The organism is Azospirillum sp. (genome assembly GCF_050789165.1).
In genome coordinates, this window is record NZ_JBOZRT010000045.1 from 1 (window position 1) to 56,053 (window position 56,053).

52 protein-coding genes and 1 tRNA gene are annotated in these 56,053 nt (G+C 69.8%); 26 read left to right on the forward strand and 27 right to left on the reverse strand.

The genetic code is table 11. From position 1 onward, the window contains the following. The first annotated feature begins 2 nt into the window (after positions 1 to 2). Positions 3 to 2,324, forward strand: coding sequence for a xanthine dehydrogenase family protein molybdopterin-binding subunit (locus ACRWK7_RS09870; protein ID WP_431856038.1), 2,322 nt, complete (start codon positions 3 to 5; stop codon positions 2,322 to 2,324). A 112-nt stretch (positions 2,325 to 2,436) separates the two neighbouring features. Further along, on the forward strand, positions 2,437 to 3,597 hold the full coding sequence (locus tag ACRWK7_RS09875) for a hypothetical protein (RefSeq protein WP_431856040.1): 1,161 nt from the start codon (positions 2,437 to 2,439) through the stop codon (positions 3,595 to 3,597). Here ACRWK7_RS09875 and ACRWK7_RS09880 read toward each other — a convergent pair. Further along, positions 3,586 to 4,095 carry a GNAT family N-acetyltransferase gene (locus ACRWK7_RS09880; protein WP_431856042.1) on the reverse strand — a complete coding sequence of 170 codons (510 nt, stop codon included), beginning with the start codon at positions 4,093 to 4,095 and terminating at the stop codon, positions 3,586 to 3,588. The genes ACRWK7_RS09875 and ACRWK7_RS09880 overlap by 12 nt on opposite strands. 86 nt (positions 4,096 to 4,181) lie before the next feature. Here ACRWK7_RS09880 and cysQ point away from each other — a divergent pair, with 86 nt between their 5' ends. Both cysQ and ACRWK7_RS09890 read left to right on the forward strand, forming a co-directional pair. Further along, on the forward strand, positions 4,182 to 4,958 hold the full coding sequence (cysQ, locus tag ACRWK7_RS09885) for a 3'(2'),5'-bisphosphate nucleotidase CysQ (RefSeq protein ID WP_431856044.1): 777 nt from the start codon (positions 4,182 to 4,184) through the stop codon (positions 4,956 to 4,958). Then, positions 4,955 to 5,773 (forward strand): ferritin-like domain-containing protein, encoded by an 819-nt coding sequence (locus ACRWK7_RS09890; protein ID WP_431856045.1) that lies wholly within the window; start codon positions 4,955 to 4,957, stop codon positions 5,771 to 5,773. The genes cysQ and ACRWK7_RS09890 overlap by 4 nt, the downstream gene beginning before the upstream one ends. A 4-nt stretch (positions 5,774 to 5,777) precedes the next feature. On the opposite strand, the gene ACRWK7_RS09895 is transcribed toward ACRWK7_RS09890, so the two are convergent. The 4 genes from ACRWK7_RS09895 to prfB all read right to left on the reverse strand — a co-directional run bounded on the left by ACRWK7_RS09895 (position 5,778) and on the right by prfB (position 9,034). After that, positions 5,778 to 6,659, reverse strand: coding sequence for an NAD(P)H-hydrate dehydratase (locus ACRWK7_RS09895; protein WP_431856046.1), 882 nt, complete (start codon positions 6,657 to 6,659; stop codon positions 5,778 to 5,780). After that, positions 6,656 to 7,420, reverse strand: a complete 765-nt coding sequence (locus tag ACRWK7_RS09900) for a histidine phosphatase family protein (protein ID WP_431856047.1) — start codon at positions 7,418 to 7,420, stop codon at positions 6,656 to 6,658. Before ACRWK7_RS09900 ends, ACRWK7_RS09895 begins: the two co-directional genes overlap by 4 nt. Before the next feature lie 58 nt (positions 7,421 to 7,478). Beyond that, entirely contained in the window at positions 7,479 to 7,790 is a 312-nt protein-coding gene (locus ACRWK7_RS09905) for a peptidoglycan-binding domain-containing protein (protein ID WP_431856048.1), read from the reverse strand. A gap of 121 nt (positions 7,791 to 7,911) precedes the next feature. Continuing rightward, positions 7,912 to 9,034, reverse strand: a protein-coding gene (gene prfB, locus ACRWK7_RS09910; RefSeq protein ID WP_431856049.1) for a peptide chain release factor 2 whose coding sequence is annotated in 2 segments (ribosomal slippage) — positions 7,912 to 8,964 and positions 8,966 to 9,034 — 1,122 coding nt in all. Because the reading frame shifts where the segments join, the coding sequence is not laid out codon by codon here. A 346-nt stretch (positions 9,035 to 9,380) separates the two neighbouring features. Between prfB and ACRWK7_RS09915 the strand changes: the two genes are divergently transcribed. After that, positions 9,381 to 10,814, forward strand: a complete 1,434-nt coding sequence (locus tag ACRWK7_RS09915) for an MBOAT family O-acyltransferase (RefSeq protein WP_431856050.1) — start codon at positions 9,381 to 9,383, stop codon at positions 10,812 to 10,814. Between the two features lie 13 nt (positions 10,815 to 10,827). Further along, positions 10,828 to 11,766 (forward strand): hypothetical protein, encoded by a 939-nt coding sequence (locus ACRWK7_RS09920; RefSeq protein ID WP_431856051.1) that lies wholly within the window; start codon positions 10,828 to 10,830, stop codon positions 11,764 to 11,766. Between the two features lie 19 nt (positions 11,767 to 11,785). Here ACRWK7_RS09920 and ACRWK7_RS09925 read toward each other — a convergent pair whose 3' ends face one another. Further along, on the reverse strand, positions 11,786 to 14,275 hold the full coding sequence (locus tag ACRWK7_RS09925; protein WP_431856052.1) for a penicillin-binding protein 1A: 2,490 nt from the start codon (positions 14,273 to 14,275) through the stop codon (positions 11,786 to 11,788). 187 nt (positions 14,276 to 14,462) lie between these two features. Continuing rightward, positions 14,463 to 15,737 carry an N-acetylmuramoyl-L-alanine amidase gene (locus ACRWK7_RS09930; protein WP_431856053.1) on the reverse strand — a complete coding sequence of 425 codons (1,275 nt, stop codon included), beginning with the start codon at positions 15,735 to 15,737 and terminating at the stop codon, positions 14,463 to 14,465. A 542-nt stretch (positions 15,738 to 16,279) separates the two neighbouring features. On the opposite strand from ACRWK7_RS09930, the gene ACRWK7_RS09935 reads away from it, so the two are divergent. Beyond that, positions 16,280 to 19,384 carry an Rne/Rng family ribonuclease gene (locus ACRWK7_RS09935; protein WP_431856054.1) on the forward strand — a complete coding sequence of 1,035 codons (3,105 nt, stop codon included), beginning with the start codon at positions 16,280 to 16,282 and terminating at the stop codon, positions 19,382 to 19,384. Positions 19,385 to 19,499: 115 nt separating this feature from the next. Here ACRWK7_RS09935 and ACRWK7_RS09940 read toward each other — a convergent pair whose 3' ends face one another. The 4 genes from ACRWK7_RS09940 to ACRWK7_RS09955 all read right to left on the reverse strand — a co-directional run bounded on the left by ACRWK7_RS09940 (position 19,500) and on the right by ACRWK7_RS09955 (position 22,491). Then, positions 19,500 to 20,108 (reverse strand): HAD family hydrolase, encoded by a 609-nt coding sequence (locus ACRWK7_RS09940; RefSeq protein ID WP_431856055.1) that lies wholly within the window; start codon positions 20,106 to 20,108, stop codon positions 19,500 to 19,502. Next, on the reverse strand, positions 20,105 to 20,848 hold the full coding sequence (locus ACRWK7_RS09945) for a DsbA family protein (RefSeq protein ID WP_431856056.1): 744 nt from the start codon (positions 20,846 to 20,848) through the stop codon (positions 20,105 to 20,107). Before ACRWK7_RS09945 ends, ACRWK7_RS09940 begins: the two co-directional genes overlap by 4 nt. A 77-nt stretch (positions 20,849 to 20,925) precedes the next feature. After that, complete coding sequence (locus ACRWK7_RS09950) at positions 20,926 to 21,117, reverse strand: hypothetical protein (protein WP_431856057.1); 192 nt, start codon at positions 21,115 to 21,117, stop codon at positions 20,926 to 20,928. A 9-nt stretch (positions 21,118 to 21,126) separates the two neighbouring features. Further along, positions 21,127 to 22,491, reverse strand: coding sequence for a M48 family metalloprotease (locus tag ACRWK7_RS09955; RefSeq protein ID WP_431856058.1), 1,365 nt, complete (start codon positions 22,489 to 22,491; stop codon positions 21,127 to 21,129). Positions 22,492 to 22,552: 61 nt separating this feature from the next. On the opposite strand from ACRWK7_RS09955, the gene ACRWK7_RS09960 reads away from it, so the two are divergent. From ACRWK7_RS09960 to ACRWK7_RS09970, 3 genes are all read left to right on the forward strand, one after another. Next, entirely contained in the window at positions 22,553 to 23,842 is a 1,290-nt protein-coding gene (locus tag ACRWK7_RS09960; RefSeq protein WP_431856059.1) for a gamma-glutamyltransferase, read from the forward strand. Between the two features lie 146 nt (positions 23,843 to 23,988). After that, on the forward strand, positions 23,989 to 25,080 hold the full coding sequence (locus ACRWK7_RS09965; RefSeq protein WP_431856060.1) for a pyridoxal phosphate-dependent aminotransferase: 1,092 nt from the start codon (positions 23,989 to 23,991) through the stop codon (positions 25,078 to 25,080). A 68-nt stretch (positions 25,081 to 25,148) separates the two neighbouring features. Next, entirely contained in the window at positions 25,149 to 25,583 is a 435-nt protein-coding gene (locus ACRWK7_RS09970; protein ID WP_431856061.1) for a DUF29 domain-containing protein, read from the forward strand. A 9-nt stretch (positions 25,584 to 25,592) separates the two neighbouring features. On the opposite strand, the gene ACRWK7_RS09975 is transcribed toward ACRWK7_RS09970, so the two are convergent. Next, positions 25,593 to 26,234: a zinc-ribbon domain-containing protein gene (locus ACRWK7_RS09975; protein ID WP_431856062.1), complete on the reverse strand. Its 642-nt coding sequence runs from the start codon at positions 26,232 to 26,234 to the stop codon at positions 25,593 to 25,595. A 153-nt stretch (positions 26,235 to 26,387) separates the two neighbouring features. On the opposite strand from ACRWK7_RS09975, the gene ftsE reads away from it, so the two are divergent. From ftsE to ACRWK7_RS10010, 7 genes are all read left to right on the forward strand, one after another. Continuing rightward, positions 26,388 to 27,068 carry a cell division ATP-binding protein FtsE gene (gene ftsE, locus ACRWK7_RS09980; RefSeq protein ID WP_431856063.1) on the forward strand — a complete coding sequence of 227 codons (681 nt, stop codon included), beginning with the start codon at positions 26,388 to 26,390 and terminating at the stop codon, positions 27,066 to 27,068. An 8-nt stretch (positions 27,069 to 27,076) separates the two neighbouring features. Next, complete coding sequence (locus ACRWK7_RS09985) at positions 27,077 to 27,979, forward strand: cell division protein FtsX (protein WP_431856064.1); 903 nt, start codon at positions 27,077 to 27,079, stop codon at positions 27,977 to 27,979. Then, positions 27,976 to 28,620, forward strand: a complete 645-nt coding sequence (locus ACRWK7_RS09990) for a YdcF family protein (RefSeq protein WP_431856065.1) — start codon at positions 27,976 to 27,978, stop codon at positions 28,618 to 28,620. The genes ACRWK7_RS09985 and ACRWK7_RS09990 overlap by 4 nt, the downstream gene beginning before the upstream one ends. Before the next feature lie 12 nt (positions 28,621 to 28,632). Continuing rightward, positions 28,633 to 29,409, forward strand: coding sequence for a lysophospholipid acyltransferase family protein (locus ACRWK7_RS09995; RefSeq protein WP_431856066.1), 777 nt, complete (start codon positions 28,633 to 28,635; stop codon positions 29,407 to 29,409). A gap of 218 nt (positions 29,410 to 29,627) precedes the next feature. Further along, complete coding sequence (locus tag ACRWK7_RS10000) at positions 29,628 to 31,928, forward strand: adenosylcobalamin-dependent ribonucleoside-diphosphate reductase (protein WP_431856067.1); 2,301 nt, start codon at positions 29,628 to 29,630, stop codon at positions 31,926 to 31,928. Between the two features lie 120 nt (positions 31,929 to 32,048). Then, entirely contained in the window at positions 32,049 to 32,246 is a 198-nt protein-coding gene (locus tag ACRWK7_RS10005) for a hypothetical protein (protein WP_431856068.1), read from the forward strand. 57 nt (positions 32,247 to 32,303) lie between these two features. Beyond that, complete coding sequence (locus tag ACRWK7_RS10010) at positions 32,304 to 33,971, forward strand: trypsin-like peptidase domain-containing protein (protein WP_431856069.1); 1,668 nt, start codon at positions 32,304 to 32,306, stop codon at positions 33,969 to 33,971. A 117-nt stretch (positions 33,972 to 34,088) separates the two neighbouring features. Here ACRWK7_RS10010 and ACRWK7_RS10015 read toward each other — a convergent pair whose 3' ends face one another. Genes ACRWK7_RS10015 through ACRWK7_RS10060 form a run of 10 tightly spaced genes read right to left on the reverse strand, consistent with a single transcriptional unit; the run spans position 34,089 to position 42,671 of the window. Beyond that, the gene (locus tag ACRWK7_RS10015; RefSeq protein ID WP_431856070.1) at positions 34,089 to 34,436 is read right to left on the reverse strand and encodes a RidA family protein; all 348 of its coding nucleotides are present in this window, start codon (positions 34,434 to 34,436) and stop codon (positions 34,089 to 34,091) included. Positions 34,437 to 34,478: 42 nt separating this feature from the next. Continuing rightward, complete coding sequence (locus ACRWK7_RS10020) at positions 34,479 to 34,826, reverse strand: RidA family protein (protein ID WP_431856071.1); 348 nt, start codon at positions 34,824 to 34,826, stop codon at positions 34,479 to 34,481. Between the two features lie 37 nt (positions 34,827 to 34,863). Continuing rightward, positions 34,864 to 35,988, reverse strand: a complete 1,125-nt coding sequence (locus tag ACRWK7_RS10025) for an NAD(P)/FAD-dependent oxidoreductase (RefSeq protein ID WP_431856072.1) — start codon at positions 35,986 to 35,988, stop codon at positions 34,864 to 34,866. A 2-nt stretch (positions 35,989 to 35,990) separates the two neighbouring features. Continuing rightward, entirely contained in the window at positions 35,991 to 37,412 is a 1,422-nt protein-coding gene (locus tag ACRWK7_RS10030; protein WP_431856073.1) for an NAD(P)/FAD-dependent oxidoreductase, read from the reverse strand. Further along, positions 37,409 to 37,705, reverse strand: coding sequence for a (2Fe-2S)-binding protein (locus ACRWK7_RS10035; RefSeq protein ID WP_431856074.1), 297 nt, complete (start codon positions 37,703 to 37,705; stop codon positions 37,409 to 37,411). Before ACRWK7_RS10035 ends, ACRWK7_RS10030 begins: the two co-directional genes overlap by 4 nt. Then, entirely contained in the window at positions 37,686 to 38,816 is a 1,131-nt protein-coding gene (locus tag ACRWK7_RS10040; RefSeq protein WP_431856075.1) for an NAD(P)/FAD-dependent oxidoreductase, read from the reverse strand. Before ACRWK7_RS10040 ends, ACRWK7_RS10035 begins: the two co-directional genes overlap by 20 nt. A gap of 8 nt (positions 38,817 to 38,824) precedes the next feature. Then, positions 38,825 to 39,625, reverse strand: a complete 801-nt coding sequence (locus ACRWK7_RS10045; RefSeq protein ID WP_431856076.1) for an ABC transporter permease — start codon at positions 39,623 to 39,625, stop codon at positions 38,825 to 38,827. Continuing rightward, entirely contained in the window at positions 39,622 to 40,548 is a 927-nt protein-coding gene (locus ACRWK7_RS10050; protein ID WP_431856077.1) for an ABC transporter permease, read from the reverse strand. The genes ACRWK7_RS10045 and ACRWK7_RS10050 overlap by 4 nt, the downstream gene beginning before the upstream one ends. Then, positions 40,545 to 41,600, reverse strand: coding sequence for an ABC transporter ATP-binding protein (locus ACRWK7_RS10055; RefSeq protein ID WP_431856078.1), 1,056 nt, complete (start codon positions 41,598 to 41,600; stop codon positions 40,545 to 40,547). Before ACRWK7_RS10055 ends, ACRWK7_RS10050 begins: the two co-directional genes overlap by 4 nt. A 36-nt stretch (positions 41,601 to 41,636) precedes the next feature. Then, positions 41,637 to 42,671, reverse strand: coding sequence for an ABC transporter substrate-binding protein (locus tag ACRWK7_RS10060; protein WP_431856079.1), 1,035 nt, complete (start codon positions 42,669 to 42,671; stop codon positions 41,637 to 41,639). 161 nt (positions 42,672 to 42,832) lie between these two features. On the opposite strand from ACRWK7_RS10060, the gene ACRWK7_RS10065 reads away from it, so the two are divergent. From ACRWK7_RS10065 to ACRWK7_RS10095, 7 genes are all read left to right on the forward strand, one after another. After that, positions 42,833 to 43,738 carry a LysR substrate-binding domain-containing protein gene (locus ACRWK7_RS10065; protein WP_431856080.1) on the forward strand — a complete coding sequence of 302 codons (906 nt, stop codon included), beginning with the start codon at positions 42,833 to 42,835 and terminating at the stop codon, positions 43,736 to 43,738. An 83-nt stretch (positions 43,739 to 43,821) separates the two neighbouring features. After that, positions 43,822 to 43,907, forward strand: a tRNA-Tyr gene (locus ACRWK7_RS10070). 307 nt (positions 43,908 to 44,214) lie between these two features. Next, complete coding sequence (locus ACRWK7_RS10075) at positions 44,215 to 44,727, forward strand: sigma-70 family RNA polymerase sigma factor (protein WP_431856081.1); 513 nt, start codon at positions 44,215 to 44,217, stop codon at positions 44,725 to 44,727. A 3-nt stretch (positions 44,728 to 44,730) separates the two neighbouring features. Beyond that, positions 44,731 to 45,531, forward strand: a complete 801-nt coding sequence (locus ACRWK7_RS10080; RefSeq protein ID WP_431856082.1) for an anti-sigma factor family protein — start codon at positions 44,731 to 44,733, stop codon at positions 45,529 to 45,531. An 11-nt stretch (positions 45,532 to 45,542) separates the two neighbouring features. Further along, positions 45,543 to 46,271 (forward strand): Bax inhibitor-1/YccA family protein, encoded by a 729-nt coding sequence (locus ACRWK7_RS10085; RefSeq protein ID WP_431856083.1) that lies wholly within the window; start codon positions 45,543 to 45,545, stop codon positions 46,269 to 46,271. A gap of 634 nt (positions 46,272 to 46,905) precedes the next feature. Then, on the forward strand, positions 46,906 to 48,231 hold the full coding sequence (gene oxlT, locus ACRWK7_RS10090; protein ID WP_431856084.1) for an oxalate/formate MFS antiporter: 1,326 nt from the start codon (positions 46,906 to 46,908) through the stop codon (positions 48,229 to 48,231). Between the two features lie 81 nt (positions 48,232 to 48,312). Beyond that, the gene (locus tag ACRWK7_RS10095) at positions 48,313 to 48,708 is read left to right on the forward strand and encodes a hypothetical protein (protein WP_431856085.1); all 396 of its coding nucleotides are present in this window, start codon (positions 48,313 to 48,315) and stop codon (positions 48,706 to 48,708) included. A 3-nt stretch (positions 48,709 to 48,711) separates the two neighbouring features. On the opposite strand, the gene ACRWK7_RS10100 is transcribed toward ACRWK7_RS10095, so the two are convergent. Next, positions 48,712 to 49,470, reverse strand: coding sequence for a sulfite exporter TauE/SafE family protein (locus ACRWK7_RS10100; protein ID WP_431856086.1), 759 nt, complete (start codon positions 49,468 to 49,470; stop codon positions 48,712 to 48,714). Positions 49,471 to 49,614: 144 nt separating this feature from the next. Here ACRWK7_RS10100 and ACRWK7_RS10105 point away from each other — a divergent pair, with 144 nt between their 5' ends. Continuing rightward, complete coding sequence (locus ACRWK7_RS10105) at positions 49,615 to 50,049, forward strand: PAS domain-containing protein (RefSeq protein ID WP_431856087.1); 435 nt, start codon at positions 49,615 to 49,617, stop codon at positions 50,047 to 50,049. A 198-nt stretch (positions 50,050 to 50,247) separates the two neighbouring features. On the opposite strand, the gene ACRWK7_RS10110 is transcribed toward ACRWK7_RS10105, so the two are convergent. The 3 genes from ACRWK7_RS10110 to ACRWK7_RS10120 all read right to left on the reverse strand — a co-directional run bounded on the left by ACRWK7_RS10110 (position 50,248) and on the right by ACRWK7_RS10120 (position 53,558). After that, positions 50,248 to 50,832: an SH3 domain-containing protein gene (locus ACRWK7_RS10110; protein WP_431856088.1), complete on the reverse strand. Its 585-nt coding sequence runs from the start codon at positions 50,830 to 50,832 to the stop codon at positions 50,248 to 50,250. Positions 50,833 to 51,000: 168 nt separating this feature from the next. Beyond that, on the reverse strand, positions 51,001 to 52,932 hold the full coding sequence (locus ACRWK7_RS10115; protein WP_431856089.1) for a M1 family metallopeptidase: 1,932 nt from the start codon (positions 52,930 to 52,932) through the stop codon (positions 51,001 to 51,003). Between the two features lie 17 nt (positions 52,933 to 52,949). Further along, positions 52,950 to 53,558, reverse strand: a complete 609-nt coding sequence (locus ACRWK7_RS10120; protein WP_431856090.1) for a gamma-glutamylcyclotransferase — start codon at positions 53,556 to 53,558, stop codon at positions 52,950 to 52,952. A 93-nt stretch (positions 53,559 to 53,651) separates the two neighbouring features. Between ACRWK7_RS10120 and ACRWK7_RS10125 the strand changes: the two genes are divergently transcribed. After that, a complete protein-coding gene (locus tag ACRWK7_RS10125) occupies positions 53,652 to 54,686 on the forward strand; it encodes a DUF2125 domain-containing protein (RefSeq protein ID WP_431856091.1) in 1,035 nt (344 codons plus the stop codon). Between the two features lie 110 nt (positions 54,687 to 54,796). On the opposite strand, the gene ACRWK7_RS10130 is transcribed toward ACRWK7_RS10125, so the two are convergent. Then, positions 54,797 to 55,690: a prephenate/arogenate dehydrogenase family protein gene (locus ACRWK7_RS10130; protein WP_431856092.1), complete on the reverse strand. Its 894-nt coding sequence runs from the start codon at positions 55,688 to 55,690 to the stop codon at positions 54,797 to 54,799. Positions 55,691 to 56,053 lie beyond the last annotated feature (363 nt).

Genomic DNA, 56,053 nt, shown 5'->3' on the forward strand with positions numbered 1-56,053 from the left:
CCATGCAGAAGTTCGGCATCGGCCAAGCGGTTCCGCGGACCGAGGACGCGCGCCTCCTCACCGGCGGCGGCCGCTACACCGACGACGTCTCGCTGCCCGGCCAGACCCACGCCGTGTTCGTCCGCTCGCCGCACGCGCACGCCGCGATCCGCGGCATCGACGCCGACGAGGCGCGCGCCCTGCCCGGCGTGCTGGGGGTCTTCACCGTCGACGACCTGGACGCCGACGGCGTCGGGCCGATCCGCTGCCAGTCGCCGCTGAAGAATCGCGACGGCTCGCACTACAAGGCACCGCAGCGCCCGGCGCTGGCCCGCGGCCGGGTGCGCCACGTCGGCGACGCGGTCGCCGTGGTGGTGGCCGAGACCCTGGACGCCGCCCGCGACGCCGCCGAGCTGGTGATGGTCGATTACGACGAGCTGCCCGCCGTCACCGACACCGCCGGCGCGCTGGAGCCCGGCCAACCGCAGGTCTGGGACGAGGCGCCCGGCAACCTCTGCTTCGACTGGGAGACCGGCGACGAGGCGGCGGCCGACGCCGCCTTCGCGAAGGCCGACCGCGTGGTGTCGCTCGACCTCGTCAACAACCGCGTCGTCGCCAGCCCGATGGAGGGCCGCGCCTGCGTCGGCGCGGTGGAGGACGGCACGGGCCGCCTCGTCCTGCACGTCTCCAGCCAGGGCGTACACAGCCTGCGCAGCCAGCTCAAGAGCATCTTCAAGGTGCCGGAGGCGCAGCTGCGCGTGATCACCGGCGACGTCGGCGGCGGCTTCGGCATGAAGCTGTTCATGTACCCGGAGTACGTCGTCACCCTGTTCGCCGCCCGCCGGCTGAACCGCCCGGTCAAGTGGGCGTCGGAACGCATCGAGGCGTTCCTCAGCGACGACCACGGCCGCGACAACGTCACCACCATCAAGCTGGCGCTGGACAGGGACGGCCATTTCCTCGGCCTGAAGGTGGACACCGTCGCCAACCTGGGCGCCTACCTGTCGAACTACGGGCCGTTCATCCCGACCGACGCGGGGTCGGCGATGCTGGTGGGGTCCTACCGCACGCCGGCGCTGCACGTGCACGTGCGCGGCAGCTTCACCAACACCCAGCCGGTGGACGCCTACCGCGGCGCCGGCCGCCCCGAGGCGGCCTACATGCTGGAGCGCGTCATCGACCACGCGGCGCGCAGCCTGAACCTCTCCCCGGCCGAGATCCGCCGGCGCAACTTCATCCCGCCCGAGGCCATGCCCTACGCCACGCCGCTGGGCCAGACCTACGACACCGGCGACTTCCGGCAGAACCTGGAGGACGCGCTGGCCATGGCCGACGTCGCCGGCCTGGACGCCCGCAAGGCGGAGGCGAAACGCCGCGGCAAGCGGCGCGGCCTGGGGCTGAGCACCTACATCGAGGCGTGCTCGGGCGGCGGGCCGGAGCAGGCGACGGTGGAGATCCTCAAGGACGGCCGCGCCGTCCTGATGATCGGCACCCAGACCAACGGCCAGGGCCACGAGACCGCCTACAAGCAGATCCTCTCCGACCGACTGGGCATCCCGCCCGAGGACATCGAAGTGGTGCAGGGCGACACCGACCGCGTCAGCTTCGGCGCCGGCACCGGCGGCTCGCGCTCGGTACCGGTCGGCGGCGCCGCGCTGGCGGAGAGCGCCAGGAAGGTGGTCGAGAAGGCGACGCCGCTCGCCGCCGAGCTGCTGGAGGCGGCGGCGGTGGACGTGGAGTTCACGGACGGCGCCTTCACCATCGTCGGCACCGACCGTTCGGTCTCCCTGAAGCAGGTGGCTTCGATGGCGGCGGGCATGGGCGCGGTGGCCTTCTCGGAAGCGGCGCGCTGGACGCCGCCAGCCAGCACCTTCCCCAACGGCTGCCACGTCTGCGAGGTAGAGGTGGACCCGGAGACCGGCGGGGTCGAAGTGGTGCGCTACACCGTGGTGGACGATTTCGGCACCGTGGTGAACCCGGCGCTGGTCAAGGGCCAGATCCACGGCGGCGTCGCCCAGGGCCTGGGGCAGGCGTTGCACGAGCGGGTGGTGTACGACCCGGACTCGGGCCAGCTGCTCAGCGCCTCCTTCACCGACTACAGCCTGCCGCGCGCCTACGACCTGCCCTTCGTGGAGGTGAAACTGAACAGCGTGCCCAGCACCACCAACGCGCTGGGCATGAAGGGGGCCGGCGAGGCCGGCGCCATCGGCGCCCCGCCCGCGGTGATCAACGCGCTGGTCGACGCGCTGTCGGACTACGGCATCGAGCACGTCGACATGCCGGCGACGCCCGAATACCTGTGGCGGCTGATCCGCGAGCGGCAGGAGGCGCAGGCGGCGGAGTAGCCGCCTGCCCACCCTGCGCCGGCCGTGCTTGTGGGATTAAGCCGGTTGCGGGTGTTTGAGCACGCCCCCGCAACGGGTGATAGTGCTTGGACGCCGATGCAGGGAGCCGTCGATGACCAAGACCGGAATGCGCCCGTCCGCCGTTGCCTGTGTGCTTGCCGGTCTTTCCTGCGCCGTCCCCGCCCTGGCACTGGCCGCCGGGCCGGCTTACCAGGACGTCGCGCCGCAGATCGACACCATCGTGCAGAATCGGCCGAAGGACTTCTCCCGCGAGAACGACGAGCGCAAGGACTACGTCTTCGGCAAGCTCGGCAGCAGCAACAGGGACCGCATCGCGGCGCTCGCGAACACGCTCGGGGCGACCGACCTGCTGGAGATGCGCGAACGGATCGAGAAGGCCAAGCAGGCCATCGCCGACAAGGAAGCGGCGCTGCGCGTCCTGGAGGCCGAACTGGCCCAGGCGCCGCCCGACGCCACCGGGATCACCGGGTGGGTGAGCAACCACCTGTCGCGCACCTACAGCGACGTGAAGGCGGAACTGGATAGGGCGCAACAGGATCTGATGCGGCTTCAGGACGCGGCGAACGCCGAGAGGCAGGCGGTCGTCGACCGCCTGAACGGCATCGGCGTCGTGGTGAGCGTGGAGCAGCTGGACATCCTGCTGCGGTCGATCACGGGTGACGACATCCTGCGCATGGCGGGCTTCTTCGAGAACGTTCTGGCAATCCACAGGGGGCTGGCCGAGGCGCTGACGGCACAGGGCGAAAAGGTCGATCTCGCCTCCAAGTACTACGCGACGCGCGTGGTGCTGATCGACGTTGCCGTGGAGATGCACGACCGCTTCCTGCAGCGGTCGGGCGGCGAGCATGTGCGGACCCTGGACCGCATCATGCAGGAAGCCCAGGCCGTCAAGGCCGAGGCGAAGGCGTTCATCGCCAAGGAAAAGGATCAAGCCCTGCGCGATCAGGCGGAGAACAACGTGCGGCGGTGCGACCTGACGGCCAAGGTCGCCTCCGTCTATAAGACGATCCTGCAGGATCAGGCGCGGCAGGTCTCCGACCGGCGCGAGCGACTGAGCCGCGAACGCGAACTGGCCATCAACACCTACAAGGTGGCGGCAGTCTCGGGCGAGCTTGCGAAGCTCATCAAGCAGAACGATCAGGACTTCTCGACGCTGATGCAGATCACGCTGCCGGACATGCGCCCGTTCGAGAACGCCGAGATGCGCGACGAGTTCGAAAGGCTCACCAAGCGTCTGGCGTCAAAATCCTAGGACGGCGCCACCCACCGCTCGCACCATATACGTCATCCCCCCGCCGTAGGACGCCAGCGCCGCCGGTTGCTCGACCGACGCCGCGAACCCTTGCCGGTCCCAGTACCTCCGCGCCTCCGGCGTCGAGGTGAGCGCCAGCCACGCAAAGCCCTCCGCCGCCGCCAAGTCCCGCGCGTGCTCCAGCACCGCCGCCCCCAGGCCGCTGCCCCGCACCGTCGGCAGCAGCGCCACGTCGTGCAGGTACAGGCAGTCGGCCCCGTCCGGCAGCCGCCCCAGCATCGAGTCGAGCGTCGGCGGCTCCCCCAGGCGCCCCGGATGCAGGACGGCGTACCCCACCACGGCTCCGTCCCGCTCCGCCATCCGGCACCCCGCGGGGTACAGCCGCAACCGCTCGGCGAAGACCGCGCGTTCCTCCGGATAGCCGGGATGCACGGCGGCGGCGACCTCCAGCACCGTGTCGAGGTCGGCCTCGCGCATCGCGCGCCATGTTCCGCCCATTCCTTACTCCTTCCGCGCCCTAGCAAGGGCTTCCTGGCACACCCGTTGCGGGTTATGGTTTTATGACGAGAACCCTGGAGGACACCATGACCGACCCCGCCGTGGCGAAGCTGCTGCCGACGGTCCGCACCATCGCCCACGAAGCCGGTCAGGTCATCCTGCGCTTCTACAACGACCGGTACGATGTCGCCACCAAGGCGGACGGCAGCCCGGTCACCCAGGCCGACCACGCGGCCGAGGCGGTGATCCTGCCGGCGCTCCACCACCTCACCCCCGGCGTGCCGGTGGTGGCGGAGGAGGAGGTGGCGGCCGGCCGCATCCCCGACATCTCCGGCGGCCGCTTCTGGCTGGTCGATCCGCTGGACGGCACCAAGGAATTCCTGAACCGCAACGGCGAGTTCACCGTCAACATCGCGCTGATCGAGCAGGGACTGCCGGTGCTCGGCGTCGTCTACGCCCCGGCGACCGGCGCTCTCTACGCCGGCGCCGGCCCGGGCACCGCCGTGCACTGGATCGAAGGCCGGCACGACTACCCGATCGCGGTCCGCACGCCGCCGGCCGAGGGCCTGACGGTGGTCGCCAGCCGCTCGCACGGCGACCCGGCTGAGACCGACCGGTTCCTCGCCGCCTACACGGTGAAGAACCGCGTCTCCTGCGGCTCGTCGCTGAAGTTCTGCACGGTGGCGGCGGGCAAGGCCGACCTCTACCCGCGCTTCGGCCCGACCAGCGAGTGGGACACCGCCGCCGGCCACGCCGTGCTGCTGGCCGCCGGCGGCCGGGTCTGCGCCGGCACCAGCCAGGACGCGCTCCGCTACGGCAAGCCGGACTTCCGCAACCCGCACTTCGTCGCCTACGGCGGATGAAGGTGGCGGGGGCTGACGTGACGACTCTGTGCGACGCGGCGCGGGCGGTGCTGACCACCGCCGCGCCGGCCGATAAGGTGCGCCTCACCCGCGAGCACGCCGCGGCGTGGCGCGACGGCCGGATAGCGGAGGTCGGCACCGCCACCCCGCCCGACCGTCCGGCCCGCCCCGACCAGCCGGAACTCCGCCTGCCCCGCGACATGCCGAAGCGCGGCCGCGGCGGCAGCGCGCAGAACCGCTTGGCGCTGCTGCACGCGCTGGCGCACATCGAGCTGAACGCCATCGACCTCGCCTGGGACATCGTCGCCCGCTTCAACGCCACGCCGATGCCCAAGGGCTTCTACGACGACTGGGTGCAGGTCGCCGACGACGAGGCGCGGCACTTCGACCTGCTGGAGACGCGGCTGAACGCGCTCGGCTCCGGCTATGGCGCGATGCCCGCGCACGATGGCCTATGGCAGGCGGCGCAGACCACGGCGCACGACCTCGCCACCCGGCTGGCGCTGGTGCCGATGGTGCTGGAGGCCCGCGGCCTCGACGTCACCCCCGACACGGTCCGCCGCCTGCGCGAGGTCGGCGACACCGAGAGCGCCGACATCCTGCAGCTGATCTTCGAGGAGGAGATCACCCACGTCGCCGCCGGCCGCCGTTGGTTCGGGCACCTGTGCGCTCAGGCCGGAAAAGACCCGGTGGAGGCGTGGCAGGACTTGGTGCGCAAGCACTTCAAGGGCTCGCTGAAGCGGCCGTTCAACGTGGACGGCCGCAGGCTGGCGGACTTTGGTCCGGAGTTCTACGAGCCGCTGGCGGAGGGGTGAGGCGCTAACGTCCCAGCTCAGCCATCAGCGCCGGGATCTCCGCCAGCAGTTCCCGCGCCAGGAAGCCCAGCGGCCCGCGCGAGCGGGCCAGCCGGTTTCCGGCCTCGCCGTGCAGGTGCACGCCCCAGATCGCCGCCCGCGCCGGCTCCACGCCGCGCGCCGCAAGGCCGGCCACCACGCCGGCCAGCGTGTCGCCCGAGCCCGAGGTCGCCAAGCCGACGTTGCCGTCCTCGTAGATCCAGGAGCGGCCGTCCGGCGCCACGATGCAGGTGCATGGGCCCTTCAGGGCCACCACCGCCTGAAAGTCGGCAGCCACCCGCCGCGCCGTGCCGGGCTGGTCGACCTCCACCGCCTCCCGGCCAACGCCGCACAGCGAGGCCATCTCGCCGGCGTGCGGCGTCAGGATGGTGCGGCCGGCACGGCGGCGCAGCGCGTCCTTCACGTCGCCCAGGCACGGCAGGGAGCCGGCGTCGATCACCAGCACCGGATCGGAGCCCAGCCCCTTGACCAGCGCCACGGTCAGCGCCGCCGCCGCCTCGCGATCCAGCATGCCGGGCCCGAGCAGCACAGCGTCGCACAGCACCGCCGTTTCGATGAGCTGCTCCGCCGCCGCAGGGTCGATGCCGCCGGCCGGCGTCTCGGGCAGGCCGAACACCCGCGCCTCGGGCACCGCCAGCCCGAGATGCGGCGCGACACTGCGCACCGTGGCGATCTGCAGCTTTCCGGCTCCGGCCCGCAGCGCCGCGGTGCCGGCCAGAAGCGCGCCGCCCGGCACCTCGGTGCTGCCGCCGATGACCAGCACACGGCCGCGGTCCTCCTTGTCGCCGTCCGCGCCGGGCTGGGGCAGCGGCAGGGTGCGCAGCAGGTGGGGAGTGATCCGCGTCATCGTGCCGCCACGTTGGCGTCGGGCTCGGAGGTCACCGGCGCGCCCGCGCGCTCCAGCGGCGCCACGAAGTTGTAGCGCCGCAGGTCCATGCGGCCGGTCGAGGAGGTGGTGGGGTCGAAGCCGTACTCGGTCACCGCGCAGTTCGCCACGTCGCCCCCGCGGTCGATGCCGAGGATCTCCTCCTCGGTCAGGTTCTCCAGCAGGTAGCGCATGCACAGCACCACCACCTGGTGGCTGACGATCAGCACCCGCCGGCCGCCCCAGTGCAGGCTGATGGTGTCCATGGCGCTGCGCAGGCGCAGGATGACGTCGCACCAGCTCTCGCCCGCCGGCGGCCGGTGGTAGAACTTGCCGAGGATACGGCGGAACTCCGCCTGATCGGGATGGTGGCGCTCGATCCCCAAGCGGGTCAGGCGGTCGAGGATGCCGAACTCCTTCTCGCGCAGCCGCTCGTCGATGACGAAGTCGGCGACCTCCACGTGCAGGCCGCCGCCGGCCTGGACGATCTCCGCCGTGCGCCGGGCGCGCCGGTAGGGGGAGGTCAGCACCACGTCCGGCCGCTCGTCGGGCGGCAACGCGGCGAACCAGCGGCCGAGTGCCTGCGACTGCTCCTCGCCGGCCGAGCTCAGCGGCACATCGACGTCGCGCTCGGCGATGGCGATGTGGGTCAGGCCGGCGGCGTGCGCGGCGTCGCGCGCCACGTTGCCGGCGCTCTCGCCGTGCCGGACGATCCAAAGCCGCTGGGGCCAGCGCTGCTGCATGACGACCACCGCCCTGCCGTTGTCGGTATCCGGTCAACGGCGGAGGGGTGGGAAAGGTTCACCGTTTTGAACCGCCGTAGACTTTCGGCTGCGCGAAGTGCAGGTGGTCGACCAGTTCCTTGCTGACGCAGCCGTCCACCGGCAGCCCGGCCTTCTTCTGGTAGGCGCGGATGGCCGCCTGCGTCCGTGAGCCCGGCTTGCCGTCGGCGGTGCCGGCGTTGAAGCCGCGCTCGTTGAGCTGCTCCTGCGCATCGGTGACGTAGCCGGTGTAGGCATCCGGCGGCATGCCGCGCGGGTCGCATTTGGATGCGGCAAACGCCGGCATTGCGGCGGTGAGAAGGAGGGTGGAGGCGAACAGGATGCGGGTCATGCTGGGGGCCCCTTGAATGCAGCGATTTTGCCCCCTCCCCATCCCTCCCCCGCTCCGCGGTGGAGGGGGTTGGTTTCCCTCTCCCGCGCAGCGGGGAAGGGGCAGGGAGGGGGCAAAGTGCTTAAGCCGCCTCTTCGTCGCTCTGGCCCTTGATGCGGGCGGCCAGCGCGGCTTCGAGGAAGCGGTCGAGGTCGCCGTCGAGCACCGCCTGGGATTGCGAGGTCTCGACGTTGGTGCGCAGGTCCTTGACCATCTGGTAGGGGTGCAGGACGTAGGAGCGGATCTGGTGGCCCCAGCCGATGTCGGACTTGGTGGCCTCCAGCGCCGCGGCGGCGTCCTCGCGGATCTTCAGCTCGCGCTCGTACAGGCGGGCGCGCAGCATGTCCCACGCCTTGGAGCGGTTCTTGTGCTGCGAGCGCTCCTGCTGGCAGGCCACCACGATGCCGGTGGGCAGGTGCGTGATGCGCACCGCCGAGTCCGTCTTGTTGACGTGCTGGCCGCCGGCGCCCGAGGCCCGGAAGGTGTCGATGCGGCAGTCCTTCTCGTTGATCTCGATCTGGATCTTGTCGTCGATCACCGGGCTGATGGACACGGCGGCGAAGCTGGTCTGGCGGCGCGCCTGGCTGTCGAACGGGCTGATGCGCACCAGACGGTGCACGCCGGCCTCGGTCTTCAGCCAGCCATAGGCGTTGTGGCCCGTGACCTGGACGGTGGCGGACTTGATGCCAGCCTCTTCGCCCGGGCTCTCTTCCAGCCATTCGGCCTTGTAGCCGTGCTGCTCGGCCCAGCGCGTGTACATGCGCATGAGCATCAGCGCCCAGTCCTGCGCCTCGGTGCCGCCGGCGCCGGCGTTCACCTCGATGAAGCAGTCGTTGGCGTCGGCCTCGCCCGACAGCAGGCTTTCCAGCTGCAGCTTGGCGGCGCGGTCGCGCAGGCCGTACAAGGACTTCTCGGCGTCGGCGACGACGGTCTCGTCACCCTCCGCCTCGCCCATCTCGATGAGGTCCAGGCTGTCGCTGAGGTCGCGCTCCAGCGCCCGATAGCCGTTGACCGCGGTCTCCAGCTGGGTGCGCTCGCGCATGATCGTCTGCGCCTTCTCCGGGTTGTCCCACAGCTTGGGATCCTCGGAGAGGGCGTTCACTTCGTCGAGACGCCGCAGTGCGTTGTCCCAGTCAAAGATGCCTCCTCAGCAGCGCCAGCGATTCGCGAATCTCGCCGGCGGCCGCTTCGATCTCGGCCCGCATCGCAGTACCTCCTCGTCAGCCAGGGGTTGGAAGGGTGTCGGTCGGCGGTTTATGTAGCGCCTCGCGTCCGGCTTTGCACCCCCAAATTCTCCCCCGCCCGAGGGACCCCACTCTCTCGAAGTCTTAAACGCACCGCTCCCCGTCCGGCGCCGAAACGACTCCTCGGGGTACCAGTACATCCGAGGTATCGGCCTCGCCTGCCGCTTTTCGACTGCCACGTTCCGCTGCAGCCGGCCAACTGATTACGCCCTATTCGGGGCCGGGGGCTCCGGATGCCGCCGGGAACACCGCCGATTCACGCGCTAATTTCGAACCGTCTTTCAATCTCCGATCCCATGGTGCTGCGATGAATTTCGCCAGCCTGCAATTCGTGCTCTTCATAACCGCGTTCACCGCGCTGTTCCTGGCGCTGGGCCGCACCCGGCTGTTCACGCCGTTCCTGCTGGTCGCCAGCTACGTGTTTTACGGCTATTGGGACTATCGCTTCTGCAGCCTTCTGGCGCTGACCACCGCCATCGACTTCTGGTGCGGCCTGAAGGTGGCCGACGCGCCGAACCGCACACAGGCCAAGACCTACCTGCTGATCAGCATCGGCAGCAACCTGGCCATCCTGTTCTTCTTCAAGTACTTCAACTTCTTCGTCGACAGCGCGCAGGTCGCGCTGTCCGATCTGGGGTTCGAGGTCGGGCGCACGGCGCTGGAGGTGATCCTGCCGGTCGGCATCTCCTTCTACACCTTCCAGAACCTCAGCTACACCATCGACGTCTACGCCGGCGATTTGAAAGCCGAGCGCTCCTTCGTCAAGTACGCGACCTTCGTGGCCTTCTTCCCGCAGCTGGTCGCCGGCCCCATCGTGCGGGCGCGCGACCTGCTGCCGCAGATCAGCGAGGGCCGGCCGGAGCCCAGCTTCGCCATGCAGTTCGCCGGGCTGGAGAAGGTGGTCTGGGGCTATTTCCTCAAACTCGGGCTGGCCGACAACGCGGCGGCCGTGGTCGACGCCCGCTTCGCCCATCCGGAGCTCTACAACTCCCTGCACCACGTCATCGGGCTGGTCTGCTTCAGCCTGCAGATCTACGGCGACTTCGCCGGCTATTCGCTGATCGCCATCGGGCTGGCGGAGATCTTCGGCTACTCGCTGTGCCCGAACTTCGCCCGGCCGTACTTCGCCCGCGGCATGCGCGACTTCTGGCGGCGCTGGCACATCTCGCTGTCCACGTGGTTCCGCGACTACGTCTACGTGCCGATGGGCGGCAACCGGACGCAGTGGCTGCGCCTGCGCAACGTCACCATCACCATGGTGGTCTCCGGACTATGGCACGGCGCCGCCTGGACCTTCGTCCTGTGGGGCGCGCTGCACGCCGGCCTGATGCTGGCGGAGGACGCGCTGCGCTGGCTCGGCCGCCGCTCCGGCATCCGCCTGCCGGCGCCGGTGCAGACGATCGGGCGGCTGGCGCTGATCCCGCTCGTTTTCCTGCTGGTGACGCTGACCTGGCTGCCGTTCCGCGCCGACGGCCTGCACACGGTCGGCACCATCCTGTCGATCATCGCGCAGGGCGACTTCAGCCTGCCGCACGGCATGCAGCAGGTCAGCACGCTGCTGCGCGTCGCGGTGATCGGGCTGGTGGTGTTCACCGTGGACGCCGCCATCGAGGCCGGGGCGGCGCGCGGCTGGGTACGCACCAGCGTGGTGGCGCGCACCGTCGCCTGCTCGTCGCTGATCGTGCTTCTGCTGCTGCTCGGCAACTTCGACAACCGCGCCTTCATCTACTTCCAGTTCTGAGGGAGCCCAACCGATGCTGCGCCTTATCGCGTCCCTCGGTCTGATGGCGGCGACGGTGTTCGCCATGGACCGCGTGCTGGCTCCCCAGATCGGGGCCACCCTGCTTGCCTCCAACGACCGCTTCATGGCGATCTACCGGCCGGAGACGGCGGCCGACGTCGTGGTGGTCGGCAACAGCCGCGCCGACAACCACTTCCCGCCGTCGATCCTGCGCCCGATGACCTGCGGCGAGCCGCTGAACATCGGCATGGGCGGCGCGCCGACCACGGTGAACGCCCTGCTCTGGCAGGACTACCTGGAGCGGCACGCGCCGCCCCGTCTGCTGATCGTCGAACCGACCAGCCTCGTCGACCCGCCGACCGACCTCGCCGACGTACCGCTGCTGGCCCACTACTCGCCGCGGGTGGACGACTTCCTGCGCCACACGCACAGCGACCTGTGGACCTCCCAGCGCCTGTTCAACCTGCTGGCGTTCAACAACAACCAGACGCTGCGCATGCTGGTCGGCCGCGTTCGGCCGGCGCCGGAGGACCGCACGCTGGACGGCGCCATCGGCCCGAAGCAGCGCGCCCACGTCGCCCGCCTGCCGGAGGAGACCATGCCCGACCTGCCGGCCAATTGGAAGGCGCTGGACACCATCATCCGGACGGCGCGCGACCGCGGCACGCGGGTGGCGGTGGTGGCAACGCCCTATATGCCCGCCTACGCCGCCAAGGTCGGCAACTTCGACGCGTTCTTCGCCGAGGTGAAGCGGCGCCTGCCGGCGGATGTCGCTTTCATCGACGCGCGCCGCGCGCTGACCAGCGACGAGCACTTCGCCGACCCCCTGCATATGAACGACGCCGGGGTGCGCGCGCTGTTCGCCGCGTTGGAGCCGGAGCTGCGCCAGCTCGGCACCTGCCCGGTCGACGCCATCGCGCACCTGGAATCGCCCAACGCCACCGCCCGGTGAACGAGCCTGATGAGCGGGCCTAGTACAACCCGCCCGTCCCCAGCGTCGCCGCCGGCGGCGGTGCGGCGGGGGCGCCGGCGGGCAGGCTGCCGCCGTAGCCACCCGGCGCCCCGCCCATGCCGATCGACTGCGCCGAGCCGTCGAGCACCGGCGGCGGGACGTCGGGGTTGGGTTCGGTCCCGGGCAGGAAGGCCTCCCAGATCGCCTTGCGCTCGCCGGGCTGGGCGAGCTGGCCGGTCTCCGGGTTGACGCGCACGAGGCGCACACCGGGCGGCACGCGGAACGGCGTGGCCGGGCGGTCCTTCAGCGCCACCTCCATGAAGTCCTTGAACACCGGCACCGCGGCCGAACCGCCGGTCTCCTTGCCGCCCAGCGAGCGCGGCTGGTCGAAGCCGATGTAGGTGCCGACCGCGAGGTCGGAGGAGAAGCCCATGAACCACGCGTCGTTGCTGTCGTTGGTGGTGCCGGTCTTGCCGGCCACCGGCTTGCCGAGCGACAGCAGCTTGGCCGCCGTGCCGCGCTGCACCACGCCCTCAAGCATCGACACCATCTGATAGACGGTGCGCGGGTCGGCGATGCGCTCGCGGGTATCGGGCACCGCGGGCACCGGCAGGTTGGGCGCCCAAGCGACGTCCTGGCAACCCTGGCAGGACCGGTTGTCGTGCCGGAAGATGGTCTTGCCGGTGCGGTCCTGGATGCGGTCGATGAAGGTCGGCACGATCTTGCGCCCGCCGTTGACCAGCATCCCGTACGCCGTCGCCATGCGCAGCACGGTCGTCTCGCCGGCGCCCAGCGACATCGGCAGGAAGGGCTGCAGGTTGTCGACGATGCCGAATTTCTCGGCGGTGGCCTTCACCTTGTCCATTCCGATGTGCTTGGCGAGGCGCACGGTCATGACGTTGCGCGACTTCTCGATGCCGGCGCGCAACGGGGTCGGGCCGTAGAACTGGTGGCTGTAGTTCTCCGGCCGCCAGATCGGCTGGCCGCCGCCGGGGTCGTACTCGAACGGCGCGTCCATCACCAGAGAGGCCGGGGTGAGGCCGTTGTCGAGCGCCGTCAGGTAGACGAATGGCTTGAACGACGAGCCCGGCTGCCGCATCGCCTGGGTGGCGCGGTTGAACGCGCTCATGTGCGGCGAGAAGCCGCCGACCATGGCGAGCACGCGCCCGGTGTGCGGGTCGAGCGCCGCGAAGCCGCCCTGCACCGCCGGAATCTGGCGCAGGGCGAAGCTGGCCGGCGGCAGGTCCTTGCCGCGCTCGTCCTTGGCCACCGGCTCGACCAGCACCACGTCGCCAAGCTTCAGCACATCGACCGGCTTGCGGACCTCGGGGCCGAGGGTCTCGCCCTCCTTCCAAGCGCGCGCCCACTTCAGCTCGGTCAGCGGGATGCGCCCGCGCGAGCCGTCGCCCAGCCCGACCTCGGTGCCGGTGGCGTCGTCGTCCTTCAGCACCACGGCCAGGCGCCACGCCTCTCCGCCCGGCGGCATCGGGATGGACGCCAGCTTCTTGGCCCAGCCGTCGAAATTCTCCATGCGGGTGATCGGCCCGCGCCAACCATGCCGGCGGTCGTAGTCGATCAGCCCTTGGCGCAGCGCGCGGGACGCCGTGTCCTGCAGCTTGGGATCCATGGAGGCGCGCACGGTCAGCCCACCCTCGTAGAGCGCGCGCTCGCCGTACAGCTTGATCAGCTCGCGGCGGACCTCCTCGGCGAAGTACTCGGCGGTGACGTACTCGGTCTCGTCGCGCTTGCGGATGGCCAACGGCTCGGCCTGGGCGGCGCGCGCCTCCTCGGGCGTGATGTGGCCGTCCTCGGCCATGCGGCCGATCACCCAGTTGCGCCGGGCGACGGCGGCGTCCTTCTGCCGCTCGGGGTGGTAGTTGCTGGGCGCCTTGGGCAGGGCGGCCAGATAGGCGGCCTCGGCGACGGACAGCTCGTCCAGCCCCTTGTTGAAGTAGTTGAGCGCGGCGGCGGCGACACCGTAGGAGCGGAAGCCCAGGAAGATCTCGTTCAGGTACAGTTCGAGGATGCGGTCCTTGGTGAACGCGCGCTCGATGCGGATGGCGAGGATGGCTTCCTTGATCTTGCGGTTGAACGACACCTCGCCGGAGAGCAGCATGTTCTTGGCGACCTGCTGCGTGATGGTCGAGGCGCCGACCGGCCGGCGGTCGGAGCCGAAGTTCTCCACGTTGGTCAGCACCGCGCGCACGATGCCCAGCGGGTCGATGCCCTTGTGCTGGTAGAAGCTCTTGTCCTCCGCGGACAGGAAGGCGCTGCTGACGCGCTTCGGAATCGCGTCGATGGGCACGAAGACCCGCTTCTCCGCGGCGAACTCCGCCAGCAGCCGGCCGTCGGCGGCGTAGACGCGGGTGGTCACCGGCGGCTGGTAGTTGGCCAGCTTTGTGTAGTCCGGCAGGTCGTGGTTGTAGTGGTCGATGAGCCACACCAGGGCGCCCGCCCCGGCGATCGCCAGCATCAACAGACCCATCAGAAGCCGCAGCAGCAGACGCATGTCCCGAACCCGATCCAACGCACCAGAAGCCCGGTCGCGCGGGGCGCCGGGATGAGCCGCGCATCCTACACCCGGAGGAGGGTCGCGCCGACTCCTACGTTCGATTGGCAGGAAAATGTGACACCCGCAAGGCGCCTACCACGAAGAGGTAGCGGCTATGCGTTCGGGGAGGGGGAAGACGGCGGCGCTAGAGTTTCTGCGGCCCGCCCAGCCACTTGAAATAGGAGTCCACCGCGCGCGTCACACCGCGGGCGAGGCGTTCGCGGTGCCGCGGCGACTTGAGCTGGCTGGCGTCCTGGGGACTGGACAGGTAACCCATCTCCACCAGCACCGACGGCACGTCCGGCGCGGTCAGCACGGCGAAGCCGGCCTGCCGGTGTGGCTTGCTGGGCAGCAGGGTGACCTCGCGCTTCACGTTCTCCAGCACCGCCTTGGCGAAGCGCTTGGAGTGATTCATGGTGTCGCGTTGCGCCAGGTCGATGAGGATGCTCGCCACCAGGTGGTTCTCGCCGGAGAGGTCGAGGCCGGCGATGGCGTCGGCGCGGTTCTCCTTGGCGGCCAGCATTTCCGCCTCGCGGTCGGAGGCCTTGTCGGACAGCGTATAGATCGACAGGCCGCGGATCGTGCCGGTGGCGATGCTGTCGGCGTGCAGCGACAGGAACAGGTCGGCGCCGACGTCACGGGCCATGCCGACGCGCTCGCGCAGGCGGATGAACACGTCCTTGTCGCGGGTCAGCATGACCCGGTAGCGGCCGGTCCCCTCCAGCTGCCGCCGCAGCTCGCGCGCCACCGCCAGCGTGATGTCCTTCTCGAAGACGCCGCCGACTCCGACGGCGCCCGGATCCTCCCCGCCGTGACCGGGGTCGAGGACGATCAGCGGCTTCTCCGGCCCGCGCGGCAACGGCGCGGGCGGAGCAGCCGGCAGCGCGGCGGGCACGACGCGCGCCGGGGCCGGTGGGGCGGAGGGCGGCGCGGACGCCGGCTCCAGCCGAGTGGCGGGCTTTGCAGCCGGCAGGACGGACTTGGCGAAGGCGTCCGGCGTGGTGGGCGCCAGATCGAGCACGAAGCGCGGCTTGTGGCCGTCCCTCGGCGGCAGGATGTACGCCTCGCGCACCTGGACCGGCCCGTTGGTTTCGAACACCACGCGCAGCCCGCCGGAGTCGCCGGCCATGCGCTGGTAACGCTGGACGAGGCCGCGGCCGGCGGCAGGCGCGTCGCCGCCGGGCCATACCAGATCCGGCAGATCGACGATGACGCGGTAGGGGGCGGCGGCTGTGCTGACCTTGAAGGCGACGGCGTCGCTCAGTTCCAGCACGAAACGGGTCTTGTCGGGGTGTACGCCCAGGCGCGCATCGACCACCGCCGGCCGTGGCGGCGGAGCGGGCAGCGCGGCCGTGGTCTGCGCGTGGGCGGCGCCCAGCAGAAACCCCATCGCGACCACCGGCGCGAGCATTCGCCGCATGAAATCCACGGGAACCCTACTCCGATCATCCCAAACCTACCTATAGCTTAGGCGAATCAACGCACTCAACGGACAAGGTGAGACGACGCCTCAATTGTCGGCAACTGTGGCTTTCGCGCCAGCACGCCGTTCGCCAGAGCATAGGTCGGAGGATCGGCGGACCGTACGCTCCGCCGAATTCCCCGGTTGTGCACGGATGATCGCTTGTCTATGGTGTCTGTGCGACATACCGAGGTCCGCCCGTTTCCCTCTGGGAAGCGGCGGCGTCGCGCCCGGAGGGAGTTCGACCGTGCTTAGCTTTCGGTCGCGTTCCGGTGCGGGACGCTTACGGATCGGCCGGTAAAAGATGGAGAAACCTTGAAGCAGGCTTTGGCCGCAAGGCCGGAGCCCGGATGCTGGGCTCGACCCGTCCTGGCTGCTCTCACGAGCGCCGTTCGACGATCCGTCGGGTAAGGCTCCGAACGCTTCTCACACAGCGATGACGCTGACTCGAGCGCCTGTCTGGTCGCGCGGGTGCACGGGTTGCGTCATGAGGATCATGAATGGCCAAGCGTATGCTTGTGGACGCCACGCACCCGGAAGAGACCCGGGTCGTCGTGGTCAACGGGAACCGGCTCGAAGAACTCGATTTCGAGATCGCCACCCGCAAACAGCTCAAGGGCAACATCTATCTGGCCAAGGTGACGCGCGTCGAGCCGTCCCTGCAAGCGGCCTTCGTCGAGTACGGCGGCAACCGCCACGGCTTCCTCGCCTTCTCGGAAATCCACCCGGACTATTACCGCATCCCGGTCGCCGACCGCGAGGCGCTGCTGGCCGAGGAGGAGCGCCGCTACCGCGAGGACGAGCGCGAGGCCGAATCCCGCGAGCGCGGCGGGCGCCGCAACCGGCGCGCCATGGCCGAAGCGGCGGAGGCCACCGCCGAGATCCAGAGCGAGATCCAGGAGGACCTGCAGGAGGACCTCCGCCGCGGCGACGTCATCGAGCACGACTCGCCGATGCCCACCCCGATCGCCGAGGCCGAGGCTGCCACGGAGTTCGACGAGCCGGCGGCCGGCAACGGCGAGGACAACGGCGGCGCGTACGCGTACGCCGAAGGTGAGACGTACACCCAGGAGGCCCAGCCCGAGTCGAACGGCGAGCCCGCCTCCGACGAGAATGGCGGCAGCCACGAGCCCGGCCCGGCACCGGAGAGCGTCGACGTGGTCGGCGGCGACGAGGTGGAGGATTCCCACCGCCGCCGCGCCCGCCCGCTGCGCAGCTACAAGATCCAGGAGGTCATCAAGCGCCGGCAGATCATGCTGGTGCAGGTGACCAAGGAAGAGCGCGGCAACAAGGGTGCGGCGCTGACCACCTACCTGTCGCTGCCCGGCCGCTACTGCGTGCTGATGCCCAACACCGGACGTGGCGGCGGCATCAGCCGCAAGATCACCAACCCGGCCGACCGCAAGCGCCTGAAGGAGATGCTCTCCGACCTGGACATCCCGGAGGGCATGGCGGTCATCCTGCGCACCGCGGGTCTCGAGCGCTCGAAGCAGGAGATCAAGCGCGACCTCGAATACCTGCTGCGCCTGTGGGACGACATCCGCGAGCAGACGCTGAGCTCGACCGCGCCGACGCTGATCTATGAGGAAGCCAACCTCATCAAGCGCTCGATCCGCGACATCTATTCCAGTGACATCGACGAACTCTGGGTCGAGGGCGACGCCGGCTACCGCACCGCCAAGGACTTCATGCGGATGCTGATGCCGAGCCACGCCAAGCGCGTGCAGCCCTACAAGGAGGAGGAGATCCCGCTGTTCCACCGCTATCAGGTGGAGCCGCAGATCGACGCCATCCACAATCCCGTCGTGCATCTGAAGTCGGGCGGCTACATCGTCATCAACCCGACCGAGGCGCTGGTCGCCATCGACGTCAACTCGGGCAAGTCGACGCGCGAGCGCAACATCGAGGAGACGGCGTACAAGACCAACCTGGAGGCCGCCGAGGAGGTGGCCCGCCAGCTGCGCCTGCGCGACCTCGCGGGCCTCATCGTGATCGACTTCATCGACATGGAGGATGCGAAGAACAACGCGTCGGTCGAGCGCCGTCTGAAGGAGGCGATGAAGAACGACCGGGCACGCATCCAGCTCGGCCGCATTTCGCCCTTCGGCCTGCTGGAGCTGTCGCGCCAGCGCCTGCGCCCGTCGCTGCTGGAGACCAACTTCGAGCGTTGCGTGCACTGTGCCGGCACCGGCGTGGTCCGCTCGGTGGAGTCGGCGTCGCTGCACGTGCTTCGCCACATCGAGGAGGAGGGCATCCGCAAGCGCTCCGCCGAGATCACGGTGACCGTGCCGACGGCCATCGGCCTCTACATCCTGAACCAGAAGCGTGCGGATCTCGCCCGGATCGAGATTAAGTACGGCTTCCGCGTGCTGGTACAGGCGGACGACACGCTGATCGCCCCCGATCTGCGCCTGGAGCGCGTCAAGGCCAAGCAGCCGGGCGACGAGACCGCGCCGCTGGTCAGCGCCGACCGCGTCATGGCCGAGACGGACCGCGTGCTCGCCGCCGAGGCGGAGGAAGAGGAGACGGACGAGGAGGTCGTCGAGAGCGAGGCCGAGACCGCCGAGCATCCGGCCGAAGCGGCCGAAGCGGCCGACGCCGGTGAGAACGGTGACCGCCGCCGCCGCCGCCGCCGCCGCCGCCGCGGTCGTGGCGAGCGCGAAGGTGGTGAGCGCGAGGCCGCCGAGCAGCGTACCGACGCCGACGCCCTTTCCGCCGAGGCCGAGGGCGCCGAGGACGAGGACGAGGACGAGGTGGAAGGCGACGAGGCCGATGAGGGCGTCGAAGCCGACGAGCGCGGCGAGGGCGATAGCGACAGCCGCAAGAAGCGCCGTCGCGGCAAGCGCGGCGGCCGCCGCCGGTCGCGCCAGCGCGAGCTGGCGCCGGGCGAAACCGCCGAGGGCACGGAGAACGCCGAGGGTGGTGTCGAGGCTCCGGCCGCGGACGCCGCCGAGACGCCGGCCCCGGCGCCGAAGCAGCGCGTGCGTGCCCTGGTGCCGCCGAAGCCGGTGCCGCCGGCCCCGGCGCTGGAGCCGATCGACTTCGATTGGATCCTGACCGGCGAACCGCCGCCCGCCGAGGCTCCGGCCGAAGCCCCCGCCGAAGAGGCCCCGGCTGCCGCGGCGCCCGAGGCTGCGGCTCCGGAAGCGGCAGCCGACACGGCGGTCGAGGCTCCGAAGAAGAAGCGTCCCTCGCGCAGCAAGAAGGCCGCGACCGAACCGGCAGCCGAGGCCCCGGCCGAAGTCGCGCCGGAAGCCGAGGCCCCGAAGCCGAAGAAGCGTCCGTCGCGCAGCAAGAAGGCCACGACCGAACCGGCGGCCGAAGCTGTGGCCAAGGCCGCTCCGGAAGCCGAAGCCCCGAAGCCGAAGAAGCGCCCGTCGCGCAGCAAGAAGGCCGCCGAGCCCGCCGAGGCACCCGCGGTCACGCTGAGCGAGCCGGTTGCGGAAGAGGTCGCCGCCGTCGCTGCCCCCGAGGCTGTGCCGGAAGCCCTGCCGGCCGACGCGGCTCCGGCCGCGCCGACGGTGGAGGAGAACACCACCGCGCACGCCGCGGAGACGGTCAACTCCACCCCGGAAAAGCCGAAGCGTGGCTGGTGGAACCGGTAACGGTTGACACAGGAAAAGAAAAAGGCGCCGTGAGGCGCCTTTTTCTTTTCCGAGCGCTTTGCCCCTCCCCATCCCTCTCCCGCAGCGTCGGAGGGATGGGGAAGGGGAAGCAGCCTTACAGCACCCCCAGGGCCTCCAGTTCCGCCCGCAGCTTCGCCGCGCCGCTGAACTGGTGCGTCCTCATCCCCAGCCCCTCCGCCACCGCGCAGTTCTCTGCGAGGTCATCGATGTACAGCGCGGCCGCGGGGTCGAGGCCGTAGCGCTCCAGCAGCAGGCGCCAGAGCGCCGGATCCGGCTTGACGAGCCCGACCTCGCCGGAAATGACGAGGCCGTTGAACAGATCGAAGGACGGGTAGCGCTCCCGCGTCTCCAGATACTTCTCGCGCGAGAAGTTGCTGAGCGCGTAGAGCGGCACGCCGCGCGCCTTCAACTCCTCCAGGAGCTCCGGCGTGCCGGGGATCTCGCCGGGCACCATGTCGTGCCAGCGCTCGTGATAGGCGCGGATCAGCTCGGCGCAGTCCGGGTGCTCAGCGACCAGCGCCGCCACGCCCTCGTCCCAGGGGCGGCCGCGGTCCATCTCCAGGTTCCAGGCGGGCGTGCAGACGGTGGACAGGAAGTCCTCCATCAGCGCGTCCTGGTCGTCGAAGAACTGGCGGTAGAGGTGGCGCGGGTCCCACTCGATCAGGACGTTGCCGATGTCGAAGACGACGGCCCGGAGCGTCATCCCTTGCGGGCCTCGGCGACCAGCTTCTTCATGTCGTCGAGCTTGATGGCGCCCGGCACGATGCGGTCGCCGACGACGAACCCCGGCGTGCCGCGGATACCCAGCTGCTCGGCCAGCGCCAGGTTGGCGCCCAGCGCCTGCTGCACTTCGGCCGACTCCATGTCCTTCTTGAGCCGGTCGGTGTCGAGCCCGACCGACGACGCCAGCTTGAGGATCGTCGCCTCGTCGAGCTGGCCGCGGTGGGCCATCAGCGCGTTGTGATAGGCCTCGTACTTGCCCTGGGCGCGGGCGGCCAGCGCCGCCTTGGACGCCGTCACCGACGCGGGGCCGAGGATGGGGAATTCCTTGAAGACGAACTTCAGCTTGCCATCGTCCTTGATCAGCTTCTGCACGTCGGCCTGCACCGACTTGCAATAGCCGCACTGGTAGTCGAAGAACTCCACCAGCGTCACGTCGCCCTTCGGGTTGCCGGCGATCGGCGAGGCCGGATCGTTGAACAGCTTGTCCTTGTTCTGGACGAGGCCCTGCTTGCCCTTGCGCTCCTCCTCGGCGCGCTCGCGCTTCTGCAGCTCCTCGATGGCCTCGACGATGACCTCCGGGTGCTTCAGAAGGTACTCCCGCACCACCTGTTCGATGGCTTGGCGCTGTTCGGCCGGGACACTTTGGGCCTGCGCGGCCGGGGAGAGGACGGCCAGCGCCACCGCGGCGGCGGCGAGCAGGGCGGGACGGATGCGGAGCATGGAGAAGGAACCTCTGATAAGCGTTGCGAGCGTAAGATGACCCGGCACCGGCCGCGGGGCAAGCGGCCCGCGCGCCGTCAGGGGCCGCGGCGGCCGGGATCGGGCACCTCGAAGCCGCGGCAGTTGCGGCGGTGCGCCATCATGCAGTCCTCCAGCTTGGCCTGCCGCGCCAGCCCGTCGACGATCCAGAAGCCCACGCCGAGGATCGCCAGCACCACGGCGCCGGCAGCCAGGTTGACCATCATCCGGCGCTTCTCGTCATCCTTCACGGCTTGGCGTCATTTCTTGCCGGCGGTGCGCGGGCCGACTTGGCTGCGGATGTCCTGGGCGCGTAGCCAGCCGGGCGAGCCGGCGGGCAGCAGCTTCTCGGCGCGCTCGGCCATGGCGATGGCGCGCGGCCGGTCGCCCTGGGCGAACGCCTCCTCGGCCGAGGCATAGGCGACCATGCCGGGGTTGTCCTTCATGCTCCAGGCCTGTGCCATCAGCCGCCACAGGAACGACGACTGGCCTTGCTGCGACTTGGCGGCGACCTGCAAATTCTTGATCGCCTCGTCCGCCTGCTTCGGGTCGTGCTGCTCCAGCAGGGCGTGCGCCAGCGAGACGCGGATCGGGTTGGCGTCGGGTGCGAGCGACACCGCCTTGCGGTACGGCCCCACCGCCTCCACCGCCCGGCCGTTCTGCAGCAGCAGATCGCCTTTCATCTCGTGGAAATAGGCGTTCTGCGGCTCCTGCTGGATCAGTCCGTCGGCCAGCGGCAGCGCCTGTTTGACCTCTCCACGCCGGAAATAGGCGTAGGCGCGGCCGTAGCGCGCGACCACGCTGCCGTCCTCGGCGCGGTAGCGGCGCAGAGCACCCAGCGGGTCCAGGTAGGCGTACAGCTTGGCCTGGATGCGGGCGTAATGCTCCTGCTGGGCGGCCGGCACGGTCCCGTCGTTCCAGCGCGAGCGCTGCACCATCTGGCGCACGCTGTCCATGCGCTCGCGGGTCATCGGGTGGGTGCGGGCGTAGCTGGCGTCGCGGTCGTTCAGCACCGGGTCTTCGGCGTTCAGCTTCTCCAGGAAGGTCAGCAGCCCCTTGGAGGACAGGTGCGCCTGTTCCATGTAGCTCAGCCCGGCTTGGTCGGCCGAGGATTCCTGGGCGCGCGAGAACGACATGTACTGGTTCTGCGCCATGGTCTGGCCCAGCATGATGCCGGCCATGCCGGCCCCGGCGTTCTTCGCCGCCAGCCCGCCGATGACGCCGATGCCCATGCCGATCAGCGAGGACAGGAAGGCGCTCTCCATCGCCTCCGCCCCGCGGATCAGGTGGCCGCCGGCGATGTGGCCGGTCTCGTGCGCGATGACGCCGACCAACTGGTTCGCGTCGGTCTGCAGCAGCAGCCCGGTGTGCAGGAAGATGTTCTGTCCGCCGGCCACGAAGGCGTTCAGCGTGCGGTCGTTGACCAGCACGATGTTGACCGCCTGCGGGTCGATTCCGGCCGCGTTGAAGATTGGCCGCGCCATCTCGCGGATGGTATGTTCCGTCTCGGCGTCGCTGAGCAGTTGAAGCTCCGGCTGGCGCTGGGCGCCCGCGGGCACCGTCCACGACACGGCCAGCATGGACACGATGGCGACGACCGACACCAGCCTTCTGGGCTCACGCACCTTTCCGACCTCCGGTGGACCGACCTGCAACATTGCCTCTACGCGCCGAATTTGGCGAGGTTTGGGCGCGTTTGCGATAGTAGCTGCGCTTCTGCCCGGCTGCGTCAACACCAAGTTCAAGTCGAACGCCCCCGGACAGGCCTTCGCGGTGGCCGACGAGCCGCTCGCCGCCGCCGTCGGGCGCGACCTGCTGCTCCAGGGTGGTTCGGCCGCCGACGCCGCCACCGGCATGGCGCTGGCCATGACCGCCACCCTGCCCTCGCGCGTCGGCGTGGCGGGCGGCGGCGTGTGCGTGGTGTTCGACGCTGCGGCCAAGCGCGTGCGCACGCTGGACTTCCTGCCGCGCGCCGCCCCCGGCGGCACCGCCGCGCCCAGCCTGCTACGCGCGCTGTACGCGTTGCAGGCCACCGGCGGCGGAACGCTGCGCTGGGAGCAGGCGGTCGTGCCGGCGGAGACGCTGGCGCTGGAGAGCCCCGGCGTCACCCGCGCGCTCGCCCAGGATATCCAGGCGGCGTCCGCGCGCCTGACCGACGTTGAGGCGCGCCGCCTCTTCCTGCGCGACGGCCGCCCGCTCGCCGAAGGCGCGCGGCTGCGCCAGCCGGAGCTGGCCGCCGTGCTGTCACAGGTCCGCCGCAACGGCCCCAACGCCATTTCCACCGGCAGCACCGGGCAGGCGCTGGCCGGCGCCTTCCACCTCGACCCGGCGGCGTTGCGCGCGACGCCGCCGCAGTGGCGGGACACGGTTGCGGTGCGAATCGACAGCACGCGCAACCTGCACCTCGCCGACCTGCCGGAGCCGGACTCGGGCGCCGCCATCGCCAAGGCCTGGGCCGCCGCCGAAGACGCGCCCCCCGCCGAACGCGCCGCCCGCGCCGCGCAGGCGCTGGGCGCGCTGACGGGTGCCGTGGCACCGGGCGCCGGGCTGGTCGCCATGGACGTGCGCGAGAACGCCGTCGCCTGTGCCTTCACCATGGGCGGGTTGTTCGGCACCGGCAAGGTGGCACCGGGCACCGGCGTGCTGGGGGCGACCGGGGTCGACCGCGCCGGATTCGGCGCGCCGGGCGTGGTCGCCAACACCATCGTCGGCCGCGCGCTGTTCGGCGGCGTCGGCACGGCGGCCGGCAACGACGGCCCGGCCGCCGGACCGGCGGCGCTGCTGGCCGGCGCTCTGCCCGCGGTGCTCGACGACCGGCCGGCGGGCGAGATCCTCGCGGCGCGCGGCGATGCACCGGGCCGCGTGGACCTCGTCACCTGCCAGGTGTCGCTGGAGAACGGGCTGAAGGACTGCCAGACCGCGGCCGACCCGCGCGCCCGCGGCATCGCCTACGACATGCTGCTGCCCCGCGAGTAGCCGTTCTGCCGCCGCGGCATGGCCGGCCGGATTGCCCGCTGGCCAGCCGCCGCCTATTGTTTGTGCGTTCCCACAGCCGACGGACCAGCATCGTGATCGGAATCTCCCAGCGAGGCCAGATCCCTCCCTTCTTCGTGATGGAAGTCATGCGCGCCGCCTTCGAGCGCGAGCGCGCCGGGCTGGAGGTGCTGCACCTCGAGGTCGGCCAGCCCTCCACCGGCGCGCCCCAGGGGGTGATCGAGGCGGCGCAGCGGGCGCTGACCTCCGACAAGCTCGGCTACACCGACGCGCTGGGCATTCCGCCCCTGCGCGCCGCCATTGCGCGCTGGTACCGCGACCGCTACGGCGTGGACATCCCGGAGGGCCGGATCGCCGTCACCGTCGGTTCCTCCGGCGCGTTCCAGCTGGGCTTCCTGGCGGCGTTCGATCCGGGCGACCGCGTCGCCATGGCCTCGCCCAGCTATCCCGCCTACCGCCACACGCTGACCGCCATCGGCGTCGAGCCGGTGGAGATCGAGGCGGGGCCGGAGACCGGCTTCCAGCCGACCGTCGCCATGCTGGAGGCGCTGGACAAGCCCATCAAGGGCCTGATCGTCGCCAGCCCGGCCAACCCGACCGGCACCATGCTGTCGCGCGCCCAGCTGACCGAACTGGCGGACTGGTGCACGCGCAACGGCGTGCGGCTGGTGTCGGACGAGATCTACCACGGCCTGACCTACGGCACCGAGGCGGTGACCGCCGCCGCCATCAGCCCGGACGCGCTGGTGGTCAACAGCTTCTCCAAGTACTTCTCGATGACCGGCTGGCGGCTGGGCTGGATGGTGCTGCCGGAGGCGCTGGTGCGCTCGGTCGAATGCCTGGCGCAGAACCTGTTCATCTCCGCCCCGACGCTGTCGCAGATGGCGGCGGTCGCCGCCTTCGATTGCACCGAGGAGTTGGACCGCCACGTCGCCCGCTATGCCCGCAACCGCGAACTGCTGCTGCGCGAGCTGCCGAAGGCCGGCTTCGACAGGATCGCCCCGGCGGACGGCGCCTTCTACGTCTACGCCGACGTGTCGGCGATGACCGACGATTCGGAGGCGTTCTGCAAGCGCCTGCTGGCCGAGACCGGCATCGCCGCCACCCCCGGCATCGACTTCGACCCGGCGCGCGGACGGCGCTTCATGCGCTTCAGTTTTGCGGGGGCGGAGGAGACCATGGCCGAGGCGGCGCGGCGGCTGATCGCGTGGAAGCGATAGGGTCCCGGACTGACGCCCGACGGCTCCCCATGTTGTAGTCTACGCTGCGGCATCCACCGGAGGACAGCATGAGCGACGGCCTCTACGATCGCGACTTCTACGCCTGGGCCAACCAGCAGGCGGCGTTGCTGCGTGCCGGCAAGCTGGAGGCCGCCGACATCGAGCACATCGCCGAGGAGATCGAGAGCATGGGCCGCAGCGAGAAGCGGGAACTGGTCAACCGCTTGGCCGTGCTGATGCTGCACCTGCTGAAGTGGCAATTCCAGCCGGGCCGTCGGGGGAATTCCTGGCGCTTGAGCATTCGCGAACAGCGCCTGCGCCTGTCCAGCCATATGGCCGACAATCCGAGCCTGAAGTCGAAGCTGCCCGAGGCGCTGGACGAAAGCTACCGGCTGGCCCTCATCGAAGCCGAACGTGAGACCGGCTTGGCCGAGGGCACGTTCCCGTCGGACTGCCCGTGGACCTTCCAACAGATGACGGACGCAGGCTTCTGGCCGGAGTGAGCGCCTCCGTCACCCGCCCTCGAACGTCACCATCACTTCGGCGACCGCGCCGGGGTCGCGCTGGGTGGAGCGGAAGGTGGCGATCTCGCCGGGCAGCAACTGGTCGGACGTGGTCTCGATCGTCCAGGTCTGCACAGGCTTGCGGTCGAAGCCCAGCGACACCGCGCGAACCTTCGGCACCGGGCGAGCCACGTCTGACGCGTTGAGGATCTGCCCCTCGACGACAAGCAGCGTGGCGCCGTTCTCCGCACGCTGTTCGGAGCGGACGTTCTGCAGCTGCAGCCCGGTCCCCGGCGAGTCCACGGCCAAGCCGACGGTCTCGTACAGCAGCGCCGCCGGCGGCCACAGGCGCACCACGTGGGCGCGCCCGAAATAGCCCACGGCCAGGATCGCCGCCAGCAGCGCCGCGAACACCGCCCAGCCGACGATCACCCCGCGCCGCAGCGGCTTCTTCAGCTTTTCCGGCTTCGCCGCCGGACGGCGGGGCGGGGCGACGTCCTCGGCGGGGAGAGTGCGCTCCGGCTCCTCGACCACCGGGCGTTGGTACCAGACGTGCCCGCAGCTCTTGCAGCGCACCTTGCGCCCCTGCGACGGCACCGCCGAGTCGGCGACGGTGTACCGCGTGGAGCAGTTGGGGCAGGTGATCAGCATGTCGGGGGAACGCCGCGGTCACGGAAATTGCTGGAGTCTTATATGGACTCATGCGGTATGAAGCAAGGAAGCCCCCTCGGCGCGGCGCTGGACGCCGTTTTGCGGCCGTTGCATCGTGCGCCGGGGTGCTGCTCAACCGCACGGTGCGCACACGTGATTCGTTTCGAGAACGTCGGCCTGCGCTACGGCACCGGACCGGAGGTGCTGCGCGACATCTCCTTCACGCTGATGCCCGGCTCCTTCCACTTCCTGACGGGGGCGAGCGGGGCCGGCAAGTCGTCGCTGCTGAAGCTGATGTACTTGGCGCACCGCCCGTCGCGCGGGCTGATCTCGGTGTTCGGGCAGGACATCGCCCGCCTGAAGCGCGAGGACCTGCCGGAGCTGCGCCGGCAGATCGGCGTGGTGTTCCAGGACTTTGCGCTGCTCGGCCACCTTTCGGCGCTCGACAACGTGGCGCTGCCGCTGCGCATGGCGGGAGCCGGCGAGACCGAGGTGGTGGAGCACTGCACCGAACTGCTGAAATGGGTGGGGCTCGGCAACCACCTGGACGCCAAGCCGTCGATCCTTTCGGGCGGCCAGCAGCAGCGCGTCGCCATCGCCCGCGCCGTCATCAACCGCCCGCGCCTGCTGCTGGCCGACGAGCCCACCGGCAACGTCGATGACGGAATCGGCATGCGCCTGCTCTACCTGTTCGAGGAGATGCACAAGCTGGGCGCCACCGTGGTGATCGCCACCCACAACGAGACGCTGATCCGCCGCTTCGAGCACCCCCGCCTGCACCTGGAGAACGGGCGGCTGCACGTACTGCACCAGCCGGCGTCGAGCTGGGTGTGAGGACCGCCATGGCCGCCTTGCCCACCCTGCCCTTCCGAAAGCGCTTCGACCTGCCGCTCGCCAAGGACCCGACGGCGCGCTTCCTGCTGCTGATCACCGCGGTGATGGTGTATCTGGCGGCATTGGCGCTGGCCGGCGCGCTGGTGGTGTCGGACATGGCGCGGCGCTGGGACAGCGGGCTGGCCGGCGGCATGACGGTGCAGGTGGTGCCGCTGTCCGGTCCTGGCGCGACGCCGCTGGCCGAGCGGCTGGAGAAGACGTTGGCCATCCTGCGCGGCACGCCCGGCGTCCGCAGCGCTGCCGCGCTGTCGCAGGAACAGGTGGCGCACCTGCTGGAACCCTGGCTGGGCCGCGAGGGCGCCAAGGACCCGATGCTGCCGGTGCCGACGCTGGTCGACGTGGTGGCCTCCGGCCCGGTCGATGTGGCGGCGCTGCAAAGCCGCCTGTCCGCGGTGCCGGGGGTGACGCTGGACGACCACGCGGCATGGTTGGCCGACCTGCGCGCCTTCGCCGGCTCGGTCGAGCTGGCCGCCGCCGTCATCGTGCTGCTGGTCGGCGCCGCCGCGGTGGCGTCGGTGGTGTTTGCGGTGAGGGCCGGCCTCGCCATCCACCGCAACGTGGTGGAACTGCTGCACCTGATGGGCGCGCCCGACCGCTACGTCTCGCGGCAGTTCGAAGCGCACGTGCTGGGCCTGTGCCTGCGCGGCGGCGCCTGCGGGTTGGGGTTGGCGGCGCTGACGCTGTTCGTCGTCGCCCGCGCCGCCGGGTCCCTGCGCGCCAGCCTGCTGCCCGACGCGTCGCTCAGCATCGGACAGTGGGCGGCGCTGGCGCTGGTGCCGCTGATCGCCTGCGCGCTGGCGGTGCTGACCGCGCGCTGGACGGTGATGCGCACGCTGGAGACCATGCCGTGAGCCCGGCGCTGCGCCGCCGGCGCGACCGCGTCGCGCGCACGCTCGGCCGGGTGGTGGTCCTGGCGCTGCTGCTGGCCACGGCATGGGCCGGAGGCCTGGTGTGGTTCGCCGGCACCATCGCGCGCGAGCCGCCGGGCACCGCCGCCCTCGAGTCGCTGGAGCACACCGACGCCATCGTCGTGCTGACCGGCGGCAGCGGCCGGCTGTCCACCGGGTTGGACCTGCTGAAAGCCGGGCTGGCCAAGAAGCTGTTCGTCTCCGGCGTCTACTCCAGCGTCGACGTGAAGGAGCTGCTGAGCCTGTCGCAGCTGTCGCCGGACAAGGTGGAGTGCTGCATCGTCCTCGGCTACGCCGCCGCCGACACCGTGGGCAACGCCTTCGAGACGGCCGATTGGATGGAGGAGCAGGGGTATACGTCGCTGCGCCTCGTCACCGCCAACTACCACATGCGGCGCAGCCTGCTGGAGTTCGCCATGGCGGCGCCCCACATCGCGGTGGTGCCGCACGCGGTGGCGCCGGCCAACGTGCACCTCGCGGAGTGGTGGCGCTGGCCCGGCACCGCCAACCTGCTGGCCACCGAGTACAACAAATATCTGGTGGCGCTGCTGCGCTACCAGCTTGAGAAAGCCCTCGATTCCTGACAGTTTCCGCCGATGATCTTTCTCCGCTCGCTCCTCTTCAACACCGCCTTCGTCCTCTGGACCGCGCTGATGTGCGTCGGCCTGATGTGGATGCTGCTGCTGCCGCGCGACCAGATGATGGCCGTGGTGCGCTGGTACCTGAGCTCTATCGCCTGGATGGAGCGCGCCTTCCTCGGCCTGCGCTACGAGGTGCGCGGGCGTGAGAACCTGCCGGCCGAAGGGTCCTTCATCATCGCCGCCAAGCACCAGTCGGCGTGGGAGACGATGAAGCTGCACCTGATCTTCGGCGATCCGGCGGTGATCCTGAAGCGTGAGCTGACCTGGATCCCGACCTGGGGCTGGTACGCCAAGAAGTCGCGGATGATCGCCGTCGACCGCGGCGCGCGCGGCCGGGCGCTCACGTCGATGATCGAGAACTCCAGGCCGGTCGTGGCCGACGGCCGGCCCATCGTCATCTTCCCCCAGGGCACGCGGGTGGCGCCGGGCCGCTACGTAGGCTACCGCATCGGCGTCGGCGTGCTGTACGACGAGCTGAAGCTGCCGGTCGTGCCGGTGGCGCTCAACTCCGGCCTGTATTGGCCGCGCCGCAGCTTCCTCAAGAAGCCGGGCACCATCGTGGTCGAGATCCTCCCCTCCATCGCACCGGGCCTGTCCCGTGCCCAGCTGATGCGGGAACTGGAGACCAGGCTGGAGGACGCCAGCGACCGACTCGTGGTCGCCGCCGGGGGTCCGCCGACCACGCGGCCGCGGCAGGAACCCGCAAACGCCATGGCGTCCACCACTTCCTGAGTAACTCTGTGGATAAAAGTGTGGGCAATCGGCCCGTCAAGGGAACAGATGCGCCCGCGACGATCGCGCCGGACAGCGTGGCCGCCACGCCACGGCTTGCCCCCACCACGGTCCGTCCCTACACTTGCTGGGACTGCGTACAAATATTTGGAATTCCTCGAAATTCCCCTTGACCATCCGCCCGGTGGAGCAAGGATCCGGCCGCATCGGGAGGGCCCATGTCCGGTATCGCCGCCATTTCCCAGCAGATCTGGGACATGAAGTACCGCCTCAAGACACCGGCCGGCGAGCCTGTGGACAAAACCATCGAAGACACCTGGGTGCGCGTCGCCAAGGCGCTGGCGGCCTGTGAATCGGACCCGGCACGGTGGGAACCGGTATTCCATGAGGCGCTGTCCGGCTTCCAGTTCCTGCCGGCCGGCCGCATCGTCGCCGGGGCGGGCACCGGGCGCTCGGTGACGCTGTTCAACTGCTTCGTCATGGGCACCGTGCCTGACGACCTGGGCGCCATCTTCGCGCACCTGCGCGAGGCGGCGCTGACGATGCAGCAGGGCGGCGGCATCGGCTACGACTTCTCGACGCTGCGTCCCAAGGGGGCACCGGTGCGCGGGGTCGGCGCCGACGCGTCGGGGCCGCTGTCCTTCATGGATGTCTGGGATTCCATGTGCCGCACCATCATGTCGGCCGGCACCCGGCGCGGCGCGATGATGGCGACTCTGCGCTGCGACCACCCGGACATCGAAGCCTTCATCGAGGCCAAGCGCGAGCCCGGCCGCCTGCGCATGTTCAACCTGTCGGTGCTGGTGACCGACGCCTTCATGGAGGCGGTGGACGCCGACCGGCCATGGCCGCTGGTGTTCAACGGCACGGTCTACCGCGAGGTGCGCGCCCGCGAGCTGTGGGACCGCATCATGCGCGCCACCTACGCCTACGCCGAGCCGGGCGTCATCTTCATCGATCGCATCAACGCGCTGAACAACCTGAGCTACGTCGAGGAGATTTCCGCGACCAACCCGTGCGGCGAGCAGCCGCTGCCCCCCTACGGCGCCTGCCTGCTCGGCTCGATCAATCTGGCGAGTCTGGTGCGGGATCCGTTCGGCGAGTCGGCGCACCTCGACATGCCGCGCCTGAAGACGCTGGTCGCCACCGCCGTGCGCATGATGGACGACGTGGTGGACGCCTCGCGCTTTCCGCTTCCGGAACAACAGAACGAGGCGCAGGCCAAGCGGCGCATCGGATTGGGCGTCACCGGACTGGCCGACGCGCTGATCCTCTGCCGGGTGCGCTACGGCAGCCAGCAGGCGGTGGCGCTGACCGAGCATTGGCTGTCGGTGGTGCAGAACGAGGCCTACCGCGCCTCGGCCGAACTGGCGGGGGAGAAGGGCGCCTTTCCACTCTTCGACAGGGACAAGTACCTCGCCGCCCCGATGGTGCAGGCGCTCGACGCCGACGTGCGGGCGCTCATCGAAGCGAACGGCATCCGCAACGCGCTGCTCACCTCCATTGCGCCGACCGGCACCATCTCGCTGTTCGCCGACAACATCTCCTCGGGTATCGAGCCGGTGTTCTCCTACACCTACGAGCGCTCGGTGCTGATGCCCGACGGCACGCGAAAGGCGGAAGAAGTCAGCGACCACGCCTACCGCCTGTTCCGCGAGCGCTTCGGCGCGGAGGCGCCGCTGCCCGACTGGTTCGTGGACTCGCAGTCGCTGACGCCGAGCGAGCACGTCGTCATGCAGGCGGCGGCGCAGAAATACGTCGACAGCTCGATCTCCAAGACCATCAATTGCCCGGAGGACCTGCCCTTCGAGGCGTTCAAGGACGTCTACCGGCAGGCCTACGCATTGGGTTGCAAGGGCTGCACCACCTACCGCCCGAACCCGGTGACCGGAGCGGTGCTGAGCGTGAAGAAGGAGGAGGCGAAGCCCGCAGCCCCTGCGTCAGCGCCGCTCCCGGCCGATCCCGGCGGCGTCGTGCACTACATGACCAAGCCGCTCGACCGGCCGGAATCGCTGCCCGGCGAGACCTACAAGGTGCGCTGGCCGGACAGCGACCACGCCATGTACATCACCATCAACGACATCGTCGAAGCCGGCCGGCGGCGGCCGTTCGAGGTGTTCATCAACTCCAAGAACATGGAGCACTACGCCTGGACGGTGGCGCTGACGCGCATGATCTCGGCGGTGTTCCGGCGCGGCGGCGACATCAGCTTCGTGGTCGAGGAGCTGAAGGCGGTGTTCGACCCCCGAGGCGGCGCCTGGATGCAGGGGCGCTACGTGCCCTCGCTGCTCGCCGCCATCGGCGATGTCATCGAGAAGCACATGAAGGCCACCGGCTTCCTGCCCGCCGAGGACGAGGGGCTGACCGCCGGCGCCCTGCGCAAGGTGGCCGGCGGCCCGGTGCCTGGCGGCGACACGCCGCGCGCCATGCAGTGTCCGAAGTGCGGCCAGCCCGGCCTGATCCGCCAGGAGGGCTGCGACCTCTGCCCGGAGTGCGGCTACTCGAAGTGCGGTCCTTGAAGCGGAAGTTGTGTTAGGACCCACTGTCTGTGCGGGATCGCCGGTCGTGCGCCGAGGGCGCAGCTCTGCTGGTTGTCGTGCCACAACGAGAGCGCCCCAGCGCTTTACGCATGCCCCGCCGTGCTCCAGATCCCCATTTTCGACACGCCCGCCGCCTTGGCATGCACCCTGATGTTCGCACTGCCCGGGAAGGGCACGCCCAAGGCGACCCTTGCCCCCTTCCTGCGCCGCTGCATCCACGATCCAACACAATCCATCGCCAAACGAGATCACCTGATCGCTACGACATCTTTGGCGCGCAGTCATCCGTCCGTGTGAGTGCGCGCCTCCCTTCTTTCGAGGTATAACAGTCCGCACTCGACGGGAGGGCTTTCAATGATCTACCCGAGCCTAAACTCCACTCCATACAACCGGATCGCGTACATCAACGTGAAATGGAGCGATGGAACGTGGACGCAAGGCTCTGGCGCGCTCGTCGGCCGAAACGACATATTAACAGCATCGCACGTCGTCTATAAACCAGGAAAACGAGCAGAGAACATCAACATCTATTTTGGTTACAACCAAGGAAATTATACGACAGCGTTTGACGCTGGTGCGTGGACAACTAATTATTATACCATTGCTTATTCATTTGATGGCGGCCTCTATCAAAGTGGTTCGCAGTGGGATATGGCCGTCATTGGAACGTCCAAGCCACTCGGAGACACGCTGGGCTGGCTCGGCATGAAAAGCAATAGTGCTGCTGGGTACTATGAGGTTGCAGGATACCCTGGCGAGCAGAACGGTAGAATGGTTTCCGATTCAGGGTACGCGTCCGTACTCGGAACCAATCCTGTCTACGATATCTCGTCCATCTATCACGCACCAGGCAGCAGCGGCGGCCCATTGCTTGACTCCAGCGATTACGTTGTGGGCGTGGTTTCCACAACGTCTTGGGCGGATCGCATTGACGGGGAATGGAATGATCTCGTTTCCTGGATGAAGGACAACGACAGCATTATCGTCGAGAATACCCCGATCACACCGACAACGCCAGCGCCCATCGCCGGAACGAGCGCCAGTGAAAGACTCCTTGGGACATCAGGCAACGATACTATTTACGGATTTTCTGGCGACGACACCATCATCGGCGGCTCCGGCAACGATCTCATCGATGGAGGCGCCGGTTGCGACACGGTGTACTTCTCTGGAAGGCGCTCTGACTATGGCATCACCCGGTCTGGCAGCGCCATCGTGGTCACCGGCCCTGAGGGCATTGACTCGCTGACGAACGTCGAACGCTTGCAGTTCGATGACCGGATGGTCGTGGGCAATCTTGTCTCTCCGCAAAACACGCCGACGGGACTTACCGCCGTCGTGGGCAGCGTGAGCTTGAGCATCCAACAAGTCATAATAACGGACATCAATGATCCGAACCGTGGCACGTTGTCGTCAAAGGTGCAGGTTAACGGCAGGGATATTTCGGGTGTGCCAGCGACCTTGAAGAAGGGCTGGAAGGTGGGAACGGTCGTCGATGTGTCCGGAGACGGGACCCCAGAAATATTTTTCTTCGGCCTGGATACCGTAAACGGCGTCGGGTCCGGCTACGGGGCGACTTGGTCCATCAACTCATCAGGTGCCGTGACCGACGCGCGCGTCCAAATCCAGATGAAGAAGCAGGGATGGGAAGTGGCCGGAGCAGCGGACGTCAACGGGATCTTGGGCGACGAGATCCTGTGGCAGAACACGTTGACGGGTGAAAAGGCAATCTGGACTGACACCAACCGAGACGGGACCTTTGACAACGGTTTTGTGATCTCGGGCCTTGGCAGCAATATCATGGAACGAATTATTGGCGTAAGCGACATCGACAAGGATGGACTGAAAGAGTTCATGGTGTTTAGCGACGCAAGCAATGCCCTGAACATATACGAGGCAACTCCAGTCTACACCGGAGATGTCAATGTAGGGCTGATCAGAACGTTCACTGCCTTTAGCGATTTTCAAAGCGTGACGGCCGCGGCGGCCGTCACGTACACCGTCTTTCCAATCATCACCTGAACAGGTTTCAGAAGACGCTCGCGCTGGTGTAGCCGAAGCCGCATTGCATCCCGAGAAGAGAACGGGGAACCGCCTTGGGACGAGCCCCGCGAGGCGCGGGGCTCGTCCGGGCCGGCGTCAGGCCGCGGCGGTCACCACGACCTCGATGAGGATCGACGGGCTGCCGAGGTCGGCCACCCCGATGGTGGCGCGCGCCGGCAGGTCGTTGCCGTCCAGCCACTCCAGCCACGCGGCGTTCATGTCTTCCTTCTGCGCCATGTCGGTGATGTAGAGCTGTGCCGACAGCAGCTTCGTCTTGTCGGTGCCGGCCATGGCCAGCACCGCGTCGAGCTTCTTGCAGATCTGCTGCGTCTGGCCGCCCATGCCGACGCTCACGTCGTCGGCGATGATGCCGCCGAGGAAGACGATGCCGTTGTGCTCGACGGCGCGGTGCATGATCTTGGTCTTTTCAATGCGCTTGACCACGGAAGACTCCCAAAGTTTGCAGGGTGGAGAAACGGACGGCGCTCAGCGCGCCGCCACGACCTGGATTTCAACGAGGTACTCGGGCGCGGCGAGGCGCGCCTCGACCGTTGCGCGGGCCGGCGGGTTGGCTCGGTCCACCCACTCGTCCCACGCCCGGTTCATGGCCGCGAAGGTGCCGATGTCGGCCAGATAGACGGTGGCGGTGAGCAGCCGGCTCTTGTCGCTGCCGGCCTCGGCCAGCAGGGCGTCGATCTGGCGCAGCACATCGCGGGTCTGCGACTCCACGTCGGTCGAGCCGTCGTCGGCGATCTGGCCGGCGAGATAGACGGTGTCGTTGTGCACGACCATCTCGCTCATGCGCGGGCCGGGGTGGAAGCGCTGGATGGGCACGGACGCTCTCCTGAAGGACGAAGTGGAACGAGGATGGTCAGGCCTCCGCCATCTGGCGGAAGCGCTGGATGCGGAAGGGCTCGATGGGCAGGTCGGTGCGGCCGTCGACGATCAGGTCGGCAAGGATCCGCCCGACGATCGGGCCAAGCTGGAACCCGTGCGCCGAGAAGCCGAAGGCGTGGAAGGCGCCGGGCTCGGTGGCGCTCGGGCCGATCACCGGGATGTCGTCGGGCATCCGCCCCTCGATGCCGGCCCAGGCCCGCACGACCGTGGCGCTGCGCATGATCGGGAACAGGTCCCAGACCGTCCGCGCGTTGATCGACAGGTTGGCGAAATCGAGGTCGGTGCGGTTCTCGTCGCGCCAGACGCGCCCGCGCATGCCGCCGCCGATCAGCACCGTGCCGTTGGAGAACTGCTTGAACGACAGCGTCCGTCCGGTCGCCCCGACCACCGGCTTGACGAAAGCCGGCATGCGGGCGGTGATCATCAGCATCAGCGCCATCGGTTCCAGCGGCGCCGGCTCGCCGAGCTGCGCCGCAACGCGGTCGGCCCAGGCGCCGGCGCAGTTGACCAGCACCGGCGCCTCGTGCGCCTCGCCCGCCGCGGTCTCGACGCGCCAGCCGCTCCCGGCGCGCGCGACGCGGGCCACCGCCGCACCATCGGCGAAGCGGGCACCCAGGCTCTCGGCCTTACGCTTGAAGGCGAGCGTGGTGCGGTACGGCAGCGCCGCGCCGTCGCCGCGCGAGGCCACGGCGCCCACGCAATGGTCGGCGATGGCCGGCACCAGGCGGCGCAGTTCCGCCTGATCGATCACCTCCTCGTGCGTGAAGCCGAGGGCGTTGAGCTGCGCGACACGGTCATACCCGGCCGCCAGCTCGGCCTCGTTCTCGGCAACCTTGATCTGGCCGTGGCTCTCGAATCCGCAGTCGTCGTCCACCAGCTCGGCGATGCGGTGCCAGAGCGCCATGGCGGCGACCGACAGCGGGATCTCCGCCACGTGGCGGCCGAGCTGACGGACCCCTCCGGCGTTCACGCCCGAGGCGTGCCGGCCGACGTGGTCCTTCTCCAGCACCAGCGCCCGCACGCCGCGCCGCGCGAGGTGAAGCGCGGCGGAGCAGCCGTGCAGGCCGCCGCCGATGACGATGGCGTCGGGGTGCGCCATGGTCAGTGCCGGCCCAGCACGGCGGCGACGTCGGCCTCGCTCTTCGGCAGCGAGGCCAGCTCGGCCAGGGTGATCGGCTTCACTGGCGGGCGCAGGCGGTAGTAGCCGACCTCGGCCGGCGACACGCCGCGCGCATCCGCGATCACCTCCGTCACCGTCGGGCCGCACAGCCGGCCCTGGCACGGCCCCATGCCGCAGCGCAGGAACGACTTGGCTTGGTTCGGGCCACTGCAGCCGAGCGCGACCGCCTCACGCACCTGCCCCGCCGTCACCTCCTCGCAGCGGCAGACGATGGTGTCGTCCTCCGGCACGCGGAACGGCTTGGCCGGGCTGTACAGCGTGTCGAGGAAGGTGCGGCCCTGCTGCGCCCGCTCCAGCGCCTCGCGGTGCGGGGCGGCGCTGCGGTCGCGCTCGTCCCGGCCGATGCGGCCGAGGCGCAGCAGCGCGTCGAGCGCGGCCAGCCGACCGCGGTGCTCGGCCGCCAGCGCGCCAGCGATGCCCGCGCCGTCGCCGGCGATGGCCACGCCCGGCACCGTGGTGGCGCCCCACGCGTCGACCTGCGGCGTCCAGCATCGCTGCGTCTCGTCCCAGGCCTGGGCGCAGCCGATGGCGTTGGCGAGGTTGATGTTCGGGATCACCCCCTGGTGCAGCAGCAGCGTGTCGGCCGGCAGCCGCCGCTCCGCGCCGTCGCCCTGGCGGAAGCTGACCATCTGCACGCGCCCGTCGCCGAGCGCCTTCAGTTCGCTCACACCGCCGTAGACCTTGACCTTGCGGCGGACCTCGAACAGCAGCCGCACACCCTTGCCGACGTAGCCGGAGCGCAGGAAGGCGCCGAGCTGCGGCAGGGCCGCGCGCCAGTTCTCCCGCGGCGTGGTGTCGAGGATGGCGTCGATGCGGGCGCCGGCGCGCAGGTACTGCCACGCCAGCAGCCAGAGCAGCGGCCCGCTGCCGGCCAGCACCACGTTGCCCTGCGCCACCAGCCCGGAGGTCTTCAGCAGGATCTGCGCCGCCCCGGCGCCCATCACGCCCGGCAGCGTCCAGCCGGGGATGGGGAACGGCCGCTCCAGCGCACCGGTGGCGAGGATGACGTGCTTCACCGGCAGGATCCGCGCCGCGCCCTGGCGCGACAGGCCGATCTCCAGGTCGCGCGACACGCTCCACACGGTGGTGCCGGGCAGGTGGTCGGCGCCGCTGTCGCGGAACGGGCCGGTCAGCTCGGCGCCATGCCAGTAGTCGGGGCCGAGGACCGCGGGGTTGCGCAGCGGCGTGCGGGTGATCGCCCGGTAGATCTGGCCGCCGGGCGCCTCCTGCTCGTCGAGCAGCACGGTGGCGAGGCCGCGCTCGGCCGCCAGGGTCGCGGCGGCGAGGCCGGCCGGGCCGGCGCCGATGACCGCGAGGTCGTACTGGTCCTTCGTCGCGCTCACAGCCCGATCTCCCGCTTGCCGTTCTGGGTCTCGACGCGCATCCCCGGCTCCAGCCGCACTTGGCAGCCCTGCCGGTTGCCGATGCCGTCGATGGTCACCAGGCAGTCGAAGCACACGCCCATCATGCAGTAGGGCGCGCGCGGCGCGCCGGACACCGGCGTGGCCCGGCAGGTCTGCACGCCGTTCGCCAGCAGCGCCGCGGCGATGCTGTCGCCGGCCTGCGCCTCGGCCGGGCGGCCGTCGATGGTGAAGGGCACGCGCGCCGCCGCGGCGTTAGGCAGCCTCTGGAACATGGAACCTCCGGGCGCTGAAGACGTCGAAGTCCTGGGGCAGGCGGCCGGCCGCGATGTGCGGCGCCAGCGCCAGGGCGTGGTTGGCGGCGAGGGTGACGCCGCTGTGGCAGGTGGCGAGGAAGGCGCCGGGCGCCGTCGCCGATTGTTCGTAGATCGGGAAGCCGTCGCGGCTCATCACCCGCTGCGCCGCCCAGGTCCGCACGACGTTGAGCTGGCCGAGCAGCGGGAAGATGCGCACCGCCCGCTCGGCGATGGTGGAGACGACGCCGACCCGCACCCCGACGTCGAGGCCGGCGTCCTCGAAGGAATCGCCGATCATCACCCCGCCCTCGTCGGTCTGGCGGATGAAGCCGACCGGGTGGCGCAGGAAGGGCATGGTCTTCTCGGTGACGATGATGTGGCCGCGCTCCGGCCGCACCGGCGCCTCCAGGCCGACCATCGGGGCGAGGCGGACGTTGTCGTGGCCGGCGGCGAGCACGACCTTGCCCACGCCAACCTCGCCGGCCCCGGTCACCAGACGGAAGCCGCCGTCGCGTGCCTCGATCCGCTCAACCCGCCGGTTCGGCAGATAGGCGACGCCGGAACGCTGAAGCCCGGCGTGCAGCGCCCGCAGCAGCCGCAGCGAGTTGCAGTGCCCGTCGAGCGGACAGTAACTGGCCCCCGCGACGTCCGGCCCGATGAAGGGTAGCTCCTTCTTCAGCGCCGCGCGGTCGAGGATCTCGTAGTCGTAGCGGACCACGCCCGGCTGGTTGTGCAGCCGCTGCAACTGCTGGGCGCGCGCCTCCAGCTCCGCCTCGGACAGCGCGGGGTAGAAGCCGCCCGGCCGGTCGTAGGCGACGTCGATGCCGGTCTGGTCGCGCAGCAGCGTGGCGAATTCGGTCCAGCCGTCGGCGGAGCGCTTGGTCCAGCCGGCGTATTCCGGCATGCCCAGGCCCTTGCCCTGCACCCAGACCAGCGCGAAGTTGCCGCGCGACGGGCGGACGGCGACGTCCCCCTCGTCCAGCAGCGCGACCTTCTGGCCGAGGCGCGCGAGGCCCCAGGCGGTCGCCGACCCGACCAGCCCGCCGCCGACCACGGCGACGTCGTACTCGGATCCCCGTTGTTGCGACATGGTGATCGTCACTCCTGTCCGCGGCCGACCAGCAGCCGCTCAAGCCCGTACAGGCGGTCGAGGACCAGCATCGCGCCGACCGTCAGGAAGATCAGCGCGGCCGACACCGCCGCCACCAGCGGGTCGATGTTGTCCTGGATGTAGAGGAAGAGCCGCACCGGCAGCGTCGTCGTCTCCGGCGAGGCGATGAAGACGGTCATCGTCACCTCGTCGAAGCTGTTGATGAAGGCCAGCACCCAGCCGCTCGCCACGCCCGGCAGGATCAGCGGCAGCGTGACCCGGCGGAACGTGGTCCAGGACGACGCGCCCAGCGACATGGCGGCGTTCTCGACCGCGCGGTCCATGCCGGTGGAGGCGGCCAGGATGAGGCGCAACGCGAAGGGCAGGATGATGATGACGTGGCTCAGCACCAGTCCGGCGAAGGTGCCGCCCAGCCCGATCTGCGTGAAGAAGCGCAGGAAGGCGATGCCCAGCACGATGTGCGGCACCATCAGCGGCGACAGGAACAGCGCGGTGATCGCCTCGCGGCCGGGGAAGCGGTGGCGGGCGATGGCCAGCGCCGCCGGGATCGAGACGGCGATCGCCAGCGTCGAGGAGACGGAGCCGAGCAGCAGGCTGTCGCGGAAGGCGCGCACGAACTCCGGGTTGTTGCCGATCGCCGCGAACCAGCGCAGCGACGGCCCGCGCGTCGGCAGCGACAGATAACCTTCGGGTGTGAAGGCGACGACGCAGACGACCAGGATGGGCGCCAGCAGAAAGCCCAGGAACAGCACGTGGAAGGTCAGGGCGAGGGGGCCGTTGCGGGTCATTCGAACACCTGCTTGTAGCGACGTTCGACCAGCCGGTTGCAGCCGACGATGATCAGGATGTTGGCGAGCAGCAGCAGCACCGCGACCGCGGCGCCGAGGGGCCAGTTCAGCGTGTTGAGGAACTCGTCGTAGGCGAGCGTCGCCGCCACCTTGAGCCGCCGGCCGCCGATGATCGCCGGGGTGGCGAAGGCGCTGGCCGCCAGCGCGAAGACGATGATCGAGCCGGACAGGATGCCGGGAACCACCTGGGGCAGCACGACCCGGCGCAGCACGGTGAACGGGCCGGCGCCCAGCGACACCGCGGCGTTCTCCACCTGCGGATCGATGCGCTGCAGCGAGGCCCACACGGACAGCACCATGAACGGCACCAGCACGTGGGTCAGCGCGATGACCACGCCGGTCTCGGTGTACATGAACTCGATGGGCGTGGCGATCACGCCGACCGCCATCAGTCCCTGGTTGATCAGCCCGGTGGAGCCGAACAGCAGCGCCCAGCCCAGCGTGCGCGAGACCACCGAGATCAGCAGCGGCCCCAGCACGATCAGCAGGCAGATGCCGCGCCAGGGCGTGTTCATGCGGCGCAGGACATAGGCCTCCGGCGCACCCAGCACGGCCGACAGCAGCGTCACCGACACGGCGATGCGGAAGGTGCGGAGGAAGACCTCGTGGAAATACCCGTCGGTCAGGATGTCGAGGTAGTTGCCGAACTGCCAGACGTCCTGGATGCCGGTGTAGAAGCCGAAGCTGTTCAGCGACAGCAGCACCGTCATCGCCAGCGGCACCACCAGCAGCCCGCCGAACAGCATCAGCGCCGGCAGGCTCAGCAGGTAGGGCGCCCACAGCCGGGGCGCGGCCGCGGCCGGCGGCGCGGCGGTGCCCGCGGGATCAGCCGGCGCCACGCCGGCGTTCGGTACCGCCGTCACGGCGCACCCGCCCCGGCGGTCCCCGCCATCACGCGCATGTCCTCGGTCCGCCAGCCGAGGCTGACGCGCTCGCTCTCGGACGGCAGCGGCTGGCCGTCGTGCTGGCGGATGACGGTCAGCGGGCCGGCCTCCGTCGTCACCTCGAACAGCCACTGCGTGCCCTGGAACACGCGGGCCTGCACCACGCCAGGGACACCCTCCGGCACGAAGACGATCTTCTCCGGGCGGACGGTGACGACGCCGGGACCGGCCGGCACCTCGGCGCCGACCGGCCAGCGGGCGCCGGCGACGACGACCTCGGGCGCGCCGCCCTCATGCCGGACGACGCCCTGCAGCAGGTTGGTGCGGCCGAGGAAGTTGGCGACGAAGGCGCTGGCCGGGCGGTCGTAGGCCTCCTGCGGGGCGGCGACCTGCTCGACCCGGCCCTTGTTCATGACGACCACGCGGTCGGACAGCGCCATCGCCTCGGCCTGGTCGTGGGTGACCAGGATCATGGTGGTGCCGACGCGGCGCTGGATACGCCGCAGCTCGACCTGCATCTCCTCGCGCATCTTGGCGTCGAGGTTGGACAGCGGCTCGTCGAGCAGCAGCAGGCTCGGCTCGATGACCAGCGCGCGGGCGAGCGCCACGCGCTGCTGCTGTCCGCCGGACATCCGCCGGGGATAGCGGTCGCCGAAGGCGCCGAGCCCGACCAGAGCAAGCGCCTCCGCCACCCGGCGGTCGCGCTCGGCGCGGGAGATGCCGCGCATCTCCAGCCCGAAGGCGACGTTCTCCGCCGCGGTCATGTGCGGAAACAGGGCGTAGCTCTGGAAGACGATGCCGAGGCCGCGCTGGCTCGGCTTCTTCGCCAGCAGGTCGGCGCCGTCCAGCGTCACCCGGCCCGAGGTCGGGTCGAGGAAGCCGGCGATCATCTGCAGCGTGGTCGTCTTGCCGCAGCCGGACGGGCCGAGCAGGGAGATCAGCTCCCCCTTCTCCACCGTCAGCGACAGCTCATCGACCGCCGTCCAGTGCCCGAACCGCTTGGTCAGTTTGTCGAGAACCAGGTATGGCATCGTTCCGTCTCCCACTCCGCGCCCCGGGCGCCCGCGTCAGCGCTCGATCTCGCGGGTCCAGCGCTTGTTCCAGGCCTCGCGGTTGGCGTTGATGGTGTCCCAATCGACCACCAGCAGCTTGCCCATCTGCTCCGGCCCGTAGGGCAGGCCGACCTGCTGCTCCGGCGCCAGCTTCACCGTCTTGTTGACCGGGCCGAAGCCGGCGCCGGTGGCGAGCGCGGTCTGCACCTCGGGGGCCAGCATGTGCTGGACGAACGCCTGTGCCTCCGCCGCCTTGGCGGTGCCGGCGATCGGGCAGGCCGCCGAGGCCAGCACGACTCCGCCCTCCTTCGGATAGGTGAAGGCGGCCGGGAAGCCGGTGTCGGCCAGCGCCTTGGCGCGGCCCGAGCCCCACACCGCGACCAGCGCCTGCCCGCTCTGGAACAGCTCGGTCATCTTGCCGGGCGACGGCTCGTAGACGAGGACGTTCGGGTTGACCTTGTCGCGGAATTCCTTGAAGCCGGGCTCGATGTTCTTCTCGCCGCCGCCGTTCAGGCGCGCCATCATCACCAGCGCATGCAGGCCGTAGGAGTTGTTGATCGGCGGGACGACCAGCTTCTTCTTGAACTTGGGATCCTCGATGTCCTTCCACGAGGTGGGTGCCGGCCAGCCGTTCTCGTCGAAGACCTTCTTGTTGTAGACGATGCCGGTGCCGACGGCGCCGAAGTTGACCGCCTTGTTGGAGGGGATCTTCGCCAGATCGTAGAGGTCGTCGTACACCGGCGCCTTGGCGAGGTCGCCGCAGAAGCCGAGCGCCACCGCCTGATACATCGGGCCGTCGTCGAGGATGACCACGTCGATCTGCTGGTTGCCCTTCTGCGCCTGCAGCTTGGCAAGGTTGTCGGTCGAGTTGCCCGCGACGTACTCCACCTTCACGCCGTGCTTCTGCTCGAAGGCGGGAATGACGTCCTTGCGCATGGTCTGCTCGAAGGAGCCGCCGTAGGCGGCGACGTACAGGGTCTTCTGCTGCGCCTGGGCCGCTCCGCACCACATGGCGGCGGTCATCATCAGGCCGTAAACCGCATACCGCATTCCTCTGCCTCCCTTCCGTTGTCCCGGCGCCCCGCGAGGCGCGATGTGTTGTGTGCGAATGCTGTGGTCACGTACCTATAACCGTCAAATCGAATTACTGGGGGCCGTCATGCGAAAATGTTATGTTCTTCCAGCCCCAGCCAGCGGACGGACCTACGCCGATGCTCAACCCACGCCAGATCGAGGCCTTCCGCGCGGTCATGCTGACCGGCGGCATCACCTCGGCCGCCGAGTTGCTCAACGTCTCGCAGCCGGCGGTGAGCCGCCTGATCACCGACCTGCAGCACGCGCTCAAGCTGACGCTGTTCGAGCGCCGCGGCTCGCGGATCATGCCGACCAGCGAGGCGCAGTCGCTGTACCAGGAGGTGGAGCGCTCCTTCGTGGGGCTGGACCGGATCGAGCAGCGGGCGCGCGACCTGCACGCGCGCCGCGCCGGCACGCTGCGCGTCGCCGCCATGCCGGCGCTGGCCATCGGCTTCCTGCCGCGCTTCGTCGCGCGATTCCTGGAGCCGCGCCCGCGCGTCGACGTCACGCTGTGGGGCAGCAGTTCTACAGTGGTTCTCGACTGGGTCGCGGCGGGGCAGTGCGAACTCGGGTTCGGGCAGACGCCGGTGGAGCATGCCACCGTGCTGAGCGAGAAGCTGCCGGCAGTCGCCGCGGTCGCCGTGGTGCCGAGCGGCCACCGGCTGGCGGAAAAGGCCCGCCTCGTGCCGCAGGACTTCGTCGATGAGCCGTTCATTTCGCTGGGTCAGTCGACGTTGCTGCGCTACCGCATCGACGCGACGTTCGCCAATCACGATGTCAGCCGAAAACAGCGGGTCGAGACGCAGTTGACCATGATCGCCTGTGCCATGGTCGCGGAAGGAAGCGGCGTCGCCATCGTCGACCCGTTCACCGCCCAGGAGTACCAGGGCCGCGGCGTCGTGATCCGCCCCTTCGACCCGGCCATCTACATCGACATGGCGGTGCTGACGTCGGCGCAGCGGTCCTTGTCGACGCTCGCTCAGGACTTCCTGACGGAGTTCCGCGACGCGGTCGCCGCATTCAGTCTCGACGCGAACACGTGAGGGCCATGCATTTTCCCGCCATCATGCTGCAGCGCCGGCTTGACGGCGGCACCGCTGAGCGGCTATGTCTCGCGCCCCTGGCCGGAAGGGTGGCCGAGTGGTTAAAGGCAGCAGACTGTAAATCTGCCCGCGTCAGCGTACGTAGGTTCGAATCCTACCCCTTCCACCAACAGGCACGCGCCGCGGCGTGGGCCGAGCCGCCGGCCGCCAATCGGGCGATATCGCCGAATCCCATCGCTCCGTTGGAGAAGACGATGGATTGGCGCACCAAATACCAGAAGCGTGCCGTTTGCATTCGACTTGGCGACGTGATTACAACCGCCAAAACTGTTTGATTGCCATCAATCCAACGCATCCATTGTTCACTGGCTTCGCTTCACGCCGGCCCCGCGGGGCCGATGCATTTTTTCGCCGGAAGCGGGATTAAGCCGCGGCCGTCGTCGTATACTGGTCAGGGGTGGGGAAGAACGGGGCGAATGGATTTTTCGAAGCATCTGGGTGTGTTGCGCCGTTACGCGCTGGTGCTGACTCGCGACGGCGAGCGCGCCGAGGATCTCGTGCAGGAGTCGCTCCTGCGCGCGCTGGAGGGTGCGCACACTTGGCGTGCCGGCGGCGACCTGCGCAAATGGCTGCTGTCCATCGTCCACAACACCCACGTGTCGCGGATCCGCCGCCAGAGGACGGAGCGCGAGGCCGAGGGAGTCGTGGCCGCACAGTCGGCCGGCTCGCACGCGCCGCCGCAGACCGACGGCGTCGATCTCGGCCAGACCATGCGGGCGTTGATGGACCTGCCGGAGGAGCAGCGCGAGGTGTTGGTGCTGGTGGCGATCGAAGGAGTGAGCTATCGGGATGCGGCGGATTGCCTCGGGATTCCCATGGGGACCCTGATGTCCCGCCTGGGGCGCGCCCGCGCGGCGTTGCGCGCGGCCACCGGCCGCTCGGCCGCCGAGAAGGCTGCGGCCGGCGCCGGTTTGCGAGTGGTGAGGTAAGCGATGTCGACCGAAATCTCCGAGGAGGATCTGCTCGCCTACGTCGATGGCCAGTTGGACGTCGCGCGCCGGGTCGCCGTGGAGGCGTATCTGCAGGAGAACCCGGAGCTTGCCGCGCGGGTCATGCAGGACATGCGGCAGCGCGACGAGATCCGGCTGTTCCTCATGGAGGATGCGCCGCCCGACGCCGAAACGGAACCCGCGGCGGCGGTGATTCCCCTGCCGGCGCCGAAGCCTCGCCCGCCGCGCGCCCACCCCACCCTGCGCGCCGCCGCCGCCGCGGTGCTGTTCATCGGCATCGGCTGGTCGGCGCACGAGCTGTTCGGCGACATCCTGGCCGACCCGGCGGCGGCGGCGCACGCCGTGCCCGCCTTCGCCAGCGAGGCGGCCGAAGCGTACCGCAAGGCCGAAGCTCCGGGCACCGCGCTGGCCAGCCGGCCGCCGGAGGAGGTCCCGCACCTCGCCCGCCTCGCCTCGCAGCCGTCCGGCACCACGCTGGCCATCCCGACCTTTCCCCGGGAGCTGCGGCCGCTGGCGACGCGGATCATCCCCTGGGACGGCCGGGCCGCGGTGCAGGTCGACTACACGACGCGGGAATCGCGGCGCGTCACCCTGTTCGCCGCCGAGGATCCGCGGTTCGCCGTCTCCGCCCTGGAGGTCGCCAGCATCGAGGGTGTCTCCGTCGCCTACTGGCGGCAGGGGCACCACGTCTACGCGCTGTCCGGCGACATCCCCTTCGCCGACCTGCTGTCCTACGCGGAGTCGGCGCACTTCTCCTGGTTCGATTCCTTCCTGACACAGTGAACGAGACGTCCATGTGGAATCAGTATCCTGACCAGCCGCAGCAGTACGGCTACGCCCGCACCATCGACCAGGCGGCGTTCGACGCCGGCCTGCGGCAGCACATGCTGCGGGTCTACAACTTCATGATGCTGGGCCTGGCCGTCACCGGCGGGGTGGCCTTCCTGGTCGCCAGCATGCCGGCCCTGTACGTGCCGATCTTCACGACGCCGCTGAAGTGGGTGGTGATGCTGGCACCGCTGGCCTTCATCATGGTCCTGTCCTGGCGCTTCCAGAGCATGTCGCTGGGCGCGCTGCAAGCCACCTTCTGGGCCTTCTGTGCGGTCATGGGCCTGTCCATGGCCTCGGTCTTCCTGGTGTTCACCGGGGCCAGCGTGGCGCGGGTGTTCTTCATCACCGCCGCGATGTTCGCCGGCATGAGCCTGTACGGCTACACCACCAAGGCCGACCTGTCGAAGATGGGCGCCTTCCTGATGATGGGCCTGCTGGGCATCGTCATCGCCGGCTTCGTCAACATCTTCGTCGGCTCGACCGCGCTGCAGTTCGCCATCTCGGTCATCGGCGTGCTGGTCTTCACCGGCCTGACCGCCTACGACACCCAGCGCATCAAGGAAGAATACGCCGAGAGCTACGGCCACGAGGCCAACGGCAAGCTGGCCGTGATGGGCGCGCTGTCGCTCTACCTGAACTTCATCAACCTGTTCCAGATGCTGCTGCAGCTGCTCGGCCAGCGCGAGGAATAGCCCCCGACGAAGGCCCCGCTCCCTTCCCCTTCGTCGCATCATGGCCGGGCTCGTCCCGGCCATGATTCTGTCAGGGCCCCGCCGGGTTCCCGCCAATCCAAAAATTTTTCGCACCCCCGGGATTACGGACGCATGCGGTTCGTATACCGGACAGTTGGATGCGCTGACGGAGTCGGATTGGCACTCAGCTGTTCAGGGGAGTCACCGGGGCGATCGGCCTCCCTTGAATTTACCGCGTGTATTCGAGTCTACCTTTGAAGCGAGAAGACCACTCGTGGCCGCGCTCACGCATGAGCGCGGCCATTTTTCGTGTAAATACGGCGGTTATATACGTCAGCGAGACTCACGTTTATTCCGACTTCAACAAGCCATCGCCGCACTGTCCCTGCCCGCCGCGCACACCACTTGAGTCATAACCCCAATTTTTTCCCCAACTACGGGCTTGTACTTTACACTTGGCTCTGGTATACCATGCACCAAATTCGGCATGCCAAAGCCGGCCACCAGAGCAGACTTGCTTCTGCCCCGGAGAGAACAAGGGCCCAACGCCCAGGCAAAAAAGCGAGCGACAACGACCCCCGGCCGGTGAAACGGCCGCGCCAGATGCTTCGAACATTGCATTGGGAGGGAGCAAATGAGCGAAACGACTGCGGGCGCACCCCTGGGAGGCGCGGCCCGGCCATCGGATAAGGTCCGCTGGATGCAGATCGTCGCTGGTATTGTTTGTATGGTGGCCGCCGCCAACATCCAATACGCATGGACGCTGTTCGTTCCGGAGATCCAGCAGACGCACGGCTGGACCCGCGCCTCGATCCAGACCGCCTTCACGATCTTCGTCGTCGTGCAGACGTGGCTGACGCCCATCGAAGGCTATTTCATCGACCGCTACGGTCCGCGCGTCATCGTCGCGTTCGGCGGTCTGTTCACCGGCCTCTCGTGGATCGTCGACAGCTACGCCTCCACGCTGACGATGCTGTATGTCGGCTCGGCCATCGGCGGCGTCGGCGTCGGCTGCGTCTACGCCACCTGCGTCAACAACGCGCTGAAGTGGTTCCCGGACAAGCGCGGCCTCGCGGTCGGCCTGACCGCCGGCGGCTACGGTGCCGGCTCCGCCCTGACGATCCTGCCGATCTCCAGCATGATCCACTCCAGCGGCTACCAGTCCACCTTCTTCTTCTTCGGCCTGCTGCAGGGCGCCATCATCTTCCTGGCCGCCTGGTTCCTGCGCACCCCGGCCAAGGAGGAGGTCAAGCTGTCCGACAAGGTCGCGCAGAGCCGCCGCGACTACACCCTGGCCGAGGCGCTGCGCACCCCGGTGTTCTGGGTGATGCAGCTGATGTTCATCTGCACGGTGACCGGCGGCCTGATGGCCGTGGCGCAGCTGGGCGTGATCGCGCATGACCTCGGCGTCAAGGAGACTCCGGTCAGCATCCTCGGCATCACCATGGCCGCCCTGCCCTTCGCGCTGATGCTCGACCGCATCATGAACGGCATCTCGCGCCCGCTGTTCGGCTTCATCTCCGACCACATCGGCCGCGAGGCGACCATGTTCGTCGCCTTCACGCTGGAAGGCCTGGGCATCATCATGCTGAGCCGCTTCGGCCACGATCCGATGATGTTCCTGATCCTCAGCGGCATGGTCTTCCTGGCCTGGGGCGAGGTGTACAGCCTGTTCAGCGCGACCTCGGCGGACACCTTCGGCACCAAGCACGCCGGCAAGATCTACGGCGTCCTGTACTGCGCCAAGGGCGTCGCCGCCCTGCTGGTCCCGCTGGGCAACCTGCTGATGGAGGCCACCGGCACCTGGGCGACCGTGCTGTACGTCACGGCGGCCATGGACCTGACCGCCGCGGCTTGCGCGCTCTTCGTGCTCAAGCCGATGCTGGTCAAGCACCACGCCCGCAACCGGGCGCTGTTCGAGGAGCAGCAGCAGGCGACCGGCCTTCGCGCCACCGCCTGAGCGGACCGACCGGAACCGGGGGAGCCGCCGCGCGGCTCCCCCTTTGCCTTTTGGGAGTCCTCCCGACATGACGGTCCGAAAATGACGGATCGAGCCGACCTGGCGTTCGTCATCCGCTGGGCCGCCGCGGGCCTTGTGGTCAGCGTCGCCGCGACGGCGCTGGTGCTGATCCCGCAGGCCCTGCGGTCGGAGCCGGTGATCGTCGAGCGCGCGCTGCACAACATGGACGGCCGGACCTGCGAGCGGGTGCTGCAGGCGATATCCGACCAGCCCCGCGCCGGCGAGCGTATCCTCTGGCTGTGGGCCGAGGAATCGACACCGGGCCTCTACGCCACCGCCTCCAGGGTCGGCCCGGCCGGCGAGGCGCCGGCGCTGCCCCGCCCCTACGCCTTCCAGCCGCCGGCGCAGGCCGCGCCACCGCAAGCCTGCTCGTACCCCAACAACTCGCTGCACGTCCTGGCCGTCGAGGGCCGTTGAGCGTCAGAGTCCGCCGATCCCATCGGCGAACAGCTTCACCCCGGCGACGAACAGCAGGACGTAGCTGACGGCATAGAACAGCCGCTCGGACACCCGCCTGGTCAGCCACACCCCCATCCAGATGCCGATCGGCGCCAACGGCGCCAGCAGCAGCGAGGTGGCGAGGTTTCCGGTGTCGATCTGCCCCAGCCAGACGTAGGGCACCAGCTTGACGTAGTTGATCACCGCGAACAGCAGGACGGTCGTCCCGGCCAGCGTCATCTTCTCCAGCCGCTGCGGCAGCAGGTAGATCATGATCGGCGGGCCGCCGGCGTGCGCCAGGAAGCTGGTGAAGCCCGACAGCGTCGACCAGAACATCCCGGCCAGCCGCGAGGCCGGCGGCGACTCGGCGATCCGCCGCTGCAGCAGCGGCTTGAGCCATTGGTTGATCGAGAAGGCGACGGCGATCACGCCGATGATCAGGCGCACCGCGTTGTCATCCAGGTGCCCGAACGCCAGCACGCCCACCCCGATGCCAAGCATGGCGCCAGGCAGCAGCACGCGCAGCTGGTCACGGTTCCACCGGCCGCGGTAGGCCCAGATGCCGAACAGGTCCATCAGGCACAGGATCGGCAGCATCAGTCCCGCCGCCTGCCCCGGCGGCATGACCAGCGCCAGCATCGGCACGGCCAGCGCGCCGAGCCCCGAGAGCCCACCCTTGCTGATCCCGGTCAGCAGGACGGCGGGGATCACCAGCGCGTAGAAGGTGGCGTCGGCGATCATCCCGCCCGGCACTCCCCATGGTGAAGGGTTGCGAGCATGCCCGTCGCGACGCGCGGATCCCAGAAGAATCCCGGCGGGGCTCGAACCGCCGCGCTTTCCGTATTATCTTCGGACCGGACAACAAACCGACGGGGAGGAACAACGTTGGACATCGACCTGAAGCAGCGCCTGGCGCTCGCGGTGCTGGAGAGCCCCGCCGAGGCCGTCATCTACTCCGACCGCGAGGGCGTCATCCGCCTGTGGAATGCCGGGGCGGAGCGCGTGTTCGGCTTCACCGCGGCCGAGGCGCTGGGGCAGTCGCTCGACCTGATCATCCCGGAGCGGCAGCGCAAGGTGCATTGGGACGGCTACGACGCCGTCATGGCGAGCGGCCAGAGCCGCTACGGCAGCGGCGACCTCCTGTCGGTGCCGGCACTGACCAAGGGCGGCGGCCGCATCTCGGTTGAGTTCACCATCGTGCCGTTGAAGGACGAGGAGGGCCGCATGCTCGGCATGGGCGCCATCCTGCGCGACGTCACCAAGCGCTTCGAGGAACTGAAGACGCTGCGCCGGCAGGCGGCGCAGGCGGCAAAACAGTAAACCCCCTCTCCCGCCTCTCGCGCTGGCCGCAGGCCAGCGCTGACGGCGTCAGGCGGATCGAAGATCCGCCGAGAGCCCCGGGAGAGGGAGTGGACCCACGCGAAGCGTGGGAGGGTGAGGGTCCGTTCAAGGATCCTTGCCTGTACCCTCACCCGGCGCCTGCGGCGCCACCCACTCCCGGGGCGGGAGAGCGTTGAACTACCGCGACCCGCCCACCAGGGCCGGCAGGTCCATCGTCGGACCGTTGGCGCCGTCCTCGATGGAGATCGGGTTCATGCCGCGGGCCCCCAGCGCCACGCTGACCGGGCGGCCGTTGTTGTGGTTCTTCCACATCTCGTACAGCGCCATCGCCGCGTAGATCTTGGCCTCGCGGCTGGTGTTGAACAGCCACTCCTGACTCGGCGTGACGCGCAGCAGGCCGTCCTCGCCGGCCTCGACGCGGTCGGCGAACTTGTAGCCCAGCTCGTCGTTGACGCGGCCGATCAGGCGGTCGAAGCCCGAGGAGTAGCGGGCGAAGCTGCCCCGCCCGTTGCCGCCGCTGCCCAGCGTGCTGGCCGAGCGCTGGCGCAGCAGGTCGGAGAACACCCAGCCCTCCTCGCCGGTGCGCAGCACACGCACGCCGGTCCAGCCACCCTCCTGCCGCAGCTCCAGCAGCTCGTCGCCGCGCCGCACCGTGGTGCGGATCGCGCCGCGGTCGGACGGGGCGGCGCGGACGTTCACGCGGTCGCCGGTGATGGTGTAGGTGTCGCCGGGGTTGGCCATGGCCGGCGCGCTCAGCGCCATGAGGGCCGCGGTCCCGAGCCCGAGGGCGCACACACGAAGCGTTTTCGACTTCCCTGACATATCTTCCCTCCCGCAAGGCGCATTCCGAACGCGAATGCGCTCCGTCACAGCTTCAACAGCGGTACACGGGGAGAGGGTCCAACCCAGGGGCGCCGCACCACGGGAGGATTAGTCGAACCGCCTCCTGAGCGGGCTGTCGCCGGCCGGCCAGACCCCGCGGTCGACCACCTTGCCGCCGTCGAACACCAGCCAGCTCTGCCGGCCATAGTGCGGCAGCGGCCGTGCCAGCGCCTGCAACGCCGCGCCGTCCGCCGCCTCGACCACCAGCACCGGTTTGCCCTGCGGGCTGCGCGCCGTCCACGCCCGCCCGGTGCCGCGCCCGGCGAGGCCAGCCGGCGCCTGGATCTGGTAGGCGCGCAGCAGCGGCGCCACCGCGTCCGCCGTTCCGATCAGCGCCAGCGGCTGGCCGGAGTCGGTGCGGTCGGGCGCCACCACCCGCAGCTTGCGGTCCATCAGCCGCTCGGCCAGCGCGCGGGCCGTCTCGGCCGCCGCCCCCTCGGCGGCGAGCACCACGTTGGTCGCGCCGTCCAGCGTCACGTCGCGCAGCGTCGGCGGCGCCTCGCCCGGCGCCAGACGGCGGAACAGGTCGTAGCCGGGATCGACAGCCACCGACTTCAGCGTGCCCGGCACCGGCAGGCTGGCGGTGACCTCGCGCCCATCCAGGCGCACGACGTGGCGCTGCACGCCGGCGGAGGTCTCGACCACCACCGGCACCGACAGCGCGTAGACCGGCTGGTCCTGCCGCAGCGTCAGGGCGACATGGTCGCCCTGAGGCGCGGCGCCGGCGAGGTGCAGCGCCGGCGCGCCGGTGCGCTCCACCCACTGCGCGAAGAAGGGGCCGAGGTCGCGGCCGCTCTGCTCCTCGAACGCCTTGCGGAGGTCGCTCCAGCCGGCGTCCTTGAAAACGTGCGCCTGCCAGAAGCGGCGGATGCCGGCGGCGAACGCCTCCTCGCCCAGCTCGCCGCGCAGCATGTGGAAGAGCATGGCCACCTTGCCGTAGCCGACGATCTGCGAGGCGTCGTGCACCTTCGCCTTGAAGGCGCTGACCGGCGCATCGCGGTCGGCCGGCAGCGCCGCGTAATCGCGCAGCCAGTCCAGCCGTGCCGCCTGCGCCGCGTCGGGGCCGCGCGCCTCGGCGGCGGCGTAGTCGCCCATGTAGGTGGTCAGGCCCTCGCACCAGTTGCCTTGCCCGTAGTCGACCCGGACGCCGTTGCCCCACCAGTTGTGCAGGATCTCGTGCGCCAGCGACTGGCCGCGCACGAAGGGCAGCGGCAGCACGGTCTTCCCGATATAAGTCAGTCCGGGAAAGCCGAGGCCCACCGGCAGCGGCGCCGACACGATGGCGAAGCCGGCGAACGGATAGGCGCCGATCCGCGCCGAATAGCCGTCGATGGACCGCTGCGTCAGGTCGAGCAGGTCGTCGGACAGTCCGTTCAGCTCCGCCTCGAAATACGTGCGCAGGCGCAGGGCACCATGCATGCGCTCGCGCACCTCCCATTTGCCGGCGAACAGCGAGGGCGCCTCCACCGTGCGTTCCTCGGCGAAGACGGCGCGGTAGCCGGTCTCGCGGCCCTCCCCCTTGAGATCCCCGGTCGCCACCGCGACGTAGGGCGCCGGCACCCGCACGGCGAGGCGCCACGTCGGCGCCTCGTCGTCCAGCGTCGGCAGCCACGCCGGCCCGCCGGGCAGATAGGCACCCTCGGCGCCGGACGCCGCGCCGTTGCCCCGACCATCCGGGTTCAGCGCCGCCAGCGTGCCGCCGTAGCGCAGCGTCACCTCGCCGCCCGCCGGCACGCTCAGCGTCAGCGTCATGCCGCGCCGCTCAAAGGGCAGCGGCCGGCCGCCGGCGGTGGCCTCGGCGACGGTCAGCTCCGGCGCCAGGACGAGGGTCTGCGGGCCGGGCGGCAGCGTCAGCCGGTCGCGCACCTCCAGCCGCCGCGCGGGCGGGTCGAGCGTGACGTCGAGGTCGTGGTGCACGCCGGCCGCCAGCGCGGGCCAGGCCATGAGGAACGCCGTGACGGCGGGGAGGATGCGAAGCATCCCCCCACTATAGCGCGTCAGGCGGCGCGCCGCTTCACCGCGTGCAGCAGCGCCGCCAGCCGGGCGTCGTGGATGCCCAGCTGCTCCAGGTGCTCGACGGTGTTGGTCAGGTACTCGACGTTGGGGCCGCGCTCGCCGGCGCAGCAGGCGATGCGCTCGACCATCTCCGCCTCGTCCAGGCAGGGGCAGTACTGCGAGTGCTCGCGGTCGACCACGAAGGTGCAGGCGTCGGCCACCCGCCGCCCGCAGCCGAGATGGACCGGCAGCAGCCGGGGGCGGTAGGTGCGGTTGATCATCTCCCGCTCCCACAGGTAATCGAGCGTCGCCGCCGCATGCTCCGCCGCCACGCGGAAGGCCATGCCGCGGCACGAGCCGCCGCGGTCGAGGCCAAGCACCAGCCCCGGCCGCTCCGGCGTGCCGCGGTAGCGGTGCGAGGCGACGCAGAAGCGCCGGTGGTAGCCGCGCAGCACCGCCATGTGGTGCTCCAGGTACGGAAATCCGGGGTTCCACATCAGCGAGCCGTAGGCGAACACCCACAGCTCCGCGTCCGGGGCGACCGGGATGTCGGCCGCCCAGGCGGGGGCCGGCTTGCAGGGGGACTGGTTGAAGCGCGTGTCGAGCAGCATGGCGTTGCGAGTCGCAGAAGGCTCCGGGTCGAGCCTAGCACGCACACCATATGGGCGCTATAACACGCCTGTCACAGTCCGGACCCGCCACCGATGCTCCTCTCCAAGCCTCTCCGGAAACGCCTGACCATCGCCGCCTCGATCATCGCCGCCGCGCTGCTCGCCGCGTGGTGCGCCGCGTGGTGGGTCGTCGCCGGCACGGTGGAGCGCGGGCTGCACGCCTGGGCCGAGGCCCAGCGCGCCCAGGGCGCCACGGTGGAGTACAAGGACCTCAAGGTCGGCGGCTTCCCGCTTCTGGTGCGCGCCAGCGCGTCCGACGGCCGGGTGGCGGCGCGCGGCATCGACTGGCGCGGCCCGGCCATCGTCGCCGAGGCGCCGCTGTGGGACCCGGCGCGCATCGAGCTGACCCTGCCCGGCGAGCAGCGCCTGCGCCTCAACCCCAACGCCGGCCCGCCGGTGGAGCTGGCGGCCCGGCACGGCGGCGCGGGGTACGTCACCATGTCGAGCACCGGCACGCCGCTGGAGGGGAGGCTGACCTTCCCCGGCGCGGCGCTGGCGCCCGAGCTGCCGGGCGAGCCGGTGTTCACCGCCGCCGGGGTCGAGCTGACGCTGACCCAGCCGCCCGAGCCGCCGGCCGACCCGCAGCAGACCGGCCTGGGCGCCACGCTGACGGTGACCGACATGCAGCTTCCCGGCGCGCCGCCGGCGGGCCTGGGCAGCGTGGTGCACCGGGTGGCGGTGGCGTTGCGGGTGCAGGGCCGGCCGCCGCAGATCCAGCCCGAGGCGCTGGCCGCCTGGAGCCAGGGCGGCGGCACGGTGGCGGTGGACTCCGCGGCGCTGCACTGGGGGCCGCTGAAGCTGGCGCTGAACGGCACGCTGGCGCTCGACAAGGACCTGCAGCCGCAGGCGGCGATGACCGCCGAGGTGCGCGGGGCGGCGCAGGCGCTGACCGCGCTGAAGGACCAGCTGAAGCCCAACGAGATGAACATCGCCCGCAGCGTGGTCGGCATGCTGGCCCGCCCCGACGAGGACGGCGAGCCGGTCATCAAGGCGCCGGTGACCATCCAGTACCGCGGCGTCTTCGTCGGCCCGCTGAAGGTCGCGGCGGTGCCGGCGATCCAGTGGTGAGGGGTTGAAGCCCCCTCCCTAACCCTCCCCCGCTGCGCGGGAGAGGGAACTCCGCCGCTGCGTCGGCAGTCCCCTCCACCGCAACGCGGGGGAGGGTTAGGGAGGGGGCCTTACGCCTGCTTCGCGTCGATGATCCCGCGCCGGATCGCGCGCGTCTTGGTGAAGGTCTCCTGCAGCGTGTCGCCCTCGCCCCAGCGGATGGCGCGCTGCAGCGCGGTCAGGTCCTCGGTGAAGCGCTGGAGGATCTCCAGCACCGCCTCGCGGTTGTTGAGGAAGACGTCGCGCCACATGACCGGGTCGGACGCGGCGATGCGCGTGAAGTCGCGGAAGCCGCCGGCCGAGAACTTGATGACCTCGGACTTGGTGTCCTCCTCCAGGTCGGAGGCGGTGCCGACGATGGTGTAGGCGATCAGGTGCGGCAGGTGCGAGGTGATCGCCAGCACCCGGTCGTGGTGCGCCGGCTCCATGATCTCCAGCCTCGAGCCGCAGCGGCGCCACAGCTCGGCCACCTTGTCCACCGCCGCCTCCGACGCGCCGGGCGGCGGGGTGAGGATGCACCAGCGGCCCTGGAACAGCGTGGCGAAGCCGGCCTCCGGCCCGGAATGCTCGGTGCCCGCCACCGGGTGGCCGGGAACGATGTGCACGCCCTCCGGCAGGTGCGGGCTGACGTCGCGCAGCACCGCCATCTTCACCGAGCCGACGTCGCTGACGATGGCGCCGGGCTTGAGGTGCGGCGCCATGCGCTCCGCCACCTCGGCGCAGGCGCCGACCGGCACGCACAGCACCACGAGGTCGGCCGCGCCGACCATCTCGCCCAGGTCGGGCGTGGCGGCGTCGAGGAAGCCCAGTTCCAGCGCCTTGGCGCACACCGCCTCGCTGCGGTCGCTGCCGACGACGCTGCGCGCCAGCCCATATTCGCGGATCGCCCGCGCCAGCGACGAGCCGATCAGCCCGATGCCGATGATGGCGACGCGATCGAAAAGCGGGGCGGAGACGTTGGTCATGGTGCGGGGCCCTGGGCGCGGCTGTCCGGAAGGTCGTGGGGTTTTACAGCACCGGGGCGGCGGGGGGCCACGGCTTATTTGCCGCGCGGGGCGCCTGTGGAACGGAATGGAACACTATGGAACAGTGTGCAGGGCGTGTTCAGTACGCCGTTCCGGGGTGCGGGCGCACCATGCCCCTTGAGGACTTTCATCCTAGCGCGTTTCGGCTGGCTCGGCAAGCGATAACCCCCCTCCCCCAGCTCCGCTGGGGGAGGAAGGGTGGGGGCAACGGCTGCGCTGGCAGGTGGAGAGCCTTGGACGCGCCGCTGCTCCCACCCTCCCGCTGCGCGGGTCCCTCCCTCCCCCGCCGGAGGCAGGGGAGGG

Bases quoted from the DNA above. Each gene is read 5' to 3' on its own strand.
- ACRWK7_RS09870 (WP_431856038.1), top strand. From the start codon at position 3: ATGCAGAAGTTCGGCATCGGCCAAGCGGTTCCGCGGACCGAGGACGCG.
- ACRWK7_RS10040 (WP_431856075.1), bottom strand. From the start codon at position 38,816: ATGTCGCAACAACGGGGATCCGAGTACGACGTCGCCGTGGTCGGCGGC.
- ACRWK7_RS09975 (WP_431856062.1), bottom strand. From the start codon at position 26,234: ATGCTGATCACCTGCCCCAACTGCTCCACGCGGTACACCGTCGCCGAC.
- ACRWK7_RS10125 (WP_431856091.1), top strand. From the start codon at position 53,652: ATGCTCCTCTCCAAGCCTCTCCGGAAACGCCTGACCATCGCCGCCTCG.
- ACRWK7_RS10120 (WP_431856090.1), bottom strand. From the start codon at position 53,558: ATGCTGCTCGACACGCGCTTCAACCAGTCCCCCTGCAAGCCGGCCCCC.
- ACRWK7_RS09900 (WP_431856047.1), bottom strand. From the start codon at position 7,420: ATGCAGCAGCGCTGGCCCCAGCGGCTTTGGATCGTCCGGCACGGCGAG.
- ACRWK7_RS09890 (WP_431856045.1), top strand. From the start codon at position 4,955: ATGAAGGTGGCGGGGGCTGACGTGACGACTCTGTGCGACGCGGCGCGG.
- ACRWK7_RS09930 (WP_431856053.1), bottom strand. From the start codon at position 15,737: ATGCGGCGAATGCTCGCGCCGGTGGTCGCGATGGGGTTTCTGCTGGGC.
- ACRWK7_RS09880 (WP_431856042.1), bottom strand. From the start codon at position 4,095: ATGGGCGGAACATGGCGCGCGATGCGCGAGGCCGACCTCGACACGGTG.
- ACRWK7_RS10080 (WP_431856082.1), top strand. From the start codon at position 44,731: ATGTCGACCGAAATCTCCGAGGAGGATCTGCTCGCCTACGTCGATGGC.
- ACRWK7_RS10115 (WP_431856089.1), bottom strand. From the start codon at position 52,932: ATGCTTCGCATCCTCCCCGCCGTCACGGCGTTCCTCATGGCCTGGCCC.
- ACRWK7_RS10035 (WP_431856074.1), bottom strand. From the start codon at position 37,705: ATGTTCCAGAGGCTGCCTAACGCCGCGGCGGCGCGCGTGCCCTTCACC.
- ACRWK7_RS09905 (WP_431856048.1), bottom strand. From the start codon at position 7,790: ATGACCCGCATCCTGTTCGCCTCCACCCTCCTTCTCACCGCCGCAATG.
- ACRWK7_RS10045 (WP_431856076.1), bottom strand. From the start codon at position 39,625: ATGACCCGCAACGGCCCCCTCGCCCTGACCTTCCACGTGCTGTTCCTG.
- ACRWK7_RS09985 (WP_431856064.1), top strand. From the start codon at position 27,077: ATGGCCGCCTTGCCCACCCTGCCCTTCCGAAAGCGCTTCGACCTGCCG.
- ACRWK7_RS09895 (WP_431856046.1), bottom strand. From the start codon at position 6,659: ATGACGCGGATCACTCCCCACCTGCTGCGCACCCTGCCGCTGCCCCAG.
- ACRWK7_RS09925 (WP_431856052.1), bottom strand. From the start codon at position 14,275: ATGCGTCTGCTGCTGCGGCTTCTGATGGGTCTGTTGATGCTGGCGATC.
- ACRWK7_RS09935 (WP_431856054.1), top strand. From the start codon at position 16,280: ATGGCCAAGCGTATGCTTGTGGACGCCACGCACCCGGAAGAGACCCGG.
- ACRWK7_RS10085 (WP_431856083.1), top strand. From the start codon at position 45,543: ATGTGGAATCAGTATCCTGACCAGCCGCAGCAGTACGGCTACGCCCGC.
- ACRWK7_RS09995 (WP_431856066.1), top strand. From the start codon at position 28,633: ATGATCTTTCTCCGCTCGCTCCTCTTCAACACCGCCTTCGTCCTCTGG.
- ACRWK7_RS10075 (WP_431856081.1), top strand. From the start codon at position 44,215: ATGGATTTTTCGAAGCATCTGGGTGTGTTGCGCCGTTACGCGCTGGTG.
- ACRWK7_RS10130 (WP_431856092.1), bottom strand. From the start codon at position 55,690: ATGACCAACGTCTCCGCCCCGCTTTTCGATCGCGTCGCCATCATCGGC.
- ACRWK7_RS10060 (WP_431856079.1), bottom strand. From the start codon at position 42,671: ATGCGGTATGCGGTTTACGGCCTGATGATGACCGCCGCCATGTGGTGC.
- cysQ (WP_431856044.1), top strand. From the start codon at position 4,182: ATGACCGACCCCGCCGTGGCGAAGCTGCTGCCGACGGTCCGCACCATC.
- ACRWK7_RS10055 (WP_431856078.1), bottom strand. From the start codon at position 41,600: ATGCCATACCTGGTTCTCGACAAACTGACCAAGCGGTTCGGGCACTGG.
- ACRWK7_RS10100 (WP_431856086.1), bottom strand. From the start codon at position 49,470: ATGATCGCCGACGCCACCTTCTACGCGCTGGTGATCCCCGCCGTCCTG.
- ACRWK7_RS09945 (WP_431856056.1), bottom strand. From the start codon at position 20,848: ATGCTCCGCATCCGTCCCGCCCTGCTCGCCGCCGCCGCGGTGGCGCTG.
- ACRWK7_RS10095 (WP_431856085.1), top strand. From the start codon at position 48,313: ATGACGGATCGAGCCGACCTGGCGTTCGTCATCCGCTGGGCCGCCGCG.
- ACRWK7_RS09920 (WP_431856051.1), top strand. From the start codon at position 10,828: ATGCTGCGCCTTATCGCGTCCCTCGGTCTGATGGCGGCGACGGTGTTC.
- ACRWK7_RS10000 (WP_431856067.1), top strand. From the start codon at position 29,628: ATGTCCGGTATCGCCGCCATTTCCCAGCAGATCTGGGACATGAAGTAC.
- ACRWK7_RS10010 (WP_431856069.1), top strand. From the start codon at position 32,304: ATGATCTACCCGAGCCTAAACTCCACTCCATACAACCGGATCGCGTAC.
- ACRWK7_RS10110 (WP_431856088.1), bottom strand. From the start codon at position 50,832: ATGGCGCTGAGCGCGCCGGCCATGGCCAACCCCGGCGACACCTACACC.
- oxlT (WP_431856084.1), top strand. From the start codon at position 46,906: ATGAGCGAAACGACTGCGGGCGCACCCCTGGGAGGCGCGGCCCGGCCA.
- ACRWK7_RS09875 (WP_431856040.1), top strand. From the start codon at position 2,437: ATGACCAAGACCGGAATGCGCCCGTCCGCCGTTGCCTGTGTGCTTGCC.
- ACRWK7_RS10025 (WP_431856072.1), bottom strand. From the start codon at position 35,988: ATGGCGCACCCCGACGCCATCGTCATCGGCGGCGGCCTGCACGGCTGC.
- ACRWK7_RS09965 (WP_431856060.1), top strand. From the start codon at position 23,989: ATGCGCGCCGCCTTCGAGCGCGAGCGCGCCGGGCTGGAGGTGCTGCAC.
- ACRWK7_RS09940 (WP_431856055.1), bottom strand. From the start codon at position 20,108: ATGACGCTCCGGGCCGTCGTCTTCGACATCGGCAACGTCCTGATCGAG.
- ACRWK7_RS09970 (WP_431856061.1), top strand. From the start codon at position 25,149: ATGAGCGACGGCCTCTACGATCGCGACTTCTACGCCTGGGCCAACCAG.
- ACRWK7_RS09915 (WP_431856050.1), top strand. From the start codon at position 9,381: ATGAATTTCGCCAGCCTGCAATTCGTGCTCTTCATAACCGCGTTCACC.
- ACRWK7_RS10065 (WP_431856080.1), top strand. From the start codon at position 42,833: ATGCTCAACCCACGCCAGATCGAGGCCTTCCGCGCGGTCATGCTGACC.